Annotated in this window: 53 protein-coding genes (2 of these 53 cut by a window edge); 23 read left to right on the top strand and 30 right to left on the bottom strand. The window is 71.6% G+C overall.

Features of this window, described 5'->3' with window-relative positions; all coding sequences use genetic code 11:
• The 4 genes from hisI to G3576_RS11205 all read left to right on the top strand — a co-directional run.
• On the top strand, positions 1-393 hold the 3' portion of the coding sequence (gene hisI / locus G3576_RS11220) for a phosphoribosyl-AMP cyclohydrolase (RefSeq protein ID WP_164694461.1). It extends 48 nt beyond the left edge of the window; the window shows 393 of its 441 coding nt (coding positions 49-441); the start codon falls outside the window, past its left edge; the stop codon is at positions 391-393.
• Positions 390-1,460, top strand: coding sequence for a CobW family GTP-binding protein (locus tag G3576_RS11215; RefSeq protein WP_164694460.1), 1,071 nt, complete (start codon positions 390-392; stop codon positions 1,458-1,460). Before hisI ends, G3576_RS11215 begins: the two co-directional genes overlap by 4 nt.
• An 86-nt stretch (positions 1,461-1,546) precedes the next feature.
• Positions 1,547-2,197, top strand: a complete 651-nt coding sequence (locus tag G3576_RS11210; RefSeq protein WP_164694459.1) for a GOLPH3/VPS74 family protein — start codon at positions 1,547-1,549, stop codon at positions 2,195-2,197.
• 29 nt (positions 2,198-2,226) lie between these two features.
• Positions 2,227-2,559 carry an STAS domain-containing protein gene (locus tag G3576_RS11205; RefSeq protein WP_164694458.1) on the top strand — a complete coding sequence of 111 codons (333 nt, stop codon included), beginning with the start codon at positions 2,227-2,229 and terminating at the stop codon, positions 2,557-2,559.
• A gap of 96 nt (positions 2,560-2,655) precedes the next feature.
• Here G3576_RS11205 and G3576_RS11200 read toward each other — a convergent pair whose 3' ends face one another.
• On the bottom strand, positions 2,656-2,910 hold the full coding sequence (locus G3576_RS11200; protein ID WP_328728898.1) for a SemiSWEET family sugar transporter: 255 nt from the start codon (positions 2,908-2,910) through the stop codon (positions 2,656-2,658).
• Positions 2,911-2,959: 49 nt separating this feature from the next.
• Between G3576_RS11200 and G3576_RS11195 the strand changes: the two genes are divergently transcribed.
• The 5 genes from G3576_RS11195 (at position 2,960) to G3576_RS11175 (ending at position 8,244) form a co-directional block, all read left to right on the top strand.
• Positions 2,960-3,571 carry a GNAT family N-acetyltransferase gene (locus tag G3576_RS11195; protein WP_164694456.1) on the top strand — a complete coding sequence of 204 codons (612 nt, stop codon included), beginning with the start codon at positions 2,960-2,962 and terminating at the stop codon, positions 3,569-3,571.
• Positions 3,568-4,461, top strand: a complete 894-nt coding sequence (locus tag G3576_RS11190) for a carbon-nitrogen hydrolase family protein (RefSeq protein ID WP_164694455.1) — start codon at positions 3,568-3,570, stop codon at positions 4,459-4,461. Before G3576_RS11195 ends, G3576_RS11190 begins: the two co-directional genes overlap by 4 nt.
• Before the next feature lie 7 nt (positions 4,462-4,468).
• Entirely contained in the window at positions 4,469-5,632 is a 1,164-nt protein-coding gene (gene lpxB, locus G3576_RS11185; RefSeq protein ID WP_164694454.1) for a lipid-A-disaccharide synthase, read from the top strand.
• Between the two features lie 217 nt (positions 5,633-5,849).
• The gene (locus tag G3576_RS11180; RefSeq protein ID WP_164694453.1) at positions 5,850-7,457 is read left to right on the top strand and encodes an HWE histidine kinase domain-containing protein; all 1,608 of its coding nucleotides are present in this window, start codon (positions 5,850-5,852) and stop codon (positions 7,455-7,457) included.
• A gap of 82 nt (positions 7,458-7,539) precedes the next feature.
• Entirely contained in the window at positions 7,540-8,244 is a 705-nt protein-coding gene (locus G3576_RS11175; RefSeq protein ID WP_164694452.1) for an ArsR/SmtB family transcription factor, read from the top strand.
• Positions 8,245-8,458: 214 nt separating this feature from the next.
• Here the strand turns inward: G3576_RS11175 and G3576_RS11170 are convergent, their stop codons facing one another.
• Positions 8,459-9,448 carry a Gfo/Idh/MocA family protein gene (locus tag G3576_RS11170; RefSeq protein ID WP_235951748.1) on the bottom strand — a complete coding sequence of 330 codons (990 nt, stop codon included), beginning with the start codon at positions 9,446-9,448 and terminating at the stop codon, positions 8,459-8,461.
• A 92-nt stretch (positions 9,449-9,540) separates the two neighbouring features.
• Between G3576_RS11170 and secD the strand changes: the two genes are divergently transcribed.
• The 4 genes from secD (at position 9,541) to G3576_RS11150 (ending at position 14,360) form a co-directional block, all read left to right on the top strand.
• A complete protein-coding gene (gene secD, locus G3576_RS11165; RefSeq protein WP_164694451.1) occupies positions 9,541-11,127 on the top strand; it encodes a protein translocase subunit SecD in 1,587 nt (528 codons plus the stop codon).
• A gap of 21 nt (positions 11,128-11,148) precedes the next feature.
• On the top strand, positions 11,149-12,096 hold the full coding sequence (gene secF / locus G3576_RS11160) for a protein translocase subunit SecF (protein WP_164694517.1): 948 nt from the start codon (positions 11,149-11,151) through the stop codon (positions 12,094-12,096).
• Positions 12,093-13,046 (top strand): tripartite tricarboxylate transporter substrate-binding protein, encoded by a 954-nt coding sequence (locus tag G3576_RS11155; protein WP_164694450.1) that lies wholly within the window; start codon positions 12,093-12,095, stop codon positions 13,044-13,046. The genes secF and G3576_RS11155 overlap by 4 nt, the downstream gene beginning before the upstream one ends.
• A 159-nt stretch (positions 13,047-13,205) precedes the next feature.
• Positions 13,206-14,360: an EAL domain-containing protein gene (locus G3576_RS11150; RefSeq protein WP_164694449.1), complete on the top strand. Its 1,155-nt coding sequence runs from the start codon at positions 13,206-13,208 to the stop codon at positions 14,358-14,360.
• Here the strand turns inward: G3576_RS11150 and G3576_RS11145 are convergent.
• Positions 14,351-15,517: an iron-containing alcohol dehydrogenase gene (locus G3576_RS11145; RefSeq protein ID WP_164694448.1), complete on the bottom strand. Its 1,167-nt coding sequence runs from the start codon at positions 15,515-15,517 to the stop codon at positions 14,351-14,353. The genes G3576_RS11150 and G3576_RS11145 overlap by 10 nt on opposite strands.
• Positions 15,518-15,589: 72 nt before the next feature.
• Between G3576_RS11145 and G3576_RS11140 the strand changes: the two genes are divergently transcribed.
• Positions 15,590-16,000, top strand: coding sequence for a nuclear transport factor 2 family protein (locus G3576_RS11140; RefSeq protein ID WP_164694447.1), 411 nt, complete (start codon positions 15,590-15,592; stop codon positions 15,998-16,000).
• Here G3576_RS11140 and G3576_RS11135 read toward each other — a convergent pair.
• Genes G3576_RS11135 through G3576_RS11105 form a run of 7 tightly spaced genes read right to left on the bottom strand, consistent with a single transcriptional unit; the run spans position 15,986 to position 24,528 of the window.
• On the bottom strand, positions 15,986-17,050 hold the full coding sequence (locus G3576_RS11135; RefSeq protein ID WP_164694446.1) for an ABC transporter ATP-binding protein: 1,065 nt from the start codon (positions 17,048-17,050) through the stop codon (positions 15,986-15,988). The two genes, G3576_RS11140 and G3576_RS11135, sit on opposite strands and share 15 nt — an antisense overlap.
• On the bottom strand, positions 17,047-18,039 hold the full coding sequence (locus G3576_RS11130; RefSeq protein WP_164694445.1) for an ABC transporter ATP-binding protein: 993 nt from the start codon (positions 18,037-18,039) through the stop codon (positions 17,047-17,049). Before G3576_RS11130 ends, G3576_RS11135 begins: the two co-directional genes overlap by 4 nt.
• Entirely contained in the window at positions 18,036-19,469 is a 1,434-nt protein-coding gene (locus G3576_RS11125; RefSeq protein WP_164694444.1) for an amidohydrolase family protein, read from the bottom strand. Before G3576_RS11125 ends, G3576_RS11130 begins: the two co-directional genes overlap by 4 nt.
• Positions 19,470-19,489: 20 nt before the next feature.
• Entirely contained in the window at positions 19,490-21,094 is a 1,605-nt protein-coding gene (locus G3576_RS11120) for an ABC transporter substrate-binding protein (protein ID WP_164694443.1), read from the bottom strand.
• Between the two features lie 22 nt (positions 21,095-21,116).
• Entirely contained in the window at positions 21,117-21,968 is an 852-nt protein-coding gene (locus G3576_RS11115) for an ABC transporter permease (protein ID WP_164694442.1), read from the bottom strand.
• A complete protein-coding gene (locus G3576_RS11110; protein ID WP_164694441.1) occupies positions 21,965-22,906 on the bottom strand; it encodes an ABC transporter permease in 942 nt (313 codons plus the stop codon). Before G3576_RS11110 ends, G3576_RS11115 begins: the two co-directional genes overlap by 4 nt.
• On the bottom strand, positions 22,906-24,528 hold the full coding sequence (locus tag G3576_RS11105; RefSeq protein ID WP_164694440.1) for an amidohydrolase: 1,623 nt from the start codon (positions 24,526-24,528) through the stop codon (positions 22,906-22,908). The genes G3576_RS11110 and G3576_RS11105 overlap by 1 nt, the downstream gene beginning before the upstream one ends.
• 153 nt (positions 24,529-24,681) lie before the next feature.
• Between G3576_RS11105 and G3576_RS11100 the strand changes: the two genes are divergently transcribed.
• Positions 24,682-26,253 carry an ABC transporter substrate-binding protein gene (locus tag G3576_RS11100; protein WP_164694439.1) on the top strand — a complete coding sequence of 524 codons (1,572 nt, stop codon included), beginning with the start codon at positions 24,682-24,684 and terminating at the stop codon, positions 26,251-26,253.
• A gap of 4 nt (positions 26,254-26,257) precedes the next feature.
• Here G3576_RS11100 and G3576_RS11095 read toward each other — a convergent pair whose 3' ends face one another.
• The 8 genes from G3576_RS11095 to G3576_RS11060 form a co-directional block, all read right to left on the bottom strand.
• The gene (locus G3576_RS11095; protein ID WP_164694438.1) at positions 26,258-28,333 is read right to left on the bottom strand and encodes a PAS domain-containing protein; all 2,076 of its coding nucleotides are present in this window, start codon (positions 28,331-28,333) and stop codon (positions 26,258-26,260) included.
• Positions 28,334-28,586: 253 nt separating this feature from the next.
• On the bottom strand, positions 28,587-29,612 hold the full coding sequence (locus G3576_RS11090) for a dimethylarginine dimethylaminohydrolase family protein (RefSeq protein WP_164694437.1): 1,026 nt from the start codon (positions 29,610-29,612) through the stop codon (positions 28,587-28,589).
• 10 nt (positions 29,613-29,622) lie between these two features.
• The gene (locus G3576_RS11085; protein ID WP_164694436.1) at positions 29,623-30,411 is read right to left on the bottom strand and encodes an ABC transporter permease; all 789 of its coding nucleotides are present in this window, start codon (positions 30,409-30,411) and stop codon (positions 29,623-29,625) included.
• A gap of 3 nt (positions 30,412-30,414) precedes the next feature.
• Entirely contained in the window at positions 30,415-31,251 is an 837-nt protein-coding gene (locus tag G3576_RS11080) for an ABC transporter permease (RefSeq protein WP_164694435.1), read from the bottom strand.
• Positions 31,251-32,348: an ABC transporter ATP-binding protein gene (locus G3576_RS11075; protein ID WP_164694434.1), complete on the bottom strand. Its 1,098-nt coding sequence runs from the start codon at positions 32,346-32,348 to the stop codon at positions 31,251-31,253. Before G3576_RS11075 ends, G3576_RS11080 begins: the two co-directional genes overlap by 1 nt.
• Positions 32,349-32,352: 4 nt before the next feature.
• A complete protein-coding gene (locus G3576_RS11070; protein WP_164694433.1) occupies positions 32,353-33,120 on the bottom strand; it encodes a class II aldolase/adducin family protein in 768 nt (255 codons plus the stop codon).
• A gap of 1 nt (position 33,121) precedes the next feature.
• Positions 33,122-34,069: a 2-hydroxyacid dehydrogenase gene (locus tag G3576_RS11065; RefSeq protein ID WP_328728885.1), complete on the bottom strand. Its 948-nt coding sequence runs from the start codon at positions 34,067-34,069 to the stop codon at positions 33,122-33,124.
• 37 nt (positions 34,070-34,106) lie between these two features.
• Positions 34,107-35,216 (bottom strand): extracellular solute-binding protein, encoded by a 1,110-nt coding sequence (locus G3576_RS11060; RefSeq protein ID WP_164694432.1) that lies wholly within the window; start codon positions 35,214-35,216, stop codon positions 34,107-34,109.
• Between the two features lie 106 nt (positions 35,217-35,322).
• Here G3576_RS11060 and G3576_RS11055 point away from each other — a divergent pair, with 106 nt between their 5' ends.
• Positions 35,323-36,645, top strand: coding sequence for an NAD(P)/FAD-dependent oxidoreductase (locus G3576_RS11055; protein ID WP_164694431.1), 1,323 nt, complete (start codon positions 35,323-35,325; stop codon positions 36,643-36,645).
• 35 nt (positions 36,646-36,680) lie between these two features.
• On the opposite strand, the gene G3576_RS11050 is transcribed toward G3576_RS11055, so the two are convergent.
• Both G3576_RS11050 and G3576_RS11045 read right to left on the bottom strand, forming a co-directional pair.
• Positions 36,681-37,040 carry a DUF6968 family protein gene (locus tag G3576_RS11050; protein WP_164694430.1) on the bottom strand — a complete coding sequence of 120 codons (360 nt, stop codon included), beginning with the start codon at positions 37,038-37,040 and terminating at the stop codon, positions 36,681-36,683.
• A 249-nt stretch (positions 37,041-37,289) separates the two neighbouring features.
• Positions 37,290-37,511: a DUF6968 family protein gene (locus tag G3576_RS11045; protein ID WP_164694429.1), complete on the bottom strand. Its 222-nt coding sequence runs from the start codon at positions 37,509-37,511 to the stop codon at positions 37,290-37,292.
• Positions 37,512-37,526: 15 nt separating this feature from the next.
• Between G3576_RS11045 and G3576_RS11040 the strand changes: the two genes are divergently transcribed.
• From G3576_RS11040 to G3576_RS11030, 3 genes are all read left to right on the top strand, one after another.
• The gene (locus tag G3576_RS11040) at positions 37,527-39,143 is read left to right on the top strand and encodes an amidohydrolase (protein ID WP_164694428.1); all 1,617 of its coding nucleotides are present in this window, start codon (positions 37,527-37,529) and stop codon (positions 39,141-39,143) included.
• Complete coding sequence (locus G3576_RS11035) at positions 39,140-40,009, top strand: DMT family transporter (protein WP_164694427.1); 870 nt, start codon at positions 39,140-39,142, stop codon at positions 40,007-40,009. Before G3576_RS11040 ends, G3576_RS11035 begins: the two co-directional genes overlap by 4 nt.
• Before the next feature lie 98 nt (positions 40,010-40,107).
• Positions 40,108-41,076 (top strand): Bug family tripartite tricarboxylate transporter substrate binding protein, encoded by a 969-nt coding sequence (locus G3576_RS11030; RefSeq protein WP_164694426.1) that lies wholly within the window; start codon positions 40,108-40,110, stop codon positions 41,074-41,076.
• Here the strand turns inward: G3576_RS11030 and G3576_RS11025 are convergent.
• From G3576_RS11025 to G3576_RS11015, 3 genes are read right to left on the bottom strand one after another with little or no spacing between them, the layout of a single operon-like run.
• Entirely contained in the window at positions 41,057-41,509 is a 453-nt protein-coding gene (locus G3576_RS11025) for an acyl-CoA thioesterase (protein WP_164694425.1), read from the bottom strand. The two genes, G3576_RS11030 and G3576_RS11025, sit on opposite strands and share 20 nt — an antisense overlap.
• A complete protein-coding gene (locus G3576_RS11020) occupies positions 41,506-41,865 on the bottom strand; it encodes a hypothetical protein (protein ID WP_164694424.1) in 360 nt (119 codons plus the stop codon). The genes G3576_RS11025 and G3576_RS11020 overlap by 4 nt, the downstream gene beginning before the upstream one ends.
• Before the next feature lie 2 nt (positions 41,866-41,867).
• A complete protein-coding gene (locus G3576_RS11015) occupies positions 41,868-42,575 on the bottom strand; it encodes an RraA family protein (protein ID WP_164694423.1) in 708 nt (235 codons plus the stop codon).
• Between the two features lie 207 nt (positions 42,576-42,782).
• On the opposite strand from G3576_RS11015, the gene G3576_RS11010 reads away from it, so the two are divergent.
• Positions 42,783-44,429 (top strand): methyl-accepting chemotaxis protein, encoded by a 1,647-nt coding sequence (locus G3576_RS11010; RefSeq protein ID WP_164694422.1) that lies wholly within the window; start codon positions 42,783-42,785, stop codon positions 44,427-44,429.
• Positions 44,426-45,604: a PP2C family protein-serine/threonine phosphatase gene (locus tag G3576_RS11005; RefSeq protein WP_164694421.1), complete on the top strand. Its 1,179-nt coding sequence runs from the start codon at positions 44,426-44,428 to the stop codon at positions 45,602-45,604. Before G3576_RS11010 ends, G3576_RS11005 begins: the two co-directional genes overlap by 4 nt.
• A 73-nt stretch (positions 45,605-45,677) precedes the next feature.
• On the opposite strand, the gene G3576_RS11000 is transcribed toward G3576_RS11005, so the two are convergent.
• The 7 genes from G3576_RS11000 to G3576_RS32550 form a co-directional block, all read right to left on the bottom strand.
• A complete protein-coding gene (locus tag G3576_RS11000) occupies positions 45,678-46,244 on the bottom strand; it encodes a fasciclin domain-containing protein (RefSeq protein WP_164694420.1) in 567 nt (188 codons plus the stop codon).
• Between the two features lie 135 nt (positions 46,245-46,379).
• On the bottom strand, positions 46,380-49,007 hold the full coding sequence (locus tag G3576_RS10995; RefSeq protein WP_164694419.1) for an ATP-binding protein: 2,628 nt from the start codon (positions 49,005-49,007) through the stop codon (positions 46,380-46,382).
• On the bottom strand, positions 49,004-50,320 hold the full coding sequence (locus tag G3576_RS10990; protein ID WP_164694418.1) for a response regulator: 1,317 nt from the start codon (positions 50,318-50,320) through the stop codon (positions 49,004-49,006). Before G3576_RS10990 ends, G3576_RS10995 begins: the two co-directional genes overlap by 4 nt.
• Entirely contained in the window at positions 50,317-51,357 is a 1,041-nt protein-coding gene (locus G3576_RS32290) for a chemotaxis protein CheB (protein WP_164694417.1), read from the bottom strand. The genes G3576_RS10990 and G3576_RS32290 overlap by 4 nt, the downstream gene beginning before the upstream one ends.
• The gene (locus tag G3576_RS10980) at positions 51,354-52,517 is read right to left on the bottom strand and encodes a chemotaxis protein CheW (protein ID WP_164694416.1); all 1,164 of its coding nucleotides are present in this window, start codon (positions 52,515-52,517) and stop codon (positions 51,354-51,356) included. Before G3576_RS10980 ends, G3576_RS32290 begins: the two co-directional genes overlap by 4 nt.
• On the bottom strand, positions 52,510-53,310 hold the full coding sequence (locus tag G3576_RS10975) for a CheR family methyltransferase (protein WP_164694415.1): 801 nt from the start codon (positions 53,308-53,310) through the stop codon (positions 52,510-52,512). Before G3576_RS10975 ends, G3576_RS10980 begins: the two co-directional genes overlap by 8 nt.
• Before the next feature lie 6 nt (positions 53,311-53,316).
• A complete protein-coding gene (locus G3576_RS32550) occupies positions 53,317-53,739 on the bottom strand; it encodes an ATP-binding protein (RefSeq protein ID WP_164694414.1) in 423 nt (140 codons plus the stop codon).
• 196 nt (positions 53,740-53,935) lie between these two features.
• On the opposite strand from G3576_RS32550, the gene G3576_RS10965 reads away from it, so the two are divergent.
• Positions 53,936-55,540, top strand: a complete 1,605-nt coding sequence (locus G3576_RS10965) for a Na/Pi symporter (protein ID WP_164694413.1) — start codon at positions 53,936-53,938, stop codon at positions 55,538-55,540.
• 128 nt (positions 55,541-55,668) lie between these two features.
• Positions 55,669-55,791: the beginning of a solute carrier family 23 protein gene (locus G3576_RS10960; protein ID WP_164694412.1), read on the top strand. 1,608 nt of this gene lie beyond the right edge of the window; 123 of the gene's 1,731 nt are visible here — the first part of the coding sequence; it begins with the start codon at positions 55,669-55,671; its stop codon lies beyond the right edge, outside the window.

Raw genomic sequence — 55,791 nt, 5'->3', positions numbered from 1 at the left:
CCCGCCGCCCGCGGCCTGCTGCTCGATGCCATCCGCTTCGACAGCCACGGCCTCGTCACCTGCGTAACCCAGCAGCATGACACGGGGGAGGTGCTGATGGTGGCCTGGATGAACCGCGCCGCGGTGGCGGAAACGCTGACCACCGGCACCGTCTGCTACTGGTCCCGCTCCCGCGGCGCGCTCTGGCGCAAGGGGGAGAGTTCGGGCCAGGTCCAGCGCCTGGTCGACCTCCGGCTGGATTGCGATGGCGACACGGTGCTGGCGCTGGTGGACCAGACCGGCGTCGCCTGCCACACCGGCCGCCGCACCTGCTTCTACCGCGCGATCCGCGACGGCGAACTCGCCACCATCGCGGCGCCGGAAGTCGATCCGGACGTGTTGTACGGCCGATGATCCCGCTCACCGTCCTCACGGGCTTCCTCGGCGCCGGCAAGACCACGCTGCTGAACGCCCTGCTGAAGCACGACGCCATGGCGGACACCGCCGTGCTGATCAACGAGTTCGGGGAGGTCGGGCTGGACCACCTCCTGGTGGACCGCCTCGATGGCGACACCGTCCTGCTGAATGCCGGCTGCCTCTGCTGCACCATCCGCGGCGACCTCGCCCGCGCCCTCGACAGCCTCTGGGACCGCGTGCTGGCCGGCCAGGCGGTGAGGCGCGTAGTGGTGGAGACGACGGGACTCGCCGACCCCGCCCCCATCCTGCACACGCTGATGTCGGACCCGCGCATCGGCGCGCGCTTCGTGCTGGATGGCGTCGTGACGCTGGTCGATGCCGCGACCGGCGCCGCCACGCTGGACCAACAGCCGGAAGCGCTGCGCCAGGCCGCCGTCGCCGACCGCCTGGTGCTCACCAAGACCGACCTCGCGACGGCGGAGGCGGTCACCGCGCTCCGCGCGCGCCTCGCAGCGCTGAACCCCGTCGCGCCGATCCTGGTGGCGGATCACGGCGCGATCGATCCCGCGCTGCTGCTGGCCGCCGGTCCCTACGACCCCGCCGTGAAGGCGCCCGATGTCGCCGCCTGGATCGGCGCCGCCGGCCCCCACGGCCATGGCCATGACCATGGCCACGACCACGGCCACCACCACCACGGCCATCACCACCACCACGACCCCAACCGCCACGATGCCCGCATCCAGGCGCTCTGCCTGGACTACGACGCGCCCCTTCCCTGGGACGGCCTCGCCACCTTCCTCGAGATGCTGGCGATGACGCGCGGCGCCAGCGTGCTGCGCATGAAGGGGATCCTCGACCTGGCGGGGGAGGATCGGCCCGTCGCCGTGCATGGCGTGCAGCACATCTTCCACCCGCCGAAGCGGCTTGCCGCCTGGCCCGAGGGCCAGCCCCGCCGATCCCGCCTCGTCTTCATCCTGCGGGACCTCGACCCCGCGGTGGTGCGCGATGGCCTGGCCGCCTTCCTCGACGCGGCCGACAAACCGCCCGCCATCGTGGCGGCATGACCCTCTCGCACCCGCGTTGACTTGCCCCCCGCCCCGCGCGACCTTGGCGCCCGCCAACTGACGGGCCGAGGGAGTGCGGGAACGCCATGCCGCTGACGATGCCGGAGGAGATCCTCCTCCTGATGCTGGATGACGAGACCGGGCGCCTGCAGGAACGCGCCGCCCCCTCGGGCGACTTCGCCATCGCCGGCGCCGTGCTCGCCGAACTCGCGCTGGCGGGCCGCATCGACACCGACCCAAACCGCCTCTACGTCGTGAACCCGGCGCCGACCGGCGACGCGCTGCAGGACCGCGCGCTGGCGCAGATCGCCGCGGCGACGGACACGCAGGACAGCCGCCACTGGATCGAGACGCTGGCCGCCGATGCCGACGAGTACCGGGAGGCGCTCTTCGCCCGCCTGGTCTCCAAGGGCATCCTGAAGCGCGTCGAGGGTCGCTTCCTCTGGGTCTTCCCGGAACGCCGCTACCCCGTGATCTCCGACAAGGAGGAGCGGGAGGTGAAGGCCCGCATCATGGGCGTGCTCTTCAACGACGAGATCCCCGATCCGCGCGATTCCATGCTGATCGGGCTCTGCCGCGCGGGCGGGCTCTTCTCCCTGCTGCTCTCCTCCAATGAGCTCGACCGCGTGCAGGCGCGCATCGACTCCGTGGCGGACCTCGAGGAGCTGAACCGCTCCCTCGCCGATGCGATCCGGGAAATCTACGCCCAGATCGCGCGCTACGCGCCGATGGTGTAAGTCACGCCGGACAGGACAGGACAGGCCTCATGGATATCACTGAAAGCACCGCCTCCGGCGTGAAGGTCGCCGCCCTCAAGGGCCGCCTCGACACCGCGACCGCCCCCACCGCCGAATCCGCCATCCTCGGCATGCTCGAAGGCGGCGCCAAGGTCGTGGCCGACCTGGCGGAGGTCCACTACGTCTCCTCCGCCGGGCTGCGCGTGCTGCTGAAGGCCGCCAAGCAGGCCAAGGCCGCCGGCGGCAGCTTCGCGGTCGCCTCCCCCCAGGCCCCCGTGCGGGAAGTCCTGGAGATCAGCGGCTTCGACAAGATCCTCAGCATCCACCCGACCCGCGACGCCGCCGTCGCCGGCCTGGCCTGATTCCGACCATTCCCTCCCCCGCGCTTGCGGGGGAGGGTTAGGGTGGGGGTAGCGCAATCCTCGTGGGGGTCGTGCAATCCTCGTGGGGGTCGCGCCCTAACCCCGCCGCAGCTTCACCGCCAGCAAATACATCGTCAGCGGCACCGTGATCAGGTTCGCCGCGACCAGGCCCATGGACCCCTTGAGGAAGCCATAGGCCATCCACAGCGTGTTCCCCGCCACCAGCAGCACCAGCAGGCCGAGGCTGAAGTCCCGCGCCGACCGCGTGCGCCAGGTCTTCACGGCCTGCGGGACGAAGGCGGACGTCGTCATCGCCCCGGCCGCCAGCCCCATCGCCTCGATCCAGTCCACGCGCGCAATCCCCTTCCACAGCCGGCGGCGCCCCCCTATGCATCCCGCCATGGCACGCGTCCATTCCAGCCCTGGGCATCTCACCTTCGAGACGTTGTCCGGCCCGGCCCTGCACCCGCTGCTGCCGGCGCTGGCGGGGCTGCGCATCGCCGTCTTCGCGGAATGGCCCTACCTCTACGATGGCGACGAGGCCTATGAGCGGCAGTATCTCCGCGCCTATGCCGACGCCCCCGGCGCGGCCGTCGTGGTCTGCCGGGCTGGCGACCGCGTGGTCGGTGCCGCCACCTGCGAACCCATGACCCAGGGCCACGCGCCCGTGCGGGAAGCCTTCGAGGCCGCCGGCCTCGACCCCGCCATCCACTGCTATTTCGGCGAATCGGTGCTGCTGCGGGAGTACCGCGGCCAGGGCGCCGGCGTGCGCTTCTTCGCGGAGCGGGAGGCGCATGCCCGCCGCCTCGGCCTCGCCCGCGCCACCTTCTGCGGCGTCGATCGCGCGCCGGACGACCCGCGCCGCCCGCCCGGCCACGTGCCCCTCGATGCCTTCTGGCGGAAGCGCGGCTACGAACCCCTGCCAGGCCTCGCCGTCACCTTCTCCTGGAAGGAGATCGGCGCCAGCGCGGAAACGCCGCACCGCCTCTCCTTCTGGGCCAAGTCCCTGTGACGCCCCCGCCCCGCCCGCTCCGCCTCGGCCTGCTGGCCTGGGAGGTCGGGCATCCCCTGACCGTCGCCGATTTCGCCGCCCGGCTGGACGCGCGGCTCGACGAGGCACGCGGCCGGGCCGACCTCGTCCTGCTGCCGGAATACGCCAGCGTCGAACTCGGCGCCGGCCTCGCGGGCAACACGGCCCCGGACGAGGCGACGGAACTCCGGGCCATGATCGCGCATGCCGACGCTATCCTGGCCGCCATGCGGCAGGCCGCCATCCGCAGCGGCCTCTTCCTCGCCCCCGGCACGCTGCCCATGCGGGAAGACGGCCGCGTCGTGAACGTGGCCCCGATCATCGCCCCCGATGGCCGCATGGCCGTCCAGCAGAAGCGCATGATGACGCGCTTCGAATCCGAGCGCTGGGGCGTCTCCCCCGGCGCCACGCCGCGGGTCTTCGACACGCCCTGGGGCCGCATCGGGCTTTCCGTCTGCTACGACGTCGAATTCCCGAAGCATGTCCGCGCGCAGGTCGAGCAGGGCGCCTGGCTGATCCTTGCCCCCTCCTGCACGGACAGCCTGCACGGCTTCTCCCGCATCCGCATCGGTGCCCAGGCCCGCGCGCTGGAGAACCAGTGCTTCGTCGCCGTCGCCCCCACGGTGGGCCTCGCCCCCTGGTCCGTGGCGCTGGATGAGAATCACGGGCAATGCGCGGTCTATGGCCCGCCCGATCGCGGCTTCCCGGAGGATGGCGTCGTCGCCGCCGGCGCCCTCGATGCGCCGGGCTGGGTCTTCGCCACGCTGGACCCCGCCCTCATCGACCACGTCCGCGAACACGGCGCGGTGCGCAACCACCGCGACTTCCCGCGGGAACCCATGCCGCGCCCCGCCGTCGCGACCTTTGCATGAGGGGCGCATGACAACCCCCCTCATCTACATCGTGGCCGGCGAGGCCTCCGGCGACGTGCTCGGCGCGCGCCTCGTCGCCGCGCTGCGCGCCCGCGTCCCGGGCATCCGGTTCGCCGGCATCGGCGGCGACCGCCTGGCCGAACAGGGCATGGCCTCCCTCTTCCCGATGCGTGAACTGGCGCTGATGGGGCTGATCGAGGTGCTGCCCAATATCCGCCGCCTGGCCCGGCGCCTGCAGGAAACGACGGACGACATCGCCGCGCGCCGCCCCGCCGCCATCGTCACCATCGACAGCCCCGGCTTCACGCTCCGCCTCGCGGAGCGCATCCGCCCGCTCGGCATCCCCGTCATCCACTACGTCGCCCCGCAGATCTGGGCCTGGCGCCCGGGGCGGATCGAGAAGATCAAGGCGCGCGTCGACCGCATCCTCTGCCTGCTGCCCTTCGAACCCGTGATCTTCGAGGCCGCCGGCATCAAGGCCGATTTCGTCGGCCATCCCGTGCTGGAATCCGGCGTCGATGCCGGCGATGGCGCGCGCTTCCGCGCCGCCCACGGCATCGCGCCAGACGCCCCCGTCCTCATCGTCATGCCGGGATCGCGCCGCATGGAGGTGAAGCGCCTGCTGCCGATCTTCGGCGCCGCGCTCCGCCTCCTCGCGCCGCGCCATCCCGGCCTCGTTCCCGTGCTGCCCGTCTCCGCCGTGGTGGCGGAAGCGGTGCGCGCGGGCACCGCCGACTGGCCGGTGAAGCCGATCCTCGTCACCGACATCGCGGAGAAGCATGACGCCTTCGCCGCCGCGGCGCAGCGCGGCGCCGGCCTGATCAAGTCCGGCACGTCATCGGTGGAGATGGCGGTCGCCGGCATCCCGCATCTCGTTGCCTATCGCGTGAACCCGATCACGGCCGCGATCGTGCGTCGCCTGGTCCGCGTGCCCTTCGCGAGCCTCGTGAACCTGCTGGCCGAACGCCTGGTCGTGCCCGAATACCTGCAGGAAGCGGCAACGCCGGCGGCGCTGGCGGAAGGCCTGCACGCCCTTCTTGCCGATGGCAGCAGCGCCGGAACCCAACGTGCCGGCTTCGCGGAGGTGCTGGCGAAGCTTCGCCCTCCCCAGGGCCTGCCCAGCGCGGCCGCAGCCGAGTCGGTTCTCCAACAGGCGAAGTTGTCCGGCTGAATCTTCGCTGGCGCTGCAACTTGGCGCGGCCTAGCGGGGTTCAGCCCCAGCCTCGGGAGAGCCGAGCAAGCATGCTCCCACCACGCCTGTTGCGTCTTCGCCCGGCAGGACCGCCGCCACGCCAACCCTTCTCCCCAAGGGGGACCATCCTCTGTCGACCCGCCCGACTGCCAGCCGCCATGTCAGCGAACGCGACGAGCTGCTCCGGCAGCAATCGGTGCTCGCCCGCTTCGGCGAGTTCGCGCTGAAGGCGGAGGATATCGACGCCATCCTGACCGAGGCCTGCCGCCTGGTGGCGGAGGCGCTGGGCACCGACCTCGCCAAGGTCATCGAGGTGGAGCGCGGCCCGGACCGCCTGCTGGTCCGCGCCGGCGTCGGCTGGCAGCCCGGCATCGTCGGCCAGATGCGCCTGGCGCCGGAGGAAGCGCCGGTGGAGACGCTGGCGCTGCAATCGCAGGAGCCCGTGATCTGTGCGGATGCCGACAAGGACGACCGCTTCACCCTGCCCCGGTTCCTGGTCGAGCATGGCGTGCGCGCCTTCGCGAATGTGCTGATCCTGGGCGGGGACAGCCGCCCGCCCTTCGGGATCCTCGAGGTGGACAGCCGCGCCGCGCGCGACTTCATCCCCTCCGACATCGCCTTCCTCCGCAGCTACGCCAACCTGCTGGCCGCCGCCGTGGAACGGCTTCGGGTGCTGGAGGAACTCCGCGCCAGCCACCAGGAGCTGGAGCGGCGGGTCGAGGCCCGCACCCAGGAACTCCGCGCCGCCAATGCGCGGCTGCGGGAGGCCGCGCTGGAACGCCAGCGAGTCGAATCCTCGCTCCGCCAGGCCGAGGGCATGCAGACGGTGGTGGAGCACCTGCCGATCGGCGCCGGCCTCGTCGCGCCGTCCGGCCAGGTCATCATCGCGAACCCTGAATTCCGTCGTCTCCTCGGCCGCCCGCGCATCCCTTCCACCGATCCGGACCGCGTGACGACCTGGGTCGGCTTCGACCCGCAGGGCCGCCGCATCCCGCCGGAGCAGTTCCCCGGCGCCCGCGCGCTGCGCGGCGAAGTCACGCTGGGGATGGATTTCCTCCATGCCGTCGATGACCAGCCGCCGCGCTGGTGCCGCGTCAGCGGCGTCCCGGTGCTCGGCCCCGACAAGGTCGTGATCGCGGCGCTGGTCGTGATGATCGACGTGGATGAGGAGCACCGCGCCCATGAACGCCAGGCCCTGCTGACGCGGGAAGTCGACCACCGCGCCAAGAACATGCTGGCCGTCGTCCAGGCCGCGCTGCGCCTGACGCGGGCCGAGACGATCGACAGCTTCGTCGATGCGATCGAGGGCCGCATCCAGGCCCTGGCCCGGGCGCAGACGCTGCTCGCCGCCGATCGCTGGTCCGGCGCCGACCTCCGCGGCCTGATCCAGGGCGAACTCGCCACCTTCCTGGTCGCCACCCCGGGCGGCCCCCGCGTGCGCCTGTCCGGCGACCGGGTGGTGCTGCCGGCCGGCGCGGCGCAGCCCTTCTCCATGGCCATCCACGAACTCGCGACCAATGCCATCAAGTATGGCGCGCTGTCGCGGCCCGAGGGTCGGCTTTGCCTGTCCTGGACGCTGGACCGCCGCGCCGGCGACCTGCTGCGGCTGGAATGGCAGGAACGCGGCGGCCCCGCGCCCCTGCAGCGCCGCAAGCCCGGCTTCGGGTCGCGCGTGCTGCACGGGACGGTGCAGGACCAGCTGGGCGGCCGGGTCACCATGGCGTGGGAGCCGGAGGGCCTGACCTGCGGCATCGAGATCCCGCTGAAGCATGAGAACGCCCGGACCATGGCCGGCAGCGCCTGACAGCGCGATGCTTCCGCCGCGCCCGAAGCCTCGCGCGGCCGGATGTGGAAGACTGCGCCTGCCATCGATCGCAGGCCCCGCCATGCCCAGCATCAACGCCCTGGCCGAAACCGCCGCCCTGGTCGGGGACCCCGCCCGCGCCGCCATGCTCGCCGCGCTGATGGATGGGCGGGCCCGGACGGCGGGCGAGCTCGCCGCCAGCGCCGGCATCACGCCCCAGACCGCCAGCGGCCATCTGGCGCGCCTGGCCGGGGCGGGGCTGCTGGCCATGGAGAAGCAGGGCCGGCACCGCTACCACCGCCTGGCCTCGGCGGGCGTGGCGCGCATGCTGGAAGGCATCATGGCGGTCGCGGAAGGGGGCGCGCCCCCTGCCCGCGCGGCGCGCCCCTTCGGCCCGCGGGATGCCGCGATGCGCGCCGCCCGGACCTGCTACGACCACCTGGCCGGCCGCCTCGCCGTGGCGCTGGCGGATGCCATGGTGGCGCGCGGCGTGCTGGAACTCGGCCCGGATGGCGGTGCCGTGACGCCGTCCGGTGAGGCCTTCCTCGAAGCCTTCGGCATCCCCATGGCGCGTCCCGCTCGCGGCCGCCTCTTCTGCCGCCCCTGCCTGGACTGGTCGGAACGACGCCCGCATGTGGCGGGCGTGCTCGGCGCCGCGCTCTGCACGCGCTGCCTCGACCTGGGATGGGTCCGGCGGCGGGAGGGCGGCCGCACGCTGCTCGTCACGCCGGAAGGCGCGCGAGGCTTCCGGGACGCCTTCGGCGTGGAGGTTGCGGCCACGCCGTGACCGCCATCCGAAATCGCTGGCGATCCGCCCTCGTTTTCTTTATGTTCTCGCCATCACGGGGCGAAGCCATGCCTTGGCGGGCCAACCGGCCCCCTGGCGCCGGACCGCCGCCCGCGAAAATCGGTGCTAAAAGCGCATAAACGGCATAATCGGGCTAAATGGGTTAGTGGCCTGAACGCCGCAGTATTTCCTAAAAGAAACACCGACCGCGCGTTCAGCCAATCGCCGCCTCCACGGCCAGCGCCACCTTCAGCGCCGCGATGCCCTCCGCCGCGCCCACTTCGGGCGCCACGCCATCCAGGCAGGCCGCGACGAAGCCCGCCTGCTCGGCCTCCAGGCTGTCATGGTCGGTCCAGCCGCCGCGATCGATGCCATAGCCCGGCATGGTCGCCACCGGCTCCGCGCCGCCCCGGCGCAGCACGGCGAGCGACCGGCCGAGGAAATCGACGCTCATCTCGCCCTCCGTCCCCAGCACCCGAAGCCGCCGCTCCATGGCGAGCGAGATGCGGGACGCCGTGATGGTGGCCGACCGGCCACCGGAGAAGCCGAGCCGCGCCACGGCGAAATCGGCATGGTCCGACATCACCCGCGCACCCGTCGCGTCCACGGTCTCCGGCGCTTCCCCGGCCAGGGTCAGCACCAGGTCGATGTCATGGATCATCAGGTCCAGCACGACCGAGACATCGAGGGAGCGCGGCCGGAAGGGCGCCGCCCGCACCGCCTCCCAATGCAGCGCGCGGCCGCCGGCCGGCGCCTGGCGCACCGCACGGAAGGCGGCGGAAAAGCGCTCGATATGGCCGACCTGGAGCACCTTTCCCGCCGCCTGGGCCAGGGCCGAGAGGTGCTCGGCCTCCGCCAGGCTGCCGGCGATGGGCTTCTCGATGAAAAGGTGCCGCCCCGCGGCCAGGACCTGGCGGCCGAGCGGGGCGTGGAAACGCGTCGGCGCGGCGACGATGACGGCATCGGCCCGGTCGATCGCCGCCTCCGCCGACAGCGCCGGCACCCCGCATTCGGCGGCCACGGTGGCGGCCCGGGCCGGGTCGGCATCGTGGAGGCCGACGAACTCGACGCGCGGCGCGCGCGCCGCCTTCAGCGCATGGAACCGCCCGAAATGACCGCAGCCCAGCAGCGCGACGCGCAGCACCATCCGGAAACACCCCTCATCAAGCCCCGCCGGGATACTCCTTCCCGCGCGGGCTTGCATCAGGGGGGGGTCCCGCGCATGTTCCGCCCGTGCGGCACGGCCCCTTGCGGGGCGCGGGCTTCCTTGACCTTGGCCAGGATTTCGTTGCGCTCATGATGTACTTCGCCCGCTGGAAGGCGCTCGCGGTGGTCGGCGTGTGCCTCTTCGGCATGCTGCTGTGCGTGCCCAACGTGCTTCCGCGCAGTGTGCTGCCCGACTGGGCGCGCCAGATCAACCTCGGCCTCGACCTGCGCGGCGGCAGCTACCTGCTGCTGGAGGTCGATACCTCCGCCATGGTGCGGGAACGCCTGGAATCGCTGGTGGACAGCGTCCGCCGCGGCACCGCCTCCGCCAATCCGCGCATCCTCTACACCGGGCTGAGCGCCAACCAGGAACAGCGGCGCATCACACTCCGCGTCTCCGACGCCGGCCGCGCCGCCGATGTCGCCCGCCTGTTGCGGGAAGCCGCCATCGCCGTGCCCGCCGGCGCCGGCGCGACCCAGCCGGATATCGAGGTCACGACCAGCCCCGATGGCACCGTGACCGCGGTGCTGACGGAGGTGGCGCTGCGCGCCAAGGCGAGCGGCGCCGTCGAGCAGTCGCTGGAGATCGTCCGCCGCCGCATCGACGAGACCGGCGTGGCCGAGGCGCTGATCGCCCGCCAGGGCCAGAACCGCATCCTGGTCCAGCTGCCGGGCGTGGAGGATCCCGCCCGCATCAAGGACCTGCTGGGCCGCACGGCGCGCATGACCTTCCACCTGGTGGATGAGACGGCGAACCTGCAGGCGCCGACACCCCCCGCCGGCACCATGTTCCTGCCCGGCGATCGCGGCCAGGAACGCTATGCCGTGCGCCGGCGGGTGGAGGTCGATGGCGCCAACCTGACGGATGCCCGCGCCGGCCAGGATGGCCGCACCGGCGAATGGGTCGTGAACTTCGCCTTCGACAGCGTCGGCACCCGCCGCTTCGCGGAGATCACACGCCAGAATGTCGGCCGGCCCTTCGCCATCGTGCTCGACGACCGCGTCATCACCGCGCCCGTCATCCGCGAACCCATCACCGGCGGCCGCGGGCAGATCAGCGGCAGCTTCGATGTCCGCGGCGCCAACGACCTGTCGGTGCTGCTCCGCGCCGGCGCCCTGCCCGCGCCGCTGACGGTGGTGGAGGAACGGACCGTCGGGCCGGAACTCGGCGCGGATGCGATCCGCGCGGGCCTGCTCTCGCTCGCCGCCGGCACGCTCTTCGTCTTCCTCTACATGGGCCTGGCCTATGGCTTCTTCGGCTGGCTCGCGAACATCGCGCTCGTCGCCAACGTCATCATCATGATGGGCATCCTGAGTGTGATCGGCGCCACGCTGACCCTGCCCGGCATCGCCGGCATCGTGCTGACGCTCGGCACCGCGCTCGACGCCAACGTGCTGATCAACGAACGGATACGGGAGGAGACGAAGCTCGGGCGAAGTCCGATCAACGCGCTGGAAGCCGGGTTCAGCAAGGCATCCGGCACCATCATGGACAGCAACCTGACCAACCTCATCGCCATGGCCTGCCTCTATGCCTTCGGCTCCGGCCCGGTGAAGGGCTTTGCCGTGACCGTCGCGATCGGCACGGTCGTGCAGATGTACACCGCGACCGTCGTGGTGCGGCTGCTCGCCTCGATCTGGTATCGCCGCCGCCGTCCGCAGACGCTGCCGGTCTGAGGGAGAGACACCATGTTCCGCCTGCTCTCCCGCCCGCTGTTCCGGATCGTCCCGGACAATACCCGCATCCGCTTCATGAAGGGGGCGGTGGCCGGGCTCATCGTCTCCGCCATCCTCTCCTCCGCCTCCGTCATCCTCGCCTTCTATCCGGGGCTGGAACGCGGCATCGACTTCAAGGGCGGCATCGTGATGGAGGTCCGCACCCCGGGCCCCGCCGACCTGCCGCGGCTGCGCAGCGCGGTCTCCGCCGCCAATGTCGGCGATGTCGGCGTGCAGGAATTCGGCAGCCGCGACCAGCTGCTGATCCGCCTGCCCGTCCAGGGCGACGAGGCCGGCACGCAGCAGGCCGTCAACCGCGTCCGCGGTGCGATCGAGGAAGCGTCGCCCGGCACGCGCGTGCTTCGGGTGGAGGCAGTCGGCAACCGCGTCTCGGCCGAGTTGTTCCGCGGCGGCCTGATCGCGCTCGGCCTCTCCTTCCTCGCGATGCTGCTCTACATCTGGTTCCGCTTCGAATGGCAGTTCGCCGTGGCGGGTGTCGCGACCCTGCTGCTGGACACCACCAAATGCATCGGCATCATGGTGGTCACGGGCATCGAGTTCAACCTGACGACCGTGGCGGCGATCCTGACCATCATCGGCTTCAACGCCAACGACAAGGTCGTGGTGTTCGACCGCATGCGGGAGAACCTTCGCAAGTACAAGACGATGCCGCTGCGCGACCTGGTCGACCTCTCGATCAACGAGACGTTGAACCGCACGCTCGGCACCTCCGTCACCCTGCTGCTGACGGCGCTGCCGCTGGCGCTGTTCGGTGGCGATACGCTGTCGGGCTTCGCCTGGCTGATGATCGCGGGCATCATCGTCGGCACCTCCTCCTCCACCTTCATCGCGGCGCCGATCGTGCTGTTCACCGGGGCGAAGACGCTGCGGCGCGACACCCCGGCGGTGCCGCAGGCCGCGGCGCCGTGACAGGCGCGCCGCTCCGCCGCCGCGCGGCGCTGCTGCTGGGGGTCGCGGCGCTGATGCCCGCGCCGGCGCTGGCCGCGCGCCGCAACCCGGTGGAGTTGCTGGTGGGCGCGCCGGGGGGATCGCCGGCCGATCTCTGGGCGCGCGGCGTCGCACCCTTCCTGGAGCGCTGCCTGCCCCGCCTGGCGCTGACGGTGCGCAACCATCCGGGCCGCCTCGGCCTGGAAGCCGTGGCGCTGCTGGCCTCCGCACGGCCCGACCAGAAGCTGGTCGGCGTCGTCACCACGCCCCTGCTGCTGGCCCGGGCGGTGGAGGCCGGGGAGACCTCCCCGGCCGAGCGCATCGCGCCGCTCGCCGCCGTCATCGAGGAAAGCATGGTGCTGATCGGCGCGCCCGCCGGTCCGCCGGACCTCGCCGCGCTGCGCGCGCTCGGCGACCGCGGCACGCTCGGCACGCCGCCGCCGGGCAGCGCCGCCCATTTCGCGGGGTTGCGCCTCGAAGGCCGGCTCGACCTGGCGCGCCTCGCCTTTCCCTCCGCCGCCGCCGCCCGCCAGGCGGCGATCTCAGGCCATGTCGCCGCCGCCATGGTCGCCATGCCGGACGCCATCGCTGCCCTGCGGGAGGGCAAGCTGATCGGCATCGGCATCGCCGCCGCCCGGCGCAGCCCGCTGGCGCCCGATGTGCCGACCCTGCGCGAACAGGGGCTCGACCTGGTTGCCGCCGCGCAGCGCGGATTCGCGCTGAACGCCGCTGCCCCCGACACCTTCCGCGCCACGCTGCTGGCAGGGCTGGAGGCGATGGCGGCGGACCAGGATTTCGCCGCCCAGGCCGCCTCGCTCGGGCAGAATGCCCGCTTCCTCGGCCCTGAAGCCTGGGGTCGCGTCCTGACCCGCGCGGACGGGGAGTTGCGACGCCTCTGGGCGGAGGAGCCCTGGCTGCCTCGCCGGGCCTGACTCCACACGCGCAGTTACCACAAAGGATTTTTTTTCACGGCAATTGAGACGCCGTGGCATTCCCCGGCGGAGCTTGCTACACGTCTGGGGCGCGCCCGGACCTGCCGTTGCGCGCGAAGGCGCCGTCATCGCGCGGTGCCGCGGGGAGAATTCGAGTTCATGCTCAGGCGCTCTCGGCGCGCCATGACGGAGCCCGGCGCGGTGCTGCTGCTGGCCAGTGATCCGCTGGTCATCGCCGCCACCCGCGACGCGGCCCAGCGCCTGGCTGGTCCTCCGCCCGTTCTCGTGACGACGGGGGCGGAGGCGCTGGGCCACCTGGTCGGGCCCGGCCTTGCCCCCCGCCATCTCGTGCTGGAAGGCGGCCATGGCGGCAGCCACAGCGACGCCCTGCTGAGTGCGCTGCGCGACCCCTTCAGCGGCACCGGCGTCGTCGTGGTGCATCGCCCCGGGCAGCCCGTCACGCCGGGTCTGCGGAGCGTCGATGCCGAAGGCGCCGCGCTCGCTGCCGCGCTCATCGCCGGCGGCACGCCCGGGGAGATGCCGGCCAGCGACGTCGCCGCCCTGGCCGCCGGCCTCGATCGCGGCGAGATCACCGTCCGCTTCCAGCCCATGGTCCGCATGGCCGATCGCCGCCCCGTGCTGGTGGAGGCGCTGGCCCGCTGGGAGCGTCCGGCCGCGGCGCTCGGCGCCGATCGCTTCATCCCGATGGCGGAGCGGGAAGGCCTCGCCACGCGCCTCACCCGCGCCGTGGCCCGGCGTGCGCTGCGGGAGTTGGCCGCGCTGCCCAAGGCGCCGCCGCTCCGCATGTCCTTCAACGTCCCCCTTGCGGTGCTGCTGGAAGGCGACATGGCGCATTGGCTGGATGCGGAGGTGGCGGCCGCCGGCCTCTCCCCCGCCAGCCTGCTGCTGGAACTGACGGAAAGCACGGAGGTGCGGGATACCGCGCTGCTCCGCCGCGCGCTGGCACGCCTGGCGCGGCGCGGCTACGGCGTGCTGCTGGACGACCTCGGCCTGGATGACCATCGCCGCAGCCTGCTCGCCCTGCCCTTCGCCGGCGTGAAGCTGGACCGCAAGCTGGTGCTGGCCATGCCGGATAATCGCCGCGCCCGCGCCACGGTGGAAAGCCTGGTCCGCCAGGCCCGCCGGCGCGGCATGCTGGTGGTGGCGGAGGGGGTGGCTGACGGCCTGACCTGGCGCGCCGCCGCCGCGGCGGGCTGCGACGTCGCGCAGGGCTTCGGCGTCGGCCGTCCCCTGCCCCCGCCGGCCCTGCCCGCTTGGCATGGCGCCTGGCGGGCCAGCCTCACTCAGGCATAGGCTTCGCGGTACAGCGCCACGATCTGGTCGGCGTCCGGCACGCGCGGGTTGTTGCCCGGGCTGCCGGAAGCGAGCGCCTGCTGCGCCATCACTGGCAGCAGGCCGTTCCACTTGTCCGCATCGATCCCGAAGCCGGCCGGCGTCGGCACCTTCAGGTCGCGGTTGAGCGCGCGCAGTTCCTCCACCAGGCGCTGCGCGGCGGATTGGTCACCCTCCTGCTCGGTCGCGACACCCATCACCCGCGCGGCCTCCGCGTAGCGGGCGCGGCCGGCTTCCAGCCCGAAGGCGGTGACGGCGGGCAGCAGCATGGCGTTGGACAGGCCGTGGGGGACGTGGAAATGCGCGCCGACCGGCCGCGACATGCCATGCACCAGCGCCACGCTGGCATTGCTGAAGGCAAGCCCCGCCAAAGTCGCGCCGCGCATCATCGCCTCCCGCGCCTCGGCGTTGGAGGGATCGGCCCAGACGCGGCGGAGGTTGGGCGCGATGAGGCGCATGGCGCTGCGGGCATAGTCGTCGGAGACCGCATTGGCCCGCTTGCTGACGAAGGCTTCCAGCGCATGGGTCAGGCTGTCGATGCCGGTATCCGCGGTGATGCGGGCGGGCAGGCTGAAGGTCAGCTCATGGTCCACCACGGCGGCCAGCGGCAGCGCGCCGAGGCCCGCGATCAGCATCTTCTCGTCGCGCTCGGTATCGGTGATGACGGTGAAGCGCGTGGCCTCGCTGCCCGTGCCGGCCGTGGTCGGCACGCAGATGATGGGCACGGCGCCGGTATTGGCGGCGGCCGGCACCTTGAAGGCGCGGATATGCGTGCCGGCGGGCGCGGCGGCGAGGATCGCCATGGCCTTCGCCGTGTCCATCGGGCTGCCGCCGCCGAAGCCCACCAGGCAGTCATAGTCGCCCGCCTTGAGCACGGCGACTCCGGCCTCGATCACCGTGTCCGTCGGGTCGGGCACCGTCTCGCTGAAGACGGCGAAGGCGAGGCCCGCGTCCCGCAGCGGCGCCAGCGCGCGCTCCACCATCCCGGAGGAGACCATGAAGGGATCGGTCACCACGAGGGGGCGGGAGAGGCCGAGCTGCGCCAGCACCTCCGCCAGCTTCGCCACCGACCCGCCGCCCATCAGCATCAAGCGCGGCGCCACCAGTTGCATGACCATGGCCTGCCCTCCCCTGTCGTCGCGCGGAGATTACGGGCAGCCTTGCCGGACGACCAGGGAGGGTGCGGCGGCATGACGCAGGATGTGCTGGCGGCGTGGTACGCCGCCATCAAGGCGGGCGATGCGGCGGCGCTGGCGGCGGTGGCCACGCCGGACCTCATCATCACCTATGCCGGCCGCCCTGGCCTTCTGCCCTGGAGCGGCAGCTGGCGCGGCGTGGCGGAGGCGATGCGCTTCTTCGCGGCCGTCGCGAAGCACCTGGAGGTGCTGGAGGTGACGCCGATCCGCCGGGTGACGGAGGGCGACACGGTGGTGGTCGTGCTGTCCGGCCGCTGGCGCGCCCGCGCCACGGGAAAGGAAGTCGCGGCGCGCGTGGCGAATGTCTTCACGCTGCGCGAGGGTCGTGTCGCCGCCTACGACGTCTTCCACGACACCGCCGCGCTGTGGGAAGCCTTGCGGGGCGAGGCGCTACCCGACGCCTGAGGCGCGACGTTCCTTGGCGGCGGCATAAAGGGCCAGGCGCCGCGTGGCGATGTCGCTGAGGCCGTCGCCGGAATCCACGGCGAAGGGCGGCAGCGTTTCCGCGAGGTGGCAGGCCACGCGCGCGCCGGCGGCGATGTCGCGCAGCACCGGCTCCTCCTTCCGGCAGACATCCTGCGCGAAGGGGCAGCGCGTGTGGAAGCGGCAGCCCGGCGGCGGGTTCATCGGGCTCGGCACATCGCCGCCGAGCGGCGTCACCTGCCCGCGCCTGCGCGGATCGGGGTGCGGGATCGCGCGCAGCAGCGCCTGGGTGTAGGGGTGCCGCGGCGCGGCAAACAGGTCCGCCTTCGGCGCCGTCTCCACGATCTGGCCGAGATACATGACGGCGACGCGGTCGGCCATGTGCCGCACCACCGCGAGGTCATGCGCGATGAAGAGGTAGGAGAGGCCGAACTGCCGCTGCAGGTCCTTCAGCAGGTTCACCACCTGCGCCTGGATCGAGACATCCAAGGCGCTGACGGGCTCGTCGCAGACGATGAGGTCCGGCTGCACCGCAAGGGCACGGGCGATACCGATGCGCTGGCGCTGGCCGCCGCTGAATTCATGCGGATAGCGCTGCGCATGGAAGGGCGCGAGGCCGACGAGGCGCAGCAACTCCTGCACCCGCGCCTCCCGCGATGTCGCATCGCCGATCCCATGCACCTCCATCGGCTCCGCGATGGTCTCGCCGACGCGCAGCCGCGGATTGAGGCTGGCATAGGGGTCCTGGAAGACGACCTGCACGCGGCGCCGCAGCGTGCGCAGCGCGGCGCCCGACACTTCCTGGCCGTCGAAGCGGACGGTGCCGGAGGTCGGCTCGATCAGGCGCAGCACGAGGCGCGCGGTGGTGGACTTGCCGCATCCGGATTCGCCGACCAGCGCCAGCGTCTCGCCACGCTCGATGCGGAAGGAGACGCCATCGACCGCGCGGACGGTGCCGACCTGCTTCGCCACGACGATGCCCTGGCGGACGGGGTAGTGCTTGGTGAGGTCGGTGACGTCGAGCAGGCTCATGGCGTGAGTTCCACCGCGCTTTCGACCGGCGCGCGGATGCAGGCGGCGAGGTGCCCGGGCTCGATGGCCTCCAGCGGCGGCTGCGCCTTGGTGCAGGCCTCGATCGCGAAGGGGCAGCGGGGGTGGAAGCGGCAGCCCTGGGGCAGCGCGAAGGGTGGCGGCACCGCGCCCTCGATCGCCAGCAGGCGTTCGCGATCCTCGTCGAGGCGCGGGACGGAGCCGAGCAGGCCGAGCGTGTAGGGGTGCTGCGGGCTGCCGAAGAGATCGCGCGCGGAGGCGCGTTCGGCGACGCGGCCGGCATACATCACCGCCACCTCATCGGCCATTTCCGCGACCACGCCGAGGTCGTGGGTGATGAGGATGATGGACATGCCGGTTTCCTGCTGCAGGTCGCGCAGCAGGTCGAGGATCTGCGCCTGCACCGTGACGTCGAGCGCCGTCGTCGGCTCATCGGCGATCAGGAGCTTCGGCTTGCAGGCCAGCGCCATCGCGATCATCACGCGCTGGCGCATGCCGCCGGAGAGTTGGTGCGGGAACTCGTCATAGCGCCGCGCGGGCGCGGGAATGCGCACGCGTTCCAGCGCGGCGATGGCGCGGTCGCGGAGTTCGGCAGCGCTGGCGCGCGGGTCGTGGGCGCGCATCGCCTCCGTGATCTGCAGCCCGATCGGATGCACCGGGTTCAGGCTGGTCATGGGTTCCTGGAAGATCATCGCCACCTGCCCGCCGCGCACGGCGCGCATCTCGGCCGTGGAGAGGGTCAGCAGGTCGCGACCTTCCAGCAGCACGCGCCCCGCAGCGACGCGGCCGGGCGGCGGCACCAGCCGCATGACGGAGAGCGACAGCATGGACTTGCCGCAGCCGCTCTCCCCCACGATGCCGAGGGTGCGGCCACGCGGCACCGTCAGGTCCACGCCATCGACCGCGGCGATGTCCCCATTGGCGCTGCGGAACACCGTCCGCAGCCCCTGGATTTCGAGGAGCGGGGTCACGACCACCGGAAGGTCGGCGGGCTCGACACCTCGACCGGGCGATGCGCCCAGTCCTGTGCCGGCGCGCGGTCGATGATGCGCTTCTGCGCCTCGTTCAGGTGCTCCGCCGCCGCGGCGTAGTCCATGGTCAGCACCTGGCCGTCGGCCACGACCTTGATGCCATCGACGAAGACATCCTTCACCGCGCGGTCGCCCGCCGCATAGACCAGGCTGCGGACGGGATCACGGGAGGGCCGCATGCGGGGATGCGTGACATCCACTAGCACGAAATCGGCGCGGGCGCCTGCGACGAGCCGGCCGATATCCTCGCGGCCCAGCGCCTGCGCGCCGCCGACCGTCGCGGCGTCGAACAGCTCCGTCGTCGTCATGCTGCGCGGGTCATTGGCCTGGGTGCGGGCGAGATAGGCGACGAGCCGCATCTCATCCAGCATGTTGTGCGGATAGGTATCCGTCCCGAGGCCCATATTGACGCCGGCGCGCTTGTAGCGCCCGAAATGCTTCAGCGTGATGCCGCGGCGGGCGAAGACGGTGGGGCAATGCGCGACGGTGGTGCCGGTCTCCGCCAGGCGCTTCATGTCGGTATCCGTCCACCAGCGCGTGGAAGGATGGTCGTCCAGGAAGATGCCGTGGCCGATGATGCTGCGCTCGCTCAGCAGGCCCATGCTGTCGAGCCAGCCGATCGGCGTCTTGCCGTGGCGGCGAGTGATCTCGTGGAACTCGACCACCGACTGCGCGGCATGAATCTGCCAGGACAGGCCACGCTTGCCGGCTTCCTGGAAGCTCTCCTTCAACAGCGTGTCGGTGCAGGTATCGATCTGCGCCGGCACGACCATGCCGAAGAGGCGCCCGGACTCATGCTGCTCCGCGCGCTCGATCAGCGACAGCGCCTCCGCCATCGCCTTCTCGCCGGCGGCCTCGTCCCATTCGTATTCGACGACATGGCCGTTCTTCGTGAACCACTTGGCCGACTTGAACATGGGCGCGATGCAGACGCGCATGCCGGATTCCGCCAGCAGGTCCATCCAGCCGGGATGGGCCATGGAGAGGTCGGCCACCGTCGTGACGCCGGAGAGCAGCAGTTCCGAGAGCGCCACGCGGACGCAGCTCGGCACCGCTTCCGCATCCGCGCGGAAGATCGGCATGAATTCGTAGAGCGAGGAGTTGTAGAGGCCGGGGCTGCCGATCTCATCGATCAGCCCCTTGTTCATCGGCTCGCTGGAGGGGTGCGAGTGAATGTTGACAAGGCCGGGCATGACCATCAGCCCGCGGCCGCTGATCTCCTCCTCCGCCGGGCCGGTATAGCCCCGGCCGACGAAGGTCAGCGCGCCGCCTTCGAACGCCACATCGGCATCCGAGAGGTAGGTGTGGCTCTTCGTCGAGGCATCCCAGGCGACGACGAGGTCCGCGTTGCGGATGACGGTGGTGGCCATGCCCTTTGTTTCCCCCTTGATTATCGCACGATCCGCATGTCCAGCGCCTTGTAGACGCCGATGCCGTAGAGGCCATGGGCGCGCACGCCGGTCACGCGGTTGCTGTTGCCGACATAGAGATTCTCCCGCGCCGTGGTCAGCCAGGGCGCTTCCTCCGCCAGCTTGCGCTGGAGCAGGGCGAGCGCGCGGGCGCGCACGGCGGGGTCGGTGGCGCTGCGCGCCTCATCCAGCCAGGCATCCGTCTGCGGGTCGTTCCAGTTCATCCGGTTCGGCGTCGGACGCGCCCGGCTGTGCCAGTAGAGCGCCAGCGCATCGCCCGCGGAGAAATAGGGGTAGGAGAGGAACAGCGCGTCGAATTCCTGCGTCGCCATGCGGCCCCAGGCCACGGTGGCGTCAAAGAGCTGCACGCGCATCTCGATGCCAACGCGGCGCAGCGCCTGCTGGATAATCTCGCCCTGGCGCTGGTTCTCCAGCGTGTTGATGCCATAGGTCAGGAAGGTGGCGCGCTGGCCGTCCTTCACGCGGATGCCGTCGGAGCCCATGCGCCAGCCGGCCTCATCCAGCGTGCGCGCGGCGGCGGCGGGATCGAAGCGCGGGACCAGCGTGTCCGACTGCGCGTCGTAGTCCAGCGTGTTCGGGTTGACGATGTTCAGCGCGGGCTGGGCATGGCCGAACCAGACGGCGCGGACCAGCGCGGCACGGTCCACGGCCTGGTGGATGGCGCGGCGCACGGCGCGGTCGCTCACCACCGGCTTATCCACCTTGAAGCCGAGATAGTAGTCCCAGAAGTAGTTCGGCTGCGTCGTCACTGTCACGGTCGGCACGCGGCGCACGCTGTCCACCGCCACCATCGGGATGTACTGCGTGACATCGGCCTGCCCGGTCTGCAGCGCCGCGAGGCGGGCCGTCGCTTCCGGCACCACGCGCCAGACGATGCGTTCGACATGCGCCGGACCACGATTCTCGAAGATGGGCGGGCCCCAGCGGTAATTCGGATGGCGCGTCAGCACCAGTTCGCTGCGCGGCGTCCAGCTTGCCCAGCAATAGGGGCCGGTGCCGTTGAAGCCCTGGGTGCCGAAATTGTCGCCGAGCCGCTCGACCGTCGCGCGGTCGATGATGCCGGCAAAGAACAGCGTCAGCTGCGACAGCAGCTCGCTGAAGGGCGAGTTCAGTTCGTATTCGACGGTGTAGGGATCGACGGCGCGGATCTCCTTCACCGGGCCGGCGCGCCAGGCGACGGGGCTGCGCGTGGCGGGGGCGATCCAGCGGTTGATGGAATAGACGACGTCCTCCGCCGTCATCGGCTTGCCGTCGCAGAAGGTGACGTCGCGGCGAAGGCGGAAGGTGTAGAGCTTGCCGTCCTCCGACACCGTCCAGCTCTCGGCCAGGCCCGGGCGGATGGTGCGGCCATCCCAGTCCATGCTGACCAGCGTGTCCGTCATCAGCGTCACGATCTCACCGGCGCCGCGCGCGGTGCTGCGGTGCAGGTCGTAGCGGTCCGCATCGATCTCCCGCATGAAGACCGCGGTGTTGCGCGGCGTCTGCGCCTCCGCGGGCAGTGCGGGCAGCGTCGCGGCGAGTGCGGCGGCGGCGATCATGCCGCGGCGGAGCAGTCCGGTTCTCATGCTTGGTTCTCCCTGCTTGGTTCTAGACGCGGAGCCGGGGGTCGAGCGCATCGCGCAGCGCATCCCCCAGCACGTTGAAGGCGAGGACGATGACGAAGATCGCGACCGAGGGGATGACGCTGATATGCGGCGCGAAGAACAGGAAGGTGCGCCCCTGCGCCGCCATCGCGCCGAGTTCCGCGATCGGCGCCTGCGCGCCGAGGCCGAGGAAGGACAGCGCCGACCCCAGCAGGATCACCTGCCCGAAGCGCAGCGTGGCGAAGACCAGGATGGGCGAGAGGCAGTTCGGCATCAGGTGCCGCCAGATCAGCCGCGCATCCCCCATGCCCTGCGCGCGCGCGGCCTCGATGTAGTCGAGACCCAGCACCACCAGCGCGGTCGATCGCGCGATACGCGCCATCAGCGGCACGGTGGCAACAGACAGAGCGATCACCACCGCCGTCACACCCGGGCCCGCAATGGCCGCGATGGCGAGGCCGAAGAGGATGGCGGGGAAGGAAAGCATGATGTCCGCCAGTCGCATCAGTAGCCCGTCCACGCGGCGGTAATAGGCCGCGCAGAAACCAATGAGCACGCCGAGCACGCCGCCGAAGCCAAGGCTCAACGCGCCCATCGTCAAGGTCACGCGCAGCCCGTAGAGCAGGCGGGAGAGCATGTCCCTCCCCTGCCCATCCGTGCCCAGCAGATAGGCCCCGCCTGGCGGCTGCATGATCGCCATCAGGTCGGTCTCATACGGATCATAGGGTGCCAGCCACGGCGCCAGCAGCGCCGCCAGCACCGTGATGGCGACCAGCGCGGCGGAGACAGCCGCGGCGGGCTCCCGCAGCAGGACGCGCAGCGTGGAGGGCCGCGCGGGGGGCTGCACGCCGCTCATGCCGCGCGCACCCGCGGATCGAGCACGCCATAGAGGAGATCGACGGTCAAATTCACCAGGATGAAGCCGAGCGAGAGGACGATGATGGTGCCCTGCGCCATCGGGAAGTCCGAGGACAGGATGGCGCCGACCGCGAGCCTGCCGACGCCAGGCCAGGAGAAGACCGTCTCCGTCACCACCGCGCCGCCGAGCAGGAAGCCGATCTGCAGGCCGATCAGCGTCACCACCGGCACCATCGCGTTGCGCAGCGCGTGGCGCAGCACGACGATGCGCTCCGGCAGGCCCTTGGCGCGCGCGGTGCGCACATGGTCCGCGCCCAGCACATCCAGCACCGCGGTGCGCGTCATGCGCGCCACGGGACCGACGAAGACGCCGCCCAGCGTGATGGCCGGCAGGATGACCGCGCGCAGCCCCTGCCAGGTCCAGAGCGGCCCCTCCCGCCCCGTGAAGGGCAGCCACTGCCACTGGAAGCCGACGACCCAGATCAGCACGAGGCCGAGGAAGAAGACCGGCACGGAGACGCCCGCGACGCTGATCGCCATCACCGCGCGATCGATCAGCGAGCCGCGCCAATAGGCCCCGATGGTGCCGAGGAAGAGGCCGAGCGGGATGGACCACACCAGGCTCGCCACCATCAGTTCCAGCGTCGGGCCGATGGTGGTGCCGAGCTCCTGCGCGACGGGCACGTTGTTGATGATGGAGACGCCGAGGTCGCCCTGCGCCAGCCGCCCGAGATAGAGGAAGAACTGCAGCCAGAGCGGCTTGTCGAGGCCGAGGTCGCGGCGGATCGCCTCGATGATCTCGGCGCTGGCATTCGGTCCGGCACGCACCACCGCGGGGTCCGTCGGCACCACCTGCATCAGCAGGAAGCCGACAAGCAGCACGCCGAACATCACCGGCACGGCCAGCAGCAGGCGCTGGACGGCGTGGCGCAGCATCAGGCGGCCTCCCCGTGCCGGTCGAAGATCACGGAGCCGCCGCGCAGTGTCAGGTCGGCGCGCGTGTCGTGCAGGATCTCCTCGGGCGAACTGGAGAAGATGTCGCGGGACAGCACGGCGATGTCGGCCAGCATGCCGGGCTCCAGCGTGCCGCGCCGATCCTCCGCGAATTGCGTGTAGGCGCCGCACCAGGTCTGGCAGTGCACCGCCTGCTCCACCGTCAGCGCCTCGCCAGGCCCCATCACGGTGCCGCGGCTGGTCTTGCGGGTGATCATGGTGAAGAGGTTGATGAACGGATCAACGGTGGAGACAGGGCAGTCGGAGGATGCCGCGGGATGATGCCCCTCCTCCAGCCAGGTCCGCATCGGGTAGGCGTTCTCGCTGCGCGGCAGGCCGAGGTTGCGGATGTAGAGGTCGCCGAATTCGTACATGAAGACGGGCTGCGGCACCGGCAGGATGCCGCGCGCCTTCATGCGGCGCATCTGGTCACGGTTCAGGAAGCCACAATGTTCGATGCGGTGGCGGCGCCCGGCAAAGGGATGCGCCGCGCTGTCCGCCTGTTCCATGCCGACCAGCACCTGCTCGATCGCGGCATCGCCGATGGCGTGGATGTCGAGCTGCCAGCCCTGCTCATGATACAGCTTCAGCAGCGCGTGGATCTTGTCGTCCGGGAAGGTGAAGACACCGGTGCCGCCGCCGGCGCTTTCCAGATAGGGATCGAAGAAGGCCGCGGTCAGCCCGCCCGCGCTGCCATCGGCAAAGACCTTCACCGCGCCCCAGCGCAGCATGTCGTCGCCCTGGTTCGGCCGCAGCCCCGCTTCCCACGCCTGCTGGGCGATGCCCTCCGGATTGCCGGCCAGCACGTTCCACATCCGCAGCGGCGAACGCCCGGCGGCGAGGGCAGCGTGGAAGGCCTCGACCTCCGCCATCCCCGCCGTCATGCCGACATTCATGTCGGTGGCGCTGGCGAAGCCGAAGGAGGCGAGGTGGTTGCCCGCACGCTCGATCGCCGCGACCAGGGCTTCCGCATCGGGCGGCGGGATCACGTCCCGCACCAGGCGCATCGCGCGTTCCTGGAACAGGCCGGTCAGCGCACCGCCCTTGCGTTCGATGACGCCGCCTTCGGGGTCCGGCGTGTTGTGCCCGACGCCGGCAGCGCGCATCGCGGCGCTGTTGGCCACGCCCATATGCCCGCAGGTGCGGACGATGAAGACGGGATTGTCGGGCGAGACGGCATCGAGTTCCGCCGCCGTCGGGTGGCGGCCGATATCGAGTTCCGCATGGTCATAGCCGCGGCCGAGCACCCAGGTGCCCTTGGGCGCGGCCTTCGCGGCGTCCCCGATGCGCTTCAGCGCCTCATCCAGTGTGCGCACCTGTTCCGCGCGCAGATTCACGCCGGCCAGCGCCAGGCCATAGGGCAGCAAGTGCATATGCGCTTCGTTGAAGGCCGGGATCGCGACGCGGCCCGCCAGATCGATGCGCCGTGCGTCCGGCGCCGCCGCCTCCACCTCCGCCAGCGCACCCACCGCCAGGACGCGCCCGTCGCGCACGGCCATCGCCTCCGCGAAGCCGCCCGCCAGCCCACGGAAGATGCGACCGCCGGTGAAGATCATCTCAGCCATCACGCCGTACACCGCATACCATTTTCCGCACCGCAAAAGATGACGGGACTGTCAGACGACGATAGGGACACGTCAACCCGGTGATGCGGAAAGATCATTGCCCGCCAGCCGCGCTGCGATGATGATCGCGGCATCGGGATGAGGAAGTGACGCATGCGCAGGCGGTGGCTCGGGGCGGTGGCGGCGGCCGCGATATCTCTCACGGCGGGGCTGGCCCAGGCGCAGTCCACGCTGCGGGTCGTGCTGATCAACGATCTGGCCAGCCTGGACCCTGTGCAGTCCACCGCGGCCTTCGTCCGCAACCACGGCTTCATGGTCTATGACCAGCTTTTCGCGCTGGACAGCCAGGGCGTCGCGCGCCCGCAGATGGTCGATACGCATGTCGCCAGCGCTGACGGCCTGTCGCACCGCTTCACGCTGCGCGATGGCCTGGCCTTCCATGATGGGCAGCCTGTGCGCGCGGCCGATGCCGTCGCCTCCATCCGCCGCTGGGCGCAGCGGGACATCGTCGGGCGCGCGCTGGCGGCGGCCACGGCCAGCATGGAGGTGGTGGACGACAAGACCTTCACCATCACCCTGTCCCGCCCCTTCGCCCTGGTGACGGAGGCGCTGGCCCGGCCGACCGCCAGCGCGCTGTTCGTGATGCCGGAACGAATCGCGCAGACGCCGGCGACGACGGCCATCACGGACGCGACCGGCAGCGGCCCCTTCATCTTTCAGGCCAGCCAGTGGCGCGTCGGCGATCGCGCAATCTACACGCGCAACCCGAACTACCGCCCGCGCGCGGAGGCCGCGGATGGCCTGGCCGGCGGCAAGGTGGTGAATCTCGACCGCGTCGAATGGATCGCGATGCCGGACCCCGCCACCGCCGCGGCCGCGCTGCAATCCGGCGAGATCGACTTCATCGAGCAGCCCTCCCCGGACATTGTCCCGACGCTGGAGCGCAACCGCAACATCCGCACCATGGCGCTGAACCCCGTGGGCTTCATGGTCTGGCTGCGCATCAACCACACGCAACCTCCTTTCAACAACCCCGCCGCGCGCCAGGCACTGTTGCACCTTATCAACCAGCAGGAGGTCCTGCAGGCCGTCGGCATCCGCGCCAGTGAACAGGTGCCCTATTGCCCGGCCTTCTTCTTCTGCGGCACGCCGCTGGAGAGCAGCGCCGGCGCGCAGGGGCTGCGGGAGGCGAATGTGGAACGTGCCCGCGCCCTGCTGAGGGAAGCCGGCTACAACGGCCAGCGCATCGTCTTCATGAACGCCGCCGACAGCCCCATCAACAACGCCGCGACGCTGGTGATGGCGCAGGCCTTCCAGCGCGCGGGGCTGAACATGGACGTGCCCAGCATGGACTGGGCGACGGTCACGCAGCGCCGCAACCGGCGGGAGCCGGTGGACCAGGGCGGCTGGAACTTCTTCGTCACCGTCGCCAATGTGCTGGATGGCCAGAACCCGCTGACCAACCTCTACCTCGCCAGCCCCTGCGAGGGCGGGCTGACGGGCTGGCCCTGCGACCAGCAGCTTGAGGATCTGCGCCGGTCATGGTGGGAGGAGAATGACGCGGCGAAGCGGCAGGAGATCCTGCATCGCGTCCATGCCCGCGCCTATGAGGTGCTGCCCTACATCAACGCCGGCCAGTTTCGCACGCTGGCCGCGCATCGCGCCAACATCGAGGGCCTGCGTCCGACCACGGTCCCGGTCTTCTGGGGCGTGACGAAGCGCTGAGGCGTCAGGGCTCGGCGGCGCTGTCCGCCGAGCCCATGATGGCGCGCTCCAGCGGGATCGTCGCCACCACCACCAGCCCGGTCGGCGCCCAGTGGCGGGTCAGCGTGCCGCCCAGCTGGTCCTGAACCGTCGCTTCCACCACGCGCGACCCGAAGCCACGGCGTGTCGGCGCATCGGGGATGGGCGGGCCGCCATGCTCCTCCCACCGCAGCGCCAGACGGCGCTCCGCCACATGCCAGGAGAGGCGGACCTCGCCGCCCTCGACGCTCAGCGCGCCATACTTCGTGGCGTTGGTGGCGAGTTCGTGCAGCGTCATGGAGACCACCTGCGCCGCGGCCGGCAGCAGCAGCAGCGGCGGGCCGTCCAGATGCACGCGCGCGCGTCCGCCGCCGGGCAGGAAGGGCAGCAACTCCCCTTCCACTAGCGCGCGGATCGCGGCGCCATTCCACTGGGCGTCGGCCAGCAGCGTGTGCGCGCGCGCCAGCGCGGCCACGCGGCCCTCCACCGCGGCAACGTAGCTCTTGATGTCGGTCTTCGCCGTCAGCCGCAGCGCGGCCTGTACGACGGCGAGCGCGTTCTTCGCGCGGTGGTCGACTTCCCGCGCCAGCAGCGCCTGGCGTTCCTCGGCCTGCTTGCGTTCGGTGATGTCCTGCGTCGTGCCGATCAGGCGCGTCGCCTCCCGGGTCACCGGGTCCCGTGCCGCGACGCTGCCATGGCTTTCGACCCAGCCCCAGCCGCCATCCGCGCGGCGGGCGCGGTATTCGAGGTGGTAGCTCTCCGCTGCGCCGTACCGCACGCTGGCCACCGCCGCTTCCAGCTTCGGGCGATCCTGCGGATGGACGCGGTCGCGGAAGCGCGGATAGGCGGTGTCGGCATCTTCCGCGCTGAGCCCGAAGATCTCCAGCGCGCGTGCGGAACGGGAGGCCGTGCCGCGGCGCAGATCGACGTCCCAGGTCCCAAGCCGCGCGGCCTCCAGCGCCACGCGCAGCATGTGCTCCCGGTCCCGGACCGCCGCCTCCGCCATCTTCAGCTCGGTCACGTCCACATGGGCGCCGAGCATGTTGAGCGAGCTGCCCTGCGCATCGCGCTCGATCTCCGCCCGCGCCGCTATCCAGCGCACCTCGCCAGATGGCGTGACGATCCGGTACTCCTGGGCGTACTCCACCTCGCCGGAGGTATCGGAGACGGCTTCCCAGAAGCGCTGTTCCGCACGCTCGCGATCCTCGGGATGCAGGCGGCGAACCCAATCCTCATGCAGTTCCTGGGCGTTCTCCGCGCGGAGGCCCTGCAGCGCCATGTACTCGGCGGAGCGCGAATTCTCGCCGCTGCGCAAGTCGATCTCGAAGCCGCCGACACGACCGATGCGCTGCACGCGCTTCAGCCGCGCCTCGCTGTCCCGCAGCGCGGCCTCCGCGGCGCGGCGGCCGGTCACGTCCGTGACGACCGCGACGGTGCGCGTCACATTGCCCTGCGCGTCCCGCACGGGTGAGGTCGAGAGCTTGACCCAGCGCACGCTGCCATCCGGGCGCAGGAAGCGCTTGACCTGCACATGGGTCTCGATCTCTCCCCGGCAGAGCCGCAGGAAGGCTTCCATGTCTTCCGCCCGGTCGTCGGGATGCACGAAGTCGATGAAGGGTTGGCCGATGATCTCTTCCGGCGTGCGGGCCAGCAGCTTGCAATAGGCGGCATTGGCCCGCAGCAGGATGGCGGTGCCGCATTCCGCCTGCGCCATCGGCACGGTCGACTGCTCGAAGGCCGCGGCGAAGGCGGATTCGCGATCCCGCATCGCCGTCGCCGCGACATCCAGCGCGCGGGCGACGCGGGTGAGTTCTGCGACGCCCAGCACCCATTGCGTCGGTGGCGGCGCATCGATCGCGATGGCCTCGGCCCGCGCCACCAGCGCGGCGGTCGGTCGCAACAGGCGACGTGACAGCACCATGGTGGCCCCGATTCCACCCGCCACTGCCAGGGCGCCGGCGGCGGCGAGGAGCGGCAGTGCCGAACCCCCCCGCTCGATCCCGAGCCAGCCTGCGGCCACACCGAATGGCAGGGCGGGCAGCACGGCGGCGCCCACCAGCATGGCCAGGTTCCGGCGAAGACTTGGCTCATCGGATCCGGTGGCGGCCGGCAAGGCGTCGGCCCCGGCGGGGCCTTGCCCCAGAACGGGGGCGGGATCGAGCTTCATCGTCTCTGCGCGGGCTGGGATGGTGGCGCCCAGGGGTTGGCCGCCGCATTCCGACACAAGCGCCAAGCGCGAAACGGGCGCAATCAACAAGATGAACAATTCAGCGGGCGATGCCGCCACCGCTGATGACGTTGCCGTGAAGTCCGCCTCAGATGGGGTCGCGCACCAGCGGGCTGGTGGAGCAGTGGATGCCGCCGCCACCCAGCCCGACACGGTCATACTCGACCAGGCGAATGGAGATGCCGGCCTTGTCCAGCGCATCCTGCGTCCGCGCGCTGACGCGGTCGCTCATGATGACGCGGCCGGGCGCCACCGCCAGGCAGTTCACCGTCCAGGACGGATCCTCATGGTTGACCGGGATCATGCGGATGCCGAGGCGCTTCAGCTCCTCCATGAAGACGAAGGGAAGCATGGAGGGATTCACGATGGCGACGTCGTGGTGGATCATGACGAAGCCGCCATCGATATGCAGGCGGTAGCCGGGAATCTGCACGCAGATCAGGCGCGTGCCCTGCACGGCCAGCACTTCCTCGAGTTGCCGCGCGCCTTCCTCATTGACCCGGGAGGAGACGCCGACGACGGCGACATCGGGACGGATATAGGCGAAGCTGCCGCCTTCCATGAGGCCGTGGCCGTGGATGGTGCGGAGGATGGGCATGCCGAGGGCGGCAAGCGTCTCGGTGACCGGTGCTTCCTCGCCCCGGCGGATGCGCGGGCCCATGCGGGTGACGATGGCACCACCCTTGATGCCGATGCAGCTGTCCCGCGTGTAGATCGACTTGTGCCGCCCGGCGGCGGCGCGCTTGAGGTAGACGACCTCCACCCCTTCCTCGCGCAGCGCCGCCACCAGCGCATCGTGCTGCGCCTGCTGTTCCTCCAGCGTCGGGCGCTGGTTGCCGCGCCAATAGGCGCCGGTGGTGGGATCGCCGAAGGCATTGAGCTCGGGGATGTGGGGAAGCGTGTCCACGACGCGCATCTCCTCACCAGGGCGGTGCATCAGCACGACGCGCAGCCGGCCGACATCGGAGTTGCAGCCCCATTCGCGGCCCCAGACGAAGGCTTGTTCCGACGCGCTTTCGAAGATGGGCTCGGGCTCGCTCGCGAAGCGCTCGATCAGCATGTTGTAGCGGTGGTCGAACTCGCTCATCGCGAAGGTGGCGGGCGTCTTTTGCATGGTCGTTCCCTCAGGCGTCGCGGCGCTTCCGCAGCGCCAGGTCCAGCAGCAGCAGTCCCAGCGTGAACACCACCAGCAGCACGGCGACGGCGGCCATGGCGGGATCCAGATTCTCGTTGATGCCGTCCCAGATACGGCGCGGCAGGGTGAAGACGTCGCGGGAGGCGATGAACAGCACGATCACCAGCTCATCCCAGCTGTGGATGAAGGCGAAGATGGCGCCGGAGACGATGCCCGGCGCGATGCGCGGCAGGATGACCCAGCGGAGCGTCTGCGACAGCGAGGCCCCCATGCCCCGCGCCGCCTGTTCCAGCCTTGGGTCAAAGGCGGCGAGCGCGGTGGAGACGGTGATGACGACATAGGGGATGCCCGTGACGCCATGCGCGATGGCGACGCCGAGGAAGCGGTCCAGCAGGTCGATCTTCGCGAAGTAGCGATAGAGGCCGACGGCATAGACGATGGAAGGGATGATGATCGGCAGCAGCATCATCGCCCGGACCAGTTCCGTCGAGCGGCGCGAGAGGCGCCAGCAGCCGATGGCGCAGAGAGTCCCGGCGACGACGGCGATCACGGTGGCCGCGACCGCGATCAGGAAGGATTGCCAGATCGATCCCAGCCAGGCCTCGCTGCCCAGCACCGTGGCGTAGTGGCGAAGGCTCAGCGCTTCCTGCGGCAGGGAGAGGAAGCGCTGGTCCGTCAGCGAGACGGGGATGACGATGCTGATCGGCAGCACCAGGTAGATCGCGACCATCCAGGCCGCGGCCACCGTCCATCCGCCGGGGCGATGCGCATGGTCCATCGCTCAGGCCCCCGTGCCGAAGACGCGCTTCAGATCGACGACGCGGGAAAACACCGCGAGCGTCGCCAGGATGGCCACGACCAGCACCGTCGCCATCATGGTGCCGAGGCCCCAGCGGATGAGGTCGAGGATCTGCAGCCCGATCCACTCCGCCACCATCAGCGTCTTGCCGCCGCCGAGGATGGCCGGCGTGATGTAGAAGCCGAGCGAGAAGATGAAGACCAGCACGCCGGCCGCGATCAGGCCCGGCAGGGACAGCGGCAGGAAGATGCGGCGGAAGATGGTAAAGCGGGGCGCGCCGAGACCGCGGGCGGCGGCGAGGAGGCGCGGGTCGATCTCCCGCATCGAAGCCAGCAGCGGCAGCACGGCGTAGGGCACCATGTAATGGACCATGCCGACGATGATGCCGAATTCGTTCCAGACGAGTTGCAACGGCTCCGTGATCAGCCCCGTTTCCATCAGCGCGTTGTTCACCAGCCCCTGGCGGCGCAGCAGCGTCACCCAGGCGAAGGCGCGGACCAGCACGCTGATCCAGAGCGGCACGAGCACCGCCAGGATCCACCAGCGCCGCGCGGCCTCATTCGCCAGCGCGATGCGGTAGGCCAGCACATAGCCCAGCAGCAGCGCGAGGGCGGTGGTGATGGTGCAGATGCGCAGCGTCGTGACGATCACGCGCTGCACGCTTTCGCTGGTGAAGAGGCGTTCGTAGTTGCCGAGGCCGGGAGAGGGTTCGGTGAAGGAGATCGCCAGCACCTGCGCGATCGGGGCGATGTAGAAGGCCGTCATCAGCAGGAAGGCGGGCAGGATCAGCAGCCACCAGCCCGCATCCTGCCGGCGCATCAGGCGACGTCCTCGACAACCGGGACGCTTGCGGTCGAACTCCATCCCAGGCGCACAGGCAGCCCCTCGCCAGGCGCGATCGGTGCCTGCCAGGTCGGCAGCGCGACGCGCAGCGCGCCGAGATCGGGCGTCTCCACCACCAGCGTGTAGCCGGCGCCGAGATAGGACCAGGCGGCGATGCGGCCCGTGACGACGTTGTCGGCGGCGTCATCCTCGTTCAGCAGCGCGATCTTCTCCGGCCGCAGGCTTAGCAGAACAGGGCTGCCATGGGCGGGACGACGGTTCTCCGCGACCGACTGCACGATCCGCGTCGTGCCCGCGCCGATCACGAAGCCTTCCGGCACGCTTTCCTGCACCGTGCCGTGCAGGAAGTTGGACTTGCCGAGGAAGTCGGCGACGAAGCGCGTCCGCGGATGTTCGTAGAGATGCGCGGGCGGCCCTTCCTGCACCAGCTTGCCGTGGTTCAGGATGGCGACGCGGTCGGAGAGGGACAGCGCCTCCTCCTGGTCATGCGTCACATTGACGAAGGTGCGGCCGACGCGGCGATGCAGGGCCTTCAGCTCCTCCTGCAGCTCCGCGCGCAGCTTCTTGTCGAGGGCGCTGAGCGGTTCGTCGAGCAGCAGCAGGGCAGGATCGAAGACCAGGGCGCGCGCCAGCGCCACGCGCTGCTGCTGGCCGCCGGAGAGCTGGCGCGGCAGGCGATCCGCGAAGCGGCCGAGCTGCACCAGGTCCAGCGCCGCCTTCACCTTCGCCTCCCGCTCCGCCGCGCCGAGCTTGCGGACGCGAAGCGGGAAGGCGACGTTTTCCGCCACCGTCATGTGCGGGAACAGCGCGTAGCCCTGGAAGACCATGCCGAAGTCGCGGCGTTCCGGCGGCAGCGGCGTGATGTCGGCGCCATCCAGCAGCACGGCGCCTTCCGTCGGCGCCACGAAGCCCGCGATGCACATCAGGATCGTCGTCTTGCCGCTGCCCGAGGGGCCAAGCAGCGTCAGGAACTCGCCCCGCTCCACCTTGAGCGAAACGGAATCGACGGCGGTGAAGCTGCCGTATCGCTTGGTCAGCCCGCGCAGCGCGAGGGCATGGCCCGTTCCCGACATGCGCCTAGTCCCTGTAGCCCGGCTGTTCGCGATCGAGTTTCCGACGCAATGCCTGCCAGGGCAACCAGCCCTTGGTGGGACCGGTGTCGAAAAGCCGCTGCGTGCGCGCCACGGCCTCCGCCGGCGCCACGGCGAGGGGCGCGCCGCTGGACTGCGCGGCCAGCTGGATGCGGCAGGACTGCTCCAGGTAGTACATCCAGTAGAAGGCCTCCGCGACCGTGCGGCCGACGGTCAGCAGCCCGTGATGCCGCAGGATCATCGCAGGCTTGTCGCCGAGGTCGTGGACCAGGCGCTCGCGCTCCGACATGTTCTCCTCGGTCGCGACGCCCTCGTAGTCATGCAGCGCGACGCGGCCGATGAACTCCATCATCATCTGGTTCAGCGGCAGCAGCGTGTCGCGCTGCGCGGCGACGGCCATGCCGGCCAGGGTGTGCGTGTGCATGACGCAATTGGCGTCGTCGCGGCCGAGATGGACGGCGGAATGGATGACGAAGCCCGCCGGGTTCACGGGCCAGCTGGTCTGCTGCCGCGGCTCGCCCTCCGCATCCACCAGCACGAGGCTGGAGGCCGTCACTTCCTCGAACAGCAGGCCATAGGGGTTGACCAGAAAACGATGCCCCTCCCCCGGCACGCGGACGGAAAGATGCGTGAAGACGAGGTCGGTCATGCCGAACAGCGCAACGAGCCGATAGGCGGCGGCCAGGTCCTCCCGCAACTCCCGCTCGGTCGGCACATGATCGGGATCGGGCCGGATGGGCGGTGGCGGCAGCATGTCAGTAGCCCCGATCGTGGTCGTAGAGGTTCCGCAAGGGCTCGCCCCGTTCGTGCGCCGCAATGGCGCGGGCGACGTGTTCCGCCCTTTCGCGCCGCGTCGGCAGGCTGGCGATGTGGGGCGTCACGATCGCCTTGGGATGCGTCCAGATCGGACTCTCCGGCGGCAGCGGCTCCGTCTCGAACACGTCGAGCACCGCGCCGGACAATTGCCCGGAATCGAGCGCCGCGATCACGTCATCGATCTTCTGGTGCGCGCCGCGGCCGACATTCACGAGCCCGGCGCCCTTCGGCAGCTTTGCGAAGAGCGGCGCGGACAGGATGCCGTTGGTCTCGGCGGTCGAGGGCAGCAGGCAGACCAGCATCTGGCTGCGCGCCAGGAAATCATCGCGCGCCTCCGCGCCCACGAAGCCCTCCACCCCAGGGATCGCCTTCGGCGTGCGCGACCAGCCGATGACGGGGAAGCCCAGGCCGCGCAGCATCGTCGCGGCCTGCGCGCCCATATGGCCGAGGCCCATGACGCCGACGGTCGTCTGCGTCGCCAGGCCCTCGCCATCGAAATAGGTGAAGTCCCGCGCCTGCTGTTGCAGCGCGATCCGCCGCGCGCCGCGCAGCAGGGACAGGACGGACCAGCAGACGAACTCTCCCATCCGCTGCGCGGCACCCTCCGTCGCCATGCGCATCAGCGGCACGTGCTTCGGCAGGTCCGGGTCGCGAGTGATGAAATCCACGCCCGCGCCGGCGCCGAAGATCACGCGCAGCGCCGGGAAGCGCGCGATCCGGCCGGGCTCCGGGTCCCAGACGAGGACATAGGCGACATCCTCCGGCGCCACGGCGGGATCATCCCACCACCGCACCTCGACCTGCGGCGCGCAGGCGGCGAAATGGGCCTGCCATTCCGCCACCGCCGCCTCGCCGCCGGACTTCACCAGGAGGATGGGTTTCGCCACGCGGCGCCTCGCTTGCTGCAACGCAGCGAGAGTGCCTTCAGCCCGTCACCATGTCGATATAGTCGGCATTGGCCTGGGCATAGACCCCGCCCCACCAGGTGCCGTTCTGTGCGACCTGCACGCGGGCATTGGCGGGGTCGGTCGGGTTGAAGCGCTTGAACTCCTCCGGCACCAGCGCGGAGGCGCGCGGGTTGGTCGCGCCGTTGCCGAGGAACTTCAGCAGCTCCACCTGCTGCTCCGGGTTGGACAGCATGGAGGCCATGAGGCGCTGCACCATCTCGCCGCCCGGATTGCCGCGGGGGCTGACGAAGATGCCGGGCTGCAGGATGCCCTGGTTCCAGATGTGCTTGAAGCGGCCGTTGCTTTCCTGCTCCAGCACCTTGGCGCGGGTATGCCAGATCTGGCCCATCACCGCCTCGCCCGTGCGGATGAACTGCTCCGATTCGGAGCCGCTGGTCCAGAAGACGCAGTTGCGGCGGATCTCCCGCACCTTGGCGATGCAGGCGCGGATGTCGAGCGGGTAGAGGTTCGCGGGATCCTTCCCCAGCGCCATCTGCGCGGCATCCAGCGCGCCGGCGGCATCGCGCCGCAGCAGCCGCGTGCCGGGGAAGCGCCGCAGGTCCCAGAAATCCGCCCAGCTCGTCGGCCCGCCATTCGGGAACTTCGTGCTGTCATAGACCAGCACGTTGCTGAAGGAATAGGGCGCCGCGCCGTGGTCCAGCGCGAAGGTCGGGCCGATGACGTTGTTGCGGTCTACGACGTTGTAGTCGATGCGGTTCAGCAGGTTCAGCCCGCCAAGCAGCGTGGCGGAGGTGGCCGAGCTGTCGCAGAGGTCCCAGGTGACGCGCCCGCTTTCCACCATGGACCGGATGCGGCCGGCGGAGGGGCCCGTGCTGTCCTGCACGACGCGCCAGCCCGGATTCGCGGCGGCGAAGGGCTCGCCATAGAAGCGGCCGAAGCCGTCATTGGCGATGCCGCCCCAGTTCACCATCACCAGGTTGCGCGCGGCCTGGGCCTGGGCTTCGCCCCCCAGCATCGGCGCGGCGCCGAGGGCGGCCAGGCCCGCCAGCAGCGTGCGGCGGCTGACCTCCCCCCGGTTGAACTTGCGCCAGGCCAGCTCGATGCAATCCTGCTGGAACGTCTGCATGCCCTTCGACCCTTTTGCCAGGAAGCCCCCGGGGTCCCCTTGATCCGGACGGCGTCCGGCGGGAACCTCATGGATGCAAGTCAACAGCGGGATGCGCGCGCGGGCAATGACCGATCTTCACTCCATCGCCGCCCCGGGCTTCAAGGCCCGCCCCTGGTGGTGGGAAGCGGCCGAGCCGCCCGACCGCGACAACGCCCTGCCCGGCCACACGCCGATCGCCATCATCGGTGGCGGCTATGCCGGCCTGTCCGCCGCGCTGACGCTGCGGCGCCTGGGGCATAAGGTCACGGTCATCGATGCCGAGCGCATCGGCTGGGGCGCCTCCTCCCGCAATGGCGGCATGGTCTCCGGTGGGCTGAAGGTCGCCTCCACCGGGCTTGCCGCCAAATACGGGGAGGAGAAGGGGCGCGCCATCGCCGCTGCTGCCGCGGCGTCCTTCCCCTTCATCGAGGAGACGATCGCGCGGGAGGGGATCGACTGCGATTATGTGCGCTGCGGCCGCTACACCGGCGCCTGGTCCCGTGCGCACTACAAGGCCATGGAGGCGCGCGCCGACTGGATCGCGGAGGTGACGGGCCTGCCGACGGAGATGGTGCCGAAGTCCCGGCAGCGTGAGTTCGTCGGCAGCGATCACTACGAGGGCGGCATGGCCGCCGCCGCCACCGGCAGCCTGCATCCCGGGAAATACGCGCGCGGCCTGGCGGAGGCGGCGGAGAAGGCTGGCGCGCGGTTGGTCGATGGCGTGCGCGTCACCGGCGTGACGCGAGGCGGCAGCTTCTTCCGCGTGGCGACGGACAAGGGCGAGCTTCGCGCCGATGCCGTGCTGGTCACGACCAACGGGTATACGAAGGATGCGCGCGGCACCGCTTTGCCCTGGCTGGCGAAGCGCCTCATCCCGCTCAATTCCTACATCATCGCGACGGAGGAACTGCCGCCGGAGACGATGGACCGCCTCTTCCCGGGCCGCCGCATGATCAGCGACAGCAAGCGCGTGCTGAACTATTTCCGGCCCTCGCCGGACGGGAAGCGCGTGCTGTGGGGCGGGCGCGCGAGCTTCCGCGCCGCGACGGCGGAACAGGCGGCGCCGGCGCTCTACGACACGATGCTGCAGACCTTCCCGGACCTGGCGGGCGTGAAGATCACGCATGCCTGGACCGGCTATGTCGCCTTCACCTTCGACCTGCTGCCGCATATCGGCGTGCAGGATGGCATGCATTATGCCGCGGGCTGCCAGGGGAGTGGCGTCGCCATGGCGACGTGGCTCGGCCACAATGTCGCGTTGAAGCTGGCGGGCGCGGCGAATGCGCCCTTCGCGCTGGATGGCCTGCCCTTCCCGACCCAGCCGACCTACACGGGCACGCCCTGGTTCCTGCCGATCGTCGGCAACTACTACAAGGTGCGGGACCACATCGATCGGCTGGTGGGGTAGGGGAATTTACCTACCCCTTCCGGCGGTAGCATTCGCTACTTGGACTGACTCTGCTGCGCGAGGCGGATGACCTCCGCCCTTCCAGGATCGGCGTCGCCGGGCGGGAAGCCGAAATGCTTCGACTGGCCGTCCCAGGAGAGGCGGCCAGTGAGGTTCTCCTCCGACAACTCGGCTTCGACGCCAAGAATGTAGATGGCGTGCAGCAGGGCCTGCATCCCGTCGATGCCGCACTGACTGCCGCTGTGCCGAGTGAGCGGGCCCTCAATGACATAGCGGCACCGCCAATAGGCGCCGTCGTCCTCAGGCATTGGCTTGAAGACACGGAGGTGGAAGCAGGGCACGCCATCGACCTCCAGCGTGCGTGTCGCGAAGACATCGTCGGCCCGCTCGTCCACGCTAAACTCCAGTCGCAAAAGGTCGCCGGCTGACCTGCCGCCAAGAACCATCGCGACTGCCGCACCGATCTGCTTGAATCATGCTGGATCAAGGCCTTGCAGCCTTCGCATCTCGGCCTGTCCGGGATCGGCCGATAGCGGTGGGAAGCCGAAATGGGCCGATTGTCCTCGGAAGGTCAGCGGGCCAGCAAGATTCTCCTGCGATACTTCAGCTTCGGTACCAAGAGCGTAGATGACGTAGAGCAAAGCCTACATGGCGTCCAAGGCGCAGGCGCTCCCGACATGCCGGGTCATCGGCCCATCGATCATATAGCGACACCGCCAATAGGCGCCGTTATCCTCTGGCACCGGGCGATAGATGCTCAGGTGAAAGCGCGGCTTGCCGTCCACGTCGAGCGTTCGCGTTGCGATGACATCATCGGGCTGCTCATCCATGCTCGATCCCGCGGGTAGGAAGGCGCGGGCAAGCATGCCACCATCCTCCCCATGATCGCACCCGATTTCGTCCTGCTGAACGCCCGCATCGCGACGATGGACGCGGCGGGCACCGAATGCGGCGCGCTTGCCGCCCTCCATGGCCGCATCGTCGCGCTCGGCGACAGCGCGGCGATCCGGGACCTCATCGGCCCCGGCACCAAGGTGCTGGATGCGGAGGGGCAGCGCGTGCTGCCGGGCATCGTGGACAGCCACGCCCATCCCGATGCCTATGCCATCCGGCTGCGCGCCTGGACCCTCGTCTCCCCGGACCGCGTGCGGACGCGGGACGAGCTGCTGGCGATGATCCGGCGGCGCTGCGAGGCCGTGGCGCCAGGCCGCTGGGCGGCCTTCTACCGGCTGAACGAACGCGCCTGCGGCGGCTATCCGACGCTGTCGGAGCTGGATGCCGCGAGCCTCGGAAGGCCGATCTTCATCCTGCGCACGGATGGGCATCTCGGCCTTGCCAACTCCGCCGCCTTCGCGGCCTGCGGCGTCACGGCCGAGACGCCCGACCCCGCCTTCGGCCGCTTCGACAAGCATGAGGGCCGCCTGACCGGCCTGGTGCGGGAAACGGCGGCGCATGTCTTCCTCAACGCCGTCCATGGCCAGGACAGCGAGGCCGACATCGCCGACGGGATGGAGATGGTGCAGGACCAGTGCCTCGCCGCGGGGATCACCTCGGTGGCCAATTCGCTGTGTCCCTCGAAGGCGATCAGCGCCTACCAGCGCATGCATCGCGACGGGCGCTGGCGGATACGAATGGGGATCATCGCCAGCGGGCGGGACGAACCGCTGATCCCCCACCTCATCGGCGCCGGCATCCGGTCCGGCTTCGGGGATGAATGGCTGCGCCTGGTCGGCGTGGAGTGGTGCCCGGATTGCTCGACCAGCGGCCGCACCGCCGCCTATTGGGACCCCTATCTTGGCACGCCCGTGCCCGGGGAGCCGGTGCCCAACACCGGCATGCTGCTCTACGAACAGGAGGACCTGACCCGGCGCGCCACCGCCGCCCACAAGGCCGGGCTGCAGGTGATGATCGAGGGCGTCGGCGATCGCGGCATCGACTTCGCGCTGGACGTGATGGAAGCCGCGCTCGCCGCCCATCCCATGGACGACCACCGGATGCGCGTCGAACACTGCTGCTACGTCACGCCGCCGATCCTGGCACGCCTGAAGCGCGGCGGCTTCGTGGACAGTTCGGCGACCGGCTTCATGGATGAACTCGGGGAAGCCTACGCCGCCAATCGCGGCCAGGAGGCGATGCGCTGGATGTGGCCGCATCGCAGCCTGATCGATGCCGGCGTCCCCGCCCCCGGGCACTCCGATTTCGCGGTCTGCCGCGTCTCCCCCTGGACGGCGCTCGCCGCCATGGTCAATCGCCGCACCACCGGCGGCACGGACCTCGATGCGCGGGAGGCGATCACCACGAGGGAGGCCGTGCATGCCTATACCTGGCTCGGCGCCTGGGCGCAGCGGGAGGAGCAGGAGAAGGGCTCGCTGGAGATCGGCAAGCTCGCCGACCTCATCGTGCTGGACCGGGACGTGCTGGATGGCGACCCGGCCGCGATCGCGGAGACGAAGGTCCGCGCCACCATCGTCGGCGGGGTCATCCGGCACCAGGCATGATGCCCGCCCGCGACGCGGTGCTGCTGGTGGCGCTCTGCGCCGCCTGGGGCTTCGCGCAGGTGACGATGAAGTGGGGCGGAGAAGGCATCTCGCCCCTCGTCCAGGCCGGGCTGCGATCGGCGCTCGCCATCCCCTTCATCCTGCTCTGGTGCCGGCTGCGCGGCGTCACGGTCTTCCGGCGGGACGGCACGCTGCCAGCCGGGCTGCTGGCGGGCCTGCTCTTCTCGGCGGAGTTCTGGGCCATCTTCCGGGCGCTGGAGCTGACGAGCGCGGCGCGCGTCGTGGTGCTGCTCTACACCGCGCCCTTCTTCGCCGTGATCGGCGCCCATTTCCTGGTGCCCGGGGATCGGCTGACGCGGCGCAAGCTGGCGGGGATCGTCATCGCCTTCGCCTCCGTCCCCGTGCTGTTCGCCGACCGGCTCGGCGCGCCCGGCGATGGCGCGCTGATGGGCGACCTCATCGGCCTCGCCTCCGGCCTCTTCTGGGCCGGCACGATGGTGACGATCAAGGCGAGCGGCCTGACGCGCATCGCCTCCGAACGCACGCTGCTCTACCAGCTCGCCGTCTCCTCCCTGCTCATCCCGCTGGGCTATGCGATCGGGGAGCGTGGGGTCTTCGACCCGACGGCGCGCGTGCTGGGCTCGCTGGCCTTCCAGGTGCTGGGCGTCGCGGTCGTCAGCTACCTCGCCTGGTTCTGGCTGGTGCGGCGCCACGCGGCCTCCGCCTTCGCACCTTTCCTGTTCCTGACCCCCGCCTTCGGCGTCGGCTGCGGCTGGCTGCTGCTGGGGGAGGCGGTGACGCCGGCGCTGCTGGCGTCCCTGCTGCTCGTTGGTGCGGGAATCTGGGTGATCAATCGCGGCGAGTGATGCCGGGATTCGCACCATTTGACACAAACGGAACGGTCGGCTGACATGTCCGGACAACTTCGCGGCCCGCGCCGCCTTTGCCCGGAGGATTTCCGCCGATGACGACCCCGGTTTCGCGCCGCGCGCTGCTGGGCGCCGCCGCCCTGCTGCCGCTGGCCGCCCCTGCCCTGGCCTTTCCGGACCAGCCCATCCGCATCGTCGTGCCCTGGAATGCCGGCGGTGCGACGGATGTGGTGACGCGCGCGCTGGCCACCGCGATGGCGCCGGTCATCGGCCAGCCCGTCGTCGTGGACAACCGCCCGGGCGCCAATGGCGCGGTCGGCGCGCAGTTCGTCGCGCAGGCACGGCCGGATGGCCACACGCTGTTCGTGGCCAGCGCGGAGACGCATGCGGTGAACCCGCTGGTCTATCAACGCCTGGCCTATGACCCGATGGCCGACTTCCTGCCCATCACGCTCTTCGCCGATGGCCCCTTCGCGCTGGTCGTGCGATCCGGCCTCGGCACCGACACGCTGGAGGCCTTCACCGCCCTCGCGCGCAGCCGGCCGGGTGCGCTGACCTATGCCTCCTGGGGTATCGGCTCCACCTCCCACCTCGCCGCCGCGCGGGTGATCGCGGCGGCCGGCCTCGACATGCTGCATGTGCCCTACACGGGCGCGGCGCCGGCCTATACCGCGCTGGTGGCGGCGCAGGTCGATTCGATGTTCATGAATGCGGGCCCCGCGGAATCGCTGGCGCGCGACGGGCGTGTGAAGGTGCTGGGCATCGGCTCCGCCACCCGCGTGCCGCTGCTGCCCAACGTCCCGACCTTGCGGGAACAGGGCATGCAGCTGGACGCCGCCAACTGGTTCGGCCTGGTCGGCCCGGCCCGGATGCCCGCCGCCGCCGCGACCCGCATCGCGGAAGCCAGCGCCGAGGCGCTGCGCAGCCCCGCGGCGCAGGAGGTCTTCCGCACCCAGGGCATCCTGCCCGTCACCGGCACGCCCGACCAGGCGCGCGCCTTCATCGCGGCGGACCGCGAGCGCTGGGCCGCCGTGATCCGCCCGCTCAACCTGCGGCTGGACTGACCCGCGTGAGGCGGAGGCGCTCCGGCGCCTCCGTCCCGCGCTTCTCGGCGAAGCGCGCCAGCGTCGTCTCCGGCCACAGGCCCGCGCGGCGCGTGGCGAGGTTGACGCAGAGGAACAGCACCTCGTTTTCCGCCGAGAGCCAGCCTTCCTCCGCGTGGTAGAGGCGATGCTTCACCAGCAGGCGGCGGTGGTCGTAGTCGGCCAGCACGCTTTCGCCTGCCAGCGGCATGCCGAGCGTCACCTCCCGCCGGTAGCCCTGCCAGGATTCGACGGCGAAGGTGCCGAAGCCCGCTTCCCGCAGTGGCGCGCCGAGCCCCCAGTCCGGCCAGACTAGGTCGGTCGCGAGGTCGAAGGCCACGAGGTAGTAGGCCAGGTTCATGTGGCCGTAGTGGTCCACCCATTCGGGGCGGACGTGGCAGATCGTCGGTCTCATCCACACTCCGGATAGGCCAGCCAGCCCAATTCGCGGCCCGCGGGGTCCGTGACCCGCCAGGCATCCACGCAGCGGCGTTCCAGCATGAAGGCGCGAAGCCCCTCGCCCGCCCGCGCCGCACCGGCGGGGGATCGGGATTCCACCGCCTCCGCCGCCACGCAATCCTGCCGCGCGCCGCCCTGCAGCCTCAGCCGCGCCTGCACGCGGGCGGAATCCAGCGCCCAGGCATCCAACACCATCGCGCCTGGCTGCCCTTCCAGGCAGGCCCGCAACGCGGGGGCGAGGCGGACCACCTCTGCCTCCCACCCCGGCGCCTGCGCCGCCGCCGGCAGCGCCACGATCAGCGCCGCCAGCATCCTCAATGGATCTCGTCCGCCTTGGACAGCGCCTCGGCCAGCTTCGCCGCGCTGAAATCGGGCGACTTGCAGAGGTCGAGGATCACCTTCTCCTTCCGCGCGCCCAGTTCGATCGCCGCCGGGATCAGCCGCACCACGTCATGCGGGATGACGACGGCGCCGTGGCGGTCGGCATGGATCACGTCCTCATGCGCCACATGCATCCCGTGCACCGTCACCTCCTGCCCATAGGCGACGAGGTGGACATAGGCGTGGGACGGATTCACCACGCCCGCCACCAGCTGGAAGCCAGGCGCCAGCATGTCGAGGTCGCGGATCGAGCCATTGGTCACGCAGCCCTGCGCGCCGAGGGCCTTGTGCACGGCCGTATGCACCTCGCCCCAGAAGGCGCCGACGCCGGGCGTGTCGTCCAGATCCTGCAGCACCACCACCGTCGGCAGGGAAGCGCGCTCCACATACTCGTACCAGCCGATGCGCAGCGCGCGGTCCTGGTCCTTCGGGCGGCCGGAAGGCTGGGCGGCGCGGATGGTGCCGGTGCGGGCCAGGCCACAGATCGGCGGCAGCTTCGGGTCGGCGCAGACCATGGGCCGCACGGTGAAGCCATGGCCGCGGCGGGCGGGCGCCACGAATTCCAGCGCGTTGCAGATGGTGGGCGTGTCCCACTGCCGAAGCGTCTCGAGGTCTTCCGCCGTGAAGGGATGCTCGGCCATGGCGTTTCCTTTGTTGCTGCCCCATTCGGGTGCGGGAGGATCGGCCGCCGTGGCCCGGCCGTCAAAGGGGGCATGGGGCAAGCTTGTTGCGGAACCCGGTGGCCTGTAGCTTCACGGCTGGTTGAGAGAGGCCACCCCGGACCCGCAGATGGCTGACCCGCGCCCCGTTCCCGCCGCGCCCGCCCGCACCAACCAGGCCGTGGCAGCATGACCAAGCCGGATGTCACGCTGCGCGGCGGCGGCGGCCGCGCGGATAGTGCTGGGCCCGGCACGCAGCCTGTCGGCAGCGGCGGGATGCGCGGCTGGCTCGGGCGCATCGGCGTTCGCGCTGGCCTGATCACCGTGCTGATGCTCATGGTCGTCGGCCTGCTCTCCGGCTCGGCCCTGGTGGTCGTCGCCCGCCAGCTCGCGATCATCGAGCAGTTCGGTGGTCGGGACCGCGAAGCCGATGCGGCGGTGGACGAACTCGCGCTGCACGTCGCCGATTTCTCCTCCGCCTTCGCCAGCGTCATCGCCGGCGTGCTGCAGCCCGGACCCACGGCCAACCGCATGGTCCGCAATGGCGAGCTCGTCGGCCAGTCCTTCAACGCCGTCACGCAGCTGCTCGGCCCCGACATCGACCCCATCGTCATGGGCGGCGGCGTGGACATGGCGCGGCGCCTGCCGGAATTCACCGAACAGGTCCGCGCCGCCTTCGCCGCCCGCCAGCGCGCGCAGTTCGCGCCGCTGCATGAGGAGTGGCTGGACTTCGCCAGCGCCTTCAACCGGGTGGCCACCGCCGCGCGGGCGGAGGTGAAGCGCCGCTCCGACGCCTCCCTCGCCGCGGCGCATGAGCTGGAAGCACAGGCGCGCACCATCGTCATGGGCGCCGGCGCCGTCGGGCTGGTGGGCTGCGCGCTGGTCTGGATGGTGCTGGTGCAGGGGCTCGCCCGGCCGCTCGGCAGGCTGGCGGGCGCCATGGTCAGCCTCTCCCGCGGCGCGGTGGAGACCAGCGTGCCCGGCGCCGACCGCACCGACCAGGTGGGCGACATGGCCCGCGCCGTGCTGGTGTTCCGGGACAACCTCGTCGCCGCCCGCAACCTGACGGAGACGGCGCTGGAGAATGCGCGCCGCACCGCCATCGCCACCACCCAGGCCTCCGACGCCATCGGCCAGGTCAGCGACGGCGCCATGACCCAGCTCGCGGAACTGCGGCAGGTCGAGGAAGCGCTTGGCCAGACGCAGGATGCGGTGCGGGAAGTCGGCCGCACCACGCAGGAAAGCAGCGACCGCGCCGATGAATCGAAGGCCCTGCTGGCCGAGAACCTGGTCAAGCTGCGCAGCCTGATCGAGCTGGTGGATGCGGTGGCGGAGGATACGGAGCGCGTGACGCGCATCGCCGGCACCATCGCCAAGATCGCGACTCAAACGAATATCCTGGCCATCAACGCGGCGATCGAGGCCGCGCGCGCCGGCGAACACGGCCGCGGCCTCGCGGTGGTGGCGGAGGAAGTCCGGGCGCTGGCCGCGAGCAGCGAGACGCTGGCGCAGGAGATCGCGGACGTCGTCCTCGTCGCCGGCCGGCGCACGCGGGAAGGCAGCGGCACCGCCGCCGCGGTGGGCGAGGCGATGGATGAGCTGGAGGCGATCGTAACGGAGAGCGCGCGCCTCGCCGGCGCCATCGCGGTGGCGATGGAGGAACAGCAGGCGACCGTCACCTCCATCACGGAACGCGTCAGCACGCTGTCGCGCATCGGCCAGTCCAATGCGACGGCGGCGGAGGAGATCACCGTGACGATGATCGACCTCTCCAAGCTCGCCTCGGAAACGCGGACGGTGGTCGAGGCGATGGCATCCGATCGGAACGGGGCATGAGCGCGCAGCAGGGCACGGATGGGGATGTCGAGATCCTCGTCGTCGACGACAGCAGCTTCAACCGCCTGGTGCTGAAGCGCCGGCTCGGCGAACTGGGCTACACGAAGGTCACGATGGCGGAGGATGGCGTGCAGGGCCTGGCCGCCCTGGAACGCCAGCGCTTCGACGTGGTGCTGCTGGACCTGGAGATGCCGAACCTCGATGGCATCGGCGTGCTGGAACAGCTGCACGCCGCCCGCGGCGCCGCGCCGCCCGTCATCGTCATCTCTGCGCTGACCGAGATGGAGAAGATCGTCCGCTGCATCGAACTGGGTGCGGAGGACTACCTGCCGAAGAGCTTCGACCCGCCGCTGCTGCGCGCGCGGCTCGGTGCGGTGCTGGAGAAGAAGCGGCTGCGGGAAGTCGCCGATGCAAGGCTGCAGGCGCTGGAAGCGGAACTGGAATCAGCCCGCGCCGCGCAACTCTCCCTCGTGCCGCGGGATTTTCTCGCGGCCGCGACGGGCGCGCTGTCGGTCCATGCGGCCATGGTGCCGGCGCGGCAGGTGGGCGGCGATCTCTATGACTGCCTGCGGCTGGATGCGAAGCACATGCTCTTCGCCGTGGCCGACGTCTCCGGCAAGGGCGCGCCTGCGGGGCTCACCATGGCGCGCACGCTCGGCCTGATCCGTGCCGCGGCGAAGCGCCTTTCCACCGATGGCGCGGCGCCGGATCCGGGCGAGATCCTCGCCATGGCGAATGACGACCTCTCGGCGGAGAACGAAAGCCAGACCTTCGTCACCGTCGTGCTCGGCGTCATCGATGGCACCACGGGGCTCGGGCGCGTCGCGGTGGCTGGGCACGACCTGCCGGTGGTGCTGGGCGGCGAGGCACCGCGCCTGCTCGGCCCGCTGCGCCGCCAGCCCGCGCTCGGCGTGATGGAGGGCATTCCCTACGCGTCGGACGCCTTTGCGCTGGCGCCGGGCGAGTCGCTGTTCTGCTATTCCGACGGGGTGTCGGAGGCGGAGGACAACCAGGGCGGCTTCTTCGGCCAGGCGCGGCTGATGGCGGCGCTGGCGGAGGCCGGGACCGATCCGCGGACAGTGGTGGAAGCGGTGTTGCGCGCGGTCGGCGCCTTCGCCGATGGGGCGCCGCAGGCGGATGACATCACCGCGCTGGCGCTGAGGCACGCGGGGTGAAGGCCTTCGGGGAAGGCTCTGCCTTCCCCGGACCCCATCCGCCAGGCCCGAGACGGGCCTGGACCGTCGTCAGTTAGGCGGCGACGAAGCCGTTCGTCACGTGGAAGACGCCGTCGCTGGCCAGCACGTTGCCGCGCGTCACCTCCGGTGCCGGACGACCGGCGGCGAGCGTCACGCCTTCCCGCGCCAGGCGCGCCGTGCGCTCGCCCGTCGCCGTCACGGTCAGGCGGGCGCGGTCCCAGGTCACGATGGTGTTGCGGCGCGCCGCGATGTCCGGGAAGCGCAGCAGGCCCCAGGCCGCATTGCCGAAGACCAGCGGCTGGATCAGCGCGCGCTGCGCCTCCGTCGGCTGCGCCGGCGGGTTGTCCAGCAGCGCCAGCGTCGCGGCCGGCAGGCTGTTCAGGCTGTCGTTGGTGGGGGCGAAGAGCGTCACCGCGCCGTTCTGCCGGCCTAGCCGCGACGTCGCGCCGCTGATGACCAGCGCATTCACGAAGCGGGTGTGCTCCGGCTTGCTGCGCAGCAGCGTCAGGATGTCGATCGAGCCATCCTCCGGCACGATCCGGGGGGCGGTCGGGGTCTGGCAGGCGGCGAGCAGCAGCGTCAGGCCGCCGGCGCCGAGCGCGTGGCGTCGCGAAATCACGGGCAGGTCCTTCCTGTCAGAATCCGGCGCGAAGCCTTGCGGCGCCGGGTGGATTGGGTGCGTGCCTCTACCCGCCCGGCGACGAAGCGTCCAGCAGGGGGAGGCAACCGGTTCGCAACCGATTCGCCGGGACCCTCAGCCCGTAACGGCCTCCGGCGCGAACCCGTCCGGTTCCAGCACGACAACGGGCTCCCCGTTGCCGAGCACGCCGACACCGCCGATGCCGGGCAGCGCCGCCAGCGCGGGGTGCAGCGGCCGCAGCAGCAGGTCCGTCCGTCGTTGCACGGCGCCGACCGAAAGCCCGAAGGACCGCCCGCCCGACTTCACGATGACGATGGCACCGCCGCCGCGCGATTCCGTGGCGGGCAGCCCGAGCACGGCGGCCAGCGACAGCACCTCGCAGCCCGGCGCCGCGCCGGCATCCAGCACCGCCTCCACCCGCGCCGCCGGCAGCGCATAGGGGTGGCCGCCCACCTCCACCAGCAGCACCGTCTGCACGGCGGCGGTCAGCGGCAGGCGAAGCGTGAAGCTGGTCCCCTGCCCCGCCGCGCTCGCGATCTCCACCGTGCCACCGGCGCGCCGGATCGCGTCCTGCACCACATCGAGCCCGACGCCGCGGCCGGAGGTCTCCGTGATGGTCTCGGCGGTGGAGAAGCCGGGGCGGAAGAGCAGCGCATGCACCTCCTCCTCGCTCATCCGTGCCGCCTGCTCCTCGCTCACGAGCCCACGCGCGATGGCGCGCGCCAGGACACGGCTGCGATCGATGCCGCGCCCATCCTCGCTGACCCGCACGCGCACCTGGCCGGTGCGGCGCGCGGCGGAAACGCGCAAGGTCGCGCGGCGCGGCTTGCCGGCGGCCTCCCGCTCCTCCGGTCCCTCGATCCCGTGGTCCACCGCATTGCGCGTGAGGTGAAGCAGCGGGTCGGCCAGCAGTTCGACCAGGCTGCGGTCGATGGTGACGTCCTCGCCCTCCATCACCAGCTCGACCTCCTTGGCGGAGGCCTGGGCGACGGCGCGCACCACCCGCGGCAGGCGGCCGAACAGCGTGCCGACGGGCACGACGCGCAACTCCATCACGGAATCATCCAGCCGCCGCATCCCGACGGCGAGGCGATTCTCCGCACGCTCCAGCGTTTCCTGCACCTGTCGCAGGCGGCCAACGGCCTGGCCCAGTTCCCGCGCCGCGCCGCCGGCCAGGCGCCGTTCCAGCGCGCCGAGACTGGCCAGCGCCTCCGTCATCCCGCCATCCGTCAGGGCTTCGGCCAGGGCAAGCGAGGCCGCGCGGACTTCCGCTTCCAGCGCGATGATCTGGTCGATCGTCTCCTGCCGCACGCGCAGTGTCACGGGTGCGGCGCGCATCGCCGGCTGCGCCTCGGCCATGCCGGCGCCGGCCTCGATCGGTGCCAGTTCCAGCACCACGACCCGGGCGGGATCGGCGGCGGTCACGGCGCGGGACAGCGCCTCGGCCTCCGCCGGGCCGGCCAGCAGCATGTCGAGATGGGACGGCTGCGCGTCCAGCACGGTGCGGCTGGTCAGCACCTCCGCCTCCGCCGCCAGCGCGGCGGCGACGGCGGCCTCGGCTTCCGCCGGCACGCCGGTCGCCATGCGCAGGCGATACAGCACCCGCCCGCCTTCCAGCGCCGCCAGCGCCCGGCGGCGGCCCTCCGCGCCCAGCAGCGGCGCGAAGGCGGCGGGGATACGCGCATCCGCCTGCTCCGGCCCGGGGCCCACTTCCTGTGCCAGCCGAAGCGCGGCAAGGCCGCCTTCCGCGGCGCTGCGCAGCCGGTCGGCGATGACGGGGCCCTGCGCCGCCAGCGTCGCCGCCGCATCCGGGTCGCTGGCACGATCCGCCAGGTCACCAAGTGACAGCAGGAGGTGTTCCAGCCCGTCCAGCCCGAAGGCTGCGGCGACCTCCGCCGCCTCCTGCGCCGCCTCCATCGCCGCGGTGGCGTCTCCACCCGCCGTCACGGCTTCCGCCTGCAACGCGAGCGCCGCCAGGCGCGGGCCGAGCGCCGCCGATTCGGTGCCGGGCGCGCCGGCCAGGCGATCGGCCCCGGCGGGTTCGCCGGCCTCGGCCTCCAGCAGCGCCAGCAGGCGCCGCAGTGCGCCGAGCGCCGCCAATGCCCCGGCACCGCCGGCCTGCGCCGCCAGCCGGTCGAAGCCGGCCCCGAGGCGGCCCAGACCCAGCATCCGCGCGGCATCGCCGAGATCGGCGGCCTCCCGAAGCGCCTCCGGACGCCGCTCCACCGCCAGCGCGGCCAGCAGCGGCGCCGCTTCCGCAGTGCGAGAGGCAAGGGCGCCGAGCAGCGCCGCCGCCGGGCCGGGCGATGGCGCCGGCGATGGTGCGGCGATGGCCGCTGCGGGGCGGGGCGCGGGCGGCGGTGCGTTGCCATCCGCAAGGGCGCCAAGTCGCGCCAGCAGGTCGGGCGGTGCCGGCACGTCCTTGTGCTGCTCGATCACCACCGCGCGCTGGCGGCGCAGCACGTCGACCGCGGCCAGCAGCGCATCCGCGACGCCGCCTTCCACCACCAGCTTGCCGTTGCGCGCCAGGCCGAGGATGTCTTCCGCCCGGTGCGCCACATTCTTCATGCCCGGCGCGCCGAGCGCATCCGACATGCCCTTCAGCGAATGGAAGGCCCGGAACAGCCGGTCCACCGCCGCGCGGTCCGCCGCCGACCCGCCGGCCAGGACACGTTCGATGGCGTCGAGATGTTCCTCCGACTCGCCGGCGAATTCCTGCCAGAGGCCCTCATCCTCGATCATCGAGAGAGCTCCACCGGCAGCCCCGCCGCGCGGCGGGCGGTGCGGATCAGCGCCTCCCCCTGCCGCTGCTTGAGGTCCGGGCTGAGCGCGCCGGAGGGCTTGCCGACGATGCCCGCGACACCGAGCCGCCGCGCCTCCACCGCCGTGGCGGAACCAGGCCGGGCGGCGGAGGAGACGATGACGACGGCGCCGATGCCCTCCAGCGCCCAGCGCCGCATGACGCCGATGCCGTCGAGTTCAGGCATCTCGATGTCCAGCATGGTCAGGTCGGGGCGGTGCTCCCGCATGGCGGCCAGGGCGCGGAGGCCGTCCGGCGCCTCTCCCACCACCTCGAAATCCGGGTCGGTCGCCAGCGTCTCCCGCACCAGGCGGCGCATCATGGCGCTGTCATCCACCACCAGGACCCGCCGCTTCGCCGCCACGGGCGCGGCGGGGGCGTAGGGCAGGTCATGGCCGGCGATGGCGATGGCGGCGGCATGCGCGGCCAGCGCCACCGCATCGAAGGGTGGCTCCGCCAGCATGGCGCGCAGCGAATCGAGCCCCAGCGCTTCCGCCATCGCGCGCAGCGAATCGGCGGCGCGCGCCGCCTCCGCCTCCTCCGTCGCGGCGGAAAGCCGCGCGCAGCCCGCCTGGAACTCCGGCGCGAAGGCGGCCAGCATCTCCGGGTCCAGCGCGGTAGGCCCGGGGGCGACGGAGGGCGCGGCCTCCGCCGGGGGCGGCAGATCCTCGCCGGCCGCGACGATGCGCGCGGCATGGGCGGAGAGCGTCGCCGCGAGCGTGCCGAGCCCGGCGGCATCGAAGGGATCGAGCAGCGGCAGGGCACGGTCCAGCAGCGCCTTCAGCGAGGCGAGCCCGGCCGCACCCGCCAGCGCCCGCAGCCCATCCAGCGCGCGGTTGGCACCGGCCTCGTCGGCCGCCGTGGCCAGCCTGGCGCAGGCTTCCTCGAATTCGGGCGCCAGCGCGTCCAGGATCTCCCGGTCCAGGCTTGGCGCCGCCGGGGTCGATGCCGCGGCGATGGGCGCTGGAGCCGCGACGGCGGGAGCCACGTCTGCCCCGGCTTCCCCCACCGCCCTGGCCTGGCGGGCCAGCGCCTCCGCCGCCTGGTGCAGGGCGGGCAGGTCCAGCGGGTCCAGCGCCAGGCCTGCATCCTCGACCATCCGCGACAGCGATGGCGCGCCGAGCGCCCCGGCCATGGCGCGCAGCTGGTCCAGCGCCCGCTGCGCCGCCGCCGCGTCCCGCACCATCGCCAGCCGCACCGCCTCGGCCTCGAATTCCGGCACGAAGGCGTCGAGCATCTCCCGGTCGAGCGTCATGTGACGCGCTCCTTCGCCAGCGCCTGGACGCGGCGGCCGAGCCCGGCCGGGTCCGCCGTCTCCACCGCCAGCCCGCCCTCGATCACCGCGCCCGGCATGCCGGCGACGACGCAGCTTGCGGGTGACTGGGCCAGCACGGGCATGCCCCTTTCCGTCATGGCGCGGGCGCCCTGCTCCCCATCCCGCCCCATCCCGGTGAGCACGACGCCCAGCGCGCGGCGCGCCACCAGCGCGGCGGATTGGAACAGCAGGTCCACGGAAGGATGCACCGCCATCGGTCCGGAGGCGAGTCGAAGCGTCAGCCCGCCCTCCCCACCCGCAGCCCGGCGCGCGAGGTGCCCATCCGTGCCGCCGGGCACCACCGTGACCTCGCCGGGAATCAGCACCTGCCCGGCGCGACCGACGCCGACCGGCACGCCGGACAGCCGCGCCAGATGCTGCGCCAGGTCGGGCGCCAGGTCCGCTGGCATGTGCTGCGCCACCACGCAGGGCACCGGCAGCCGCCCGGCCGCTGCCAGGAAGGCGGCCAGCGCATCCGGCCCGCCGGTGGAAGCCCCCACCACCACCACGTCGCAGCCACCTGCGGCCTTCACCACCCGGACCGGCCCCGCCGCCCGCGCCATGGGCCGCACCGCTGCGCGCTGGCCCGCCCAGTGGCGCAGGCGGGACCGCAATTCCCGGTCCAGCATGCCGAGATCGACGCCGCCGAGGTCGCCATCCTTGCAGACATAGTCGACCGCGCCGCGATCCAGCGCCGCCAGCGCCGTGGCGGATCCGTCCCGCGTGTGGTGGCTGACCATCAGCACCGCCGGCGGGTCGGGCAGCGCCATGACACGGCGCGTCGCCTCCAGCCCATCCAGCTTCGGCATCTCCACATCCATGGCGATGACGTCGGGGCGGAGCTTCGCGGCCTGTTCCACGCCCGCCTCCCCATCCGCGGCTTCGCCGACCACCTTCAGGTCGCCTTCGGCCTCGATGATCCGGCGCAGCGCCATGCGCATGAAGCCGCTGTCGTCCACCACCAGCACGCGGATCATCGCGCGGCGCCCAGGATGGAGGCGCGGCAGATCGGCAGCGGCGCGTCCTGGAACTCCGCGATGGCGGACACCAGGCCATCCCCGGCCACGGCGGCGATCAGCCGCTCGGGAATGCGCCGCAGCCCCGTGACGACGGACACCGCCAGCGCCACCGGCCGCGCGCCCGCCAGCCTCAACAGCGGTGCCTCCGCCCCCGGCGTGGCGAGCACGGCAGCCAGGCCCAGACGCTCGCCGGCATCCAGCACCGGCAGCACCTCCCCCCGATGGGCCGCGACGCCGCGGAAGGCGGCAAGCCGGCCATCGCTCTCCCCTCCGGCCGGCGCCGGGCTCGGCGCGATCGGCGGGATCACGGCCTGCACCTCCTCCACCGGCAGGGCGAAGGCCTGGCCGCCGGCGGCGCAGACCAGGAGGGCGCGCACGGGTTCCGGCACCGGCGGCGCCAGCACCTGGCCCATCGGCGCCGCCGCCAGCTCTGCCATCGCGGCATCGAGCCGGGCAACCAGCGTCGCCTCCCCCGGCCGCGCGGGCTCGATCCGATGGCAGGGCAGGCCGAGCCGCCGCCCGGCATGGCGGAACAGCACCAGCAGCCCCGGATCCGGCCCTTCCGCGAGCGGCGCATCACCCGCCCAGGCGGGGTCCAGCACCATCACCGGCGCGCCGGCCGCGACGGCGTAGCCCAGCGCCGCGGGACCCGCGCCGGGCGCCGGGCGCAGTTCCGGCAGCGGCACCACCCGTTCCAGCGCGGCGAAGGGCAGCACCAGGCGCAGCCCGCCGATCTCCGCCGCCATCGCCACCAGCCGGGCGCGGCCCGCACGCGCCGGCACGGCCCAGCCGGTGCCGGAAGCCGGTTCCGCCGCGGGCACGGGCCGGGCGGCCAGGCGCGGCGCCAGCAGCGGTACCGCCTCCGCCGGCGCCTCGGCCAGCAACGCCTCCCCGGCCATGACCAGGCGGCCGCCGGGGCCCTCCACCACCACCCAGGCCTCGCCACCCGGCTGGCCGGGGATCGGCGCCATCACCGGCAGGGCCTGCCCACCGATGACGGCGATGCCCAGCAGCCCAGCCCCGGCCAGCGGCGCCGGGCGCAGGCGCTGCGCCTCCACCGGCTGCGCGCCTGGCGGCAGCAGGAAGGCGCGGCCGCCGGCGAGCAGCGCCTCAGCCATCGGCGTCCACCCGGCGCCAGATGCCCACCAGTTCCCGAGACCACAGCCGGAGGCCGAGCCCCGGCGGCGGCGAATCGGTCGGACCCAGCAGCAGGGCACCGCCCGGGCGGAGCGCCGCCGCCAACTGCCGCAGCACCGAAAGCCGCCCCTCCGGCGTCATGTAGATCAGCACGTTGCGGCAGAGGATCGCATCCGCGCTGGCCTCCGGCAGCCCGCATTGAAGAAGGTTGGCGCGGCGGAAGCGCACCCCCGGCCGCAGCGCCGCCACCGGTTCGAACCAGCCATCGGCAATGTCGAGCAGCCCCCGGTCCTCTGCCCTCATCTCCCGCAGCGCATCCGGCGGGCCGAGCCGGTAGCGCGCGGCTTCCGCCGCCTCCAGCGCCGGGCGGCAGACATCGATGCCGAGCACCCGCCAGGGATGCCCGGCCCGCGCGCCGAGGATGGCGAGCGTCCAGGCTTCCTCCCCCGTGGCGCAACCTGCCGAGACGAAGGACAGCGGGCGCCCTGCCGCGCCCGCCACCAGATCGGGCAGCACGATCTGCCGGAACTGGTCGAGCTGGGCGGAAGCGCGGAACATCCGCGTCTCCTGCACCGTCACGGCATCCAGCAGCGCCGCCCAATCGGGATGATCGATCCCCGCGCGGTCCATGGGCAGGCGCGCGACCACCGATGCGGCGCGCACCAGGCGGTTCATCAGCACGTCGGAGGCGGCGAAGCCTGCCAGGGCCTCCAGCCGGTCCATCACGGCGCCGAAGGGCGGCGCGGCCAGGGCATGCGTGGCGGCGTCAGACACCGCCGGTCAGCCGGCCGCGTCCAGCACGGCCGTCAGCCGGTTCAGGCCATCCTCCCGGCTGTAGCGCAGCGTCTTGGTCATCTGCTGCACGAAATGCACGCCGAGACCGCCGATGTCCCGGTCCTCCAGCGCCGCCTCCGTGTCTGGCGTCGCCTGCGCCAGCGGATCGAAGGCGCGGCCATCATCCTCGATCGTCGCGATGACCTCATCGGCCTCCTGCCGGACACTGACGGCGATGTAGGTCGCGCCGCCCTCGCCCCCGGTGCCGTGCATGGCGACATTGGCGGCCAGTTCCTCCACCACCACGGCCAGGCGATGCGCGGCCTTGGGGGAGAGGCCCGCCTCCTCGGCGAAGCCTTCCAGCGCGTCGAGCAGACGCGGGACCTCCTCCGTCTCAGGCGGGATCGTCAGGGCAAGCGGTTGCGGCACGTGAGGTGCTCTCTGGAAGCCGATCGCGGGAAGGTTAGCGGTGGCCGCGGCGCTTGTCGCGCCCCCGGCGCGCGGGGATTTTCGCGCCCCCGGCGCGCGGGGATTTTCGCGCCCCCGGCGCCGGCCTTCACGGGGTCTCAAGCAATGCGCGCGACAATCATGGCCGATCCTGGGTCCCGGAGCCTGCCTCTTGGAGATGTTCGGCACCTTCGTGGCGGGGCTCGGCCTGTTCCTGGTGGGGATCAAGGGCCTCGGCGCACATCTGCAGCAGATGGCCGGCCGGCGCATGCGGCGCCTGCTGGGCGGCGCCACGCGCGGGCCGCTGCGCAGCGCCTTCACCGGCCTTCTGCTGGGCGGGCTGACGCAAAGCAGCAACGCCGCCACCTTCATCAGCACCTCCCTGGTCCAGGCCGGGATCATGACCCTGCCGCGGGCGATGCTGATCGTGGGCTTCGCCAATGTCGGCACCGCGGGGCTGGTCCTGTTGGCCACGGTCGATCTGCATCTGGCGGCGCTGTGGCTGGTGGGCGTCGTGGGTTTCCTCAGCACCCGGAAACTCGACCGCTCCAGCCCTCTCCGCCCCGCGCTGGGCGCGCTGTTCGGCCTGGCGCTTCTGTTCCTCGGCATCGACCTGATGAAGATCGGCGCCGGCCCGCTGCGGGAGATGGAGGCGGTGCGCCAGGTGCTGGCCGCGGCCTCCGGCGGCCTGCTGGCGCTGGCCCTGCCCTTCCTGGCCGGCGCGGCGGTGGCGCTGATGGCGCAATCCTCCTCCACCGTCACGATCCTGGCGCTGGCGATGCAGGAGGCGGGCGCGCTGGAGTTCGAGCAGGCGCTGATGGTGGCCTGCGGCGCCTCGCTTGGCTCCGGCTTCGCGGTGCTGGTGCTCTCCGCCGATCTGCGCGGCACGGGACGGCGTCTCGCCATCTACCAGACCCTGCTGAAGGCCGCGGGCGCGGCCTTCTTCATCGCGCTGCTGGCACTGGAACACGCGACGGGCCTGCCGCTGCTGGTCGGCGGCTCGGCCATGGCCGCCACGGCGCATGACCGGCTCGCCTGGCTGTTCCTGCTGCTGCAACTCGCCTCCGCCCTCATGCTCGCGCCCTTCGGCGCGGCGATGGAGCGGCTGCTGGCGCGGCTGTCGCCGGAAACCCCGGCCGAGGCCATGTCCCGCCCGCGCTTCCTCTACGACCAGGCGCTGGCGGAGCCGGTGACGGCGCTCGACCTCGTCGTGCGCGAACAGCGCCGGTTGCTGGCCCGCCTGCCCGCCCTGGCCGACCAGTTGCGGGCGGAGCCCGAGGCCACGCATGCACCGCGGGAGGCCATGCTGGAAGCGAGCGCCGCGCTGGAGGCCCGGATCGCCGCCTTCCTGAAGGACATCCTGTCCCGCGGCTGCGGCCCGGAACAGCTGGACCGCGCCGTGGCGCTGGAGGCCGCGCTGGAGGGCCTGCGCGCGCTGCGGGAGACGCTCGGCGAGTTCGGGGAGGTCACCGCCGCGATGCGCCAGGCGGAGGCCGCGGCGCTGCTGCCCATGATCCATCGCCTGGCGGAGGCGCTGCACCTGCTGCTGGGGCAGCTCGCGGAATACGGCCATGACGGGGATGCGGAGACTTTGGCGCTGCTGGCGGCGATGACCGGCGACCGGAGCGACATGATGGATGGCCTGCGACGCCGCCTGGCGCGGAACGAGCCAGCCCTGCCCTACGCCGCGCAGGACGTGCTGTTCCGCGCCACCAGCCTGTTCGAGCGTGTCGTCTGGCTGACGCGCCGGCAGGCCTTGCTGCTGGCGCCGGAAAGCGGATGAGCGTGAGCGCATCGACCAACGTCCTCCGATTGCTGCGCCCTGAACCTTCGGGTTAGCTGGACTCTCCCTCCCCCTTGCCGTGCGGCCGTCGTGCCGCCGCCGGCGTGCCGCAAGGAAGCCTCCGCCCCTTGTCGACCCCCGCCCCGCCCGCCTGGCTGGCACGCCTGCCGCGCTTTGCGCGCGGCGACCGCGCGACGCAGCGCCCCGCCCATATCGAGCACGGCGTGGAGGATCGGCCCGGCGCGGCGCAG

It is taken from the genome of Falsiroseomonas algicola (genome assembly GCF_011040385.1).
GTDB lineage: Bacteria > Pseudomonadota > Alphaproteobacteria > Acetobacterales > Acetobacteraceae > Falsiroseomonas > Falsiroseomonas algicola.
Note: the sequence above shows the minus strand (reverse complement) of the source record. Positions and strands in the feature narration are given on the sequence as shown.

What these genes read in the sequence shown, in the direction of transcription:
- G3576_RS32290 (WP_164694417.1), bottom strand. Translation starts at nt 51,357, where the DNA reads ATGATCCGCGTGCTGGTGGTGGACGACAGCGGCTTCATGCGCATGGCG.
- G3576_RS11075 (WP_164694434.1), bottom strand. Translation starts at nt 32,348, where the DNA reads ATGTCGGGAACGGGCCATGCCCTCGCGCTGCGCGGGCTGACCAAGCGA.
- G3576_RS11005 (WP_164694421.1), top strand. Translation starts at nt 44,426, where the DNA reads ATGAGCGCGCAGCAGGGCACGGATGGGGATGTCGAGATCCTCGTCGTC.
- G3576_RS11120 (WP_164694443.1), bottom strand. Translation starts at nt 21,094, where the DNA reads ATGAGAACCGGACTGCTCCGCCGCGGCATGATCGCCGCCGCCGCACTC.
- G3576_RS11010 (WP_164694422.1), top strand. Translation starts at nt 42,783, where the DNA reads ATGACCAAGCCGGATGTCACGCTGCGCGGCGGCGGCGGCCGCGCGGAT.
- G3576_RS11100 (WP_164694439.1), top strand. Translation starts at nt 24,682, where the DNA reads ATGCGCAGGCGGTGGCTCGGGGCGGTGGCGGCGGCCGCGATATCTCTC.
- G3576_RS11020 (WP_164694424.1), bottom strand. Translation starts at nt 41,865, where the DNA reads ATGCTGGCGGCGCTGATCGTGGCGCTGCCGGCGGCGGCGCAGGCGCCG.
- G3576_RS11095 (WP_164694438.1), bottom strand. Translation starts at nt 28,333, where the DNA reads ATGCTGGTGGGCGCCGCCGTGCTGCCCGCCCTGCCATTCGGTGTGGCC.
- G3576_RS11115 (WP_164694442.1), bottom strand. Translation starts at nt 21,968, where the DNA reads ATGAGCGGCGTGCAGCCCCCCGCGCGGCCCTCCACGCTGCGCGTCCTG.
- G3576_RS11195 (WP_164694456.1), top strand. Translation starts at nt 2,960, where the DNA reads ATGGCACGCGTCCATTCCAGCCCTGGGCATCTCACCTTCGAGACGTTG.
- G3576_RS11110 (WP_164694441.1), bottom strand. Translation starts at nt 22,906, where the DNA reads ATGCTGCGCCACGCCGTCCAGCGCCTGCTGCTGGCCGTGCCGGTGATG.
- G3576_RS11215 (WP_164694460.1), top strand. Translation starts at nt 390, where the DNA reads ATGATCCCGCTCACCGTCCTCACGGGCTTCCTCGGCGCCGGCAAGACC.
- G3576_RS11040 (WP_164694428.1), top strand. Translation starts at nt 37,527, where the DNA reads ATGATCGCACCCGATTTCGTCCTGCTGAACGCCCGCATCGCGACGATG.
- G3576_RS11080 (WP_164694435.1), bottom strand. Translation starts at nt 31,251, where the DNA reads ATGCGCCGGCAGGATGCGGGCTGGTGGCTGCTGATCCTGCCCGCCTTC.
- G3576_RS11055 (WP_164694431.1), top strand. Translation starts at nt 35,323, where the DNA reads ATGACCGATCTTCACTCCATCGCCGCCCCGGGCTTCAAGGCCCGCCCC.
- G3576_RS11175 (WP_164694452.1), top strand. Translation starts at nt 7,540, where the DNA reads ATGCCCAGCATCAACGCCCTGGCCGAAACCGCCGCCCTGGTCGGGGAC.
- G3576_RS11045 (WP_164694429.1), bottom strand. Translation starts at nt 37,511, where the DNA reads ATGCTTGCCCGCGCCTTCCTACCCGCGGGATCGAGCATGGATGAGCAG.
- G3576_RS11015 (WP_164694423.1), bottom strand. Translation starts at nt 42,575, where the DNA reads ATGGCCGAGCATCCCTTCACGGCGGAAGACCTCGAGACGCTTCGGCAG.
- G3576_RS10980 (WP_164694416.1), bottom strand. Translation starts at nt 52,517, where the DNA reads ATGGCTGAGGCGCTGCTCGCCGGCGGCCGCGCCTTCCTGCTGCCGCCA.
- G3576_RS11145 (WP_164694448.1), bottom strand. Translation starts at nt 15,517, where the DNA reads ATGGTCATGCAACTGGTGGCGCCGCGCTTGATGCTGATGGGCGGCGGG.
- G3576_RS11105 (WP_164694440.1), bottom strand. Translation starts at nt 24,528, where the DNA reads ATGGCTGAGATGATCTTCACCGGCGGTCGCATCTTCCGTGGGCTGGCG.
- G3576_RS11135 (WP_164694446.1), bottom strand. Translation starts at nt 17,050, where the DNA reads ATGAGCCTGCTCGACGTCACCGACCTCACCAAGCACTACCCCGTCCGC.
- G3576_RS11170 (WP_235951748.1), bottom strand. Translation starts at nt 9,448, where the DNA reads ATGCAAGCCCGCGCGGGAAGGAGTATCCCGGCGGGGCTTGATGAGGGG.
- G3576_RS11060 (WP_164694432.1), bottom strand. Translation starts at nt 35,216, where the DNA reads ATGCAGACGTTCCAGCAGGATTGCATCGAGCTGGCCTGGCGCAAGTTC.
- G3576_RS11150 (WP_164694449.1), top strand. Translation starts at nt 13,206, where the DNA reads ATGCTCAGGCGCTCTCGGCGCGCCATGACGGAGCCCGGCGCGGTGCTG.
- secD (WP_164694451.1), top strand. Translation starts at nt 9,541, where the DNA reads ATGATGTACTTCGCCCGCTGGAAGGCGCTCGCGGTGGTCGGCGTGTGC.
- G3576_RS11025 (WP_164694425.1), bottom strand. Translation starts at nt 41,509, where the DNA reads ATGAGACCGACGATCTGCCACGTCCGCCCCGAATGGGTGGACCACTAC.
- G3576_RS11125 (WP_164694444.1), bottom strand. Translation starts at nt 19,469, where the DNA reads ATGGCCACCACCGTCATCCGCAACGCGGACCTCGTCGTCGCCTGGGAT.
- G3576_RS11205 (WP_164694458.1), top strand. Translation starts at nt 2,227, where the DNA reads ATGGATATCACTGAAAGCACCGCCTCCGGCGTGAAGGTCGCCGCCCTC.
- G3576_RS10990 (WP_164694418.1), bottom strand. Translation starts at nt 50,320, where the DNA reads ATGACGCTCGACCGGGAGATGCTCGACGCCTTCGTGCCGGAATTCGAG.
- G3576_RS11090 (WP_164694437.1), bottom strand. Translation starts at nt 29,612, where the DNA reads ATGCAAAAGACGCCCGCCACCTTCGCGATGAGCGAGTTCGACCACCGC.
- G3576_RS11140 (WP_164694447.1), top strand. Translation starts at nt 15,590, where the DNA reads ATGACGCAGGATGTGCTGGCGGCGTGGTACGCCGCCATCAAGGCGGGC.
- G3576_RS10965 (WP_164694413.1), top strand. Translation starts at nt 53,936, where the DNA reads ATGTTCGGCACCTTCGTGGCGGGGCTCGGCCTGTTCCTGGTGGGGATC.
- G3576_RS11070 (WP_164694433.1), bottom strand. Translation starts at nt 33,120, where the DNA reads ATGCTGCCGCCACCGCCCATCCGGCCCGATCCCGATCATGTGCCGACC.
- G3576_RS11210 (WP_164694459.1), top strand. Translation starts at nt 1,547, where the DNA reads ATGCCGCTGACGATGCCGGAGGAGATCCTCCTCCTGATGCTGGATGAC.
- G3576_RS10995 (WP_164694419.1), bottom strand. Translation starts at nt 49,007, where the DNA reads ATGATCGAGGATGAGGGCCTCTGGCAGGAATTCGCCGGCGAGTCGGAG.
- G3576_RS11035 (WP_164694427.1), top strand. Translation starts at nt 39,140, where the DNA reads ATGATGCCCGCCCGCGACGCGGTGCTGCTGGTGGCGCTCTGCGCCGCC.
- lpxB (WP_164694454.1), top strand. Translation starts at nt 4,469, where the DNA reads ATGACAACCCCCCTCATCTACATCGTGGCCGGCGAGGCCTCCGGCGAC.
- G3576_RS11030 (WP_164694426.1), top strand. Translation starts at nt 40,108, where the DNA reads ATGACGACCCCGGTTTCGCGCCGCGCGCTGCTGGGCGCCGCCGCCCTG.
- G3576_RS11085 (WP_164694436.1), bottom strand. Translation starts at nt 30,411, where the DNA reads ATGGACCATGCGCATCGCCCCGGCGGATGGACGGTGGCCGCGGCCTGG.